Source organism: Azoarcus sp. L1K30 (assembly GCF_018122735.1).
Taxonomy (GTDB): Bacteria; Pseudomonadota; Gammaproteobacteria; order Burkholderiales; family Rhodocyclaceae; genus Parazoarcus.
Genome location: NZ_JAGRRD010000001.1, coordinates 2648639 through 2704529 on the forward strand (window position 1 = coordinate 2648639; position 55891 = coordinate 2704529).

General features: G+C 62.0%; 56 protein-coding genes, 1 tRNA gene, 3 pseudogenes and 2 riboswitches (1 of these 62 only partly in view). Of the genes and pseudogenes, 28 read left to right on the forward strand and 32 right to left on the reverse strand.

Annotation, left to right across the window (positions count from 1 at the left end):
• Positions 1 to 438 precede the first annotated feature (438 nt).
• The 4 genes from J5J83_RS12205 to J5J83_RS12220 all read left to right on the forward strand — a co-directional run bounded on the left by J5J83_RS12205 (position 439) and on the right by J5J83_RS12220 (position 2014).
• Positions 439 to 627: a CsbD family protein gene (locus J5J83_RS12205; RefSeq protein ID WP_212349477.1), complete on the forward strand. Its 189-nt coding sequence runs from the start codon at positions 439 to 441 to the stop codon at positions 625 to 627.
• A 70-nt stretch (positions 628 to 697) separates the two neighbouring features.
• Entirely contained in the window at positions 698 to 862 is a 165-nt protein-coding gene (locus J5J83_RS12210; RefSeq protein ID WP_212349479.1) for a DUF1328 domain-containing protein, read from the forward strand.
• Between the two features lie 95 nt (positions 863 to 957).
• Positions 958 to 1593, forward strand: a complete 636-nt coding sequence (locus J5J83_RS12215) for a response regulator transcription factor (RefSeq protein WP_212349481.1) — start codon at positions 958 to 960, stop codon at positions 1591 to 1593.
• Positions 1594 to 1639: 46 nt separating this feature from the next.
• Positions 1640 to 2014, forward strand: a complete 375-nt coding sequence (locus tag J5J83_RS12220) for a response regulator (protein WP_349251888.1) — start codon at positions 1640 to 1642, stop codon at positions 2012 to 2014.
• 11 nt (positions 2015 to 2025) lie between these two features.
• Here J5J83_RS12220 and J5J83_RS12225 read toward each other — a convergent pair whose 3' ends face one another.
• From J5J83_RS12225 to J5J83_RS12285, 13 genes are all read right to left on the reverse strand, one after another.
• The gene (locus J5J83_RS12225) at positions 2026 to 3387 is read right to left on the reverse strand and encodes a CHASE3 domain-containing protein (RefSeq protein WP_212349482.1); all 1362 of its coding nucleotides are present in this window, start codon (positions 3385 to 3387) and stop codon (positions 2026 to 2028) included.
• 539 nt (positions 3388 to 3926) lie between these two features.
• On the reverse strand, positions 3927 to 4238 hold the full coding sequence (locus tag J5J83_RS12230; RefSeq protein ID WP_212349484.1) for a DUF883 family protein: 312 nt from the start codon (positions 4236 to 4238) through the stop codon (positions 3927 to 3929).
• A 45-nt stretch (positions 4239 to 4283) separates the two neighbouring features.
• Complete coding sequence (locus tag J5J83_RS12235) at positions 4284 to 4424, reverse strand: entericidin A/B family lipoprotein (protein ID WP_212349486.1); 141 nt, start codon at positions 4422 to 4424, stop codon at positions 4284 to 4286.
• 271 nt (positions 4425 to 4695) lie between these two features.
• A complete protein-coding gene (locus tag J5J83_RS12240) occupies positions 4696 to 5376 on the reverse strand; it encodes a DUF4286 family protein (RefSeq protein ID WP_212349488.1) in 681 nt (226 codons plus the stop codon).
• A gap of 107 nt (positions 5377 to 5483) precedes the next feature.
• Positions 5484 to 6158 (reverse strand): dihydrodipicolinate reductase C-terminal domain-containing protein, encoded by a 675-nt coding sequence (locus J5J83_RS12245; RefSeq protein ID WP_212349490.1) that lies wholly within the window; start codon positions 6156 to 6158, stop codon positions 5484 to 5486.
• A gap of 104 nt (positions 6159 to 6262) precedes the next feature.
• Positions 6263 to 6568 carry a chorismate mutase gene (locus J5J83_RS12250; RefSeq protein WP_212349492.1) on the reverse strand — a complete coding sequence of 102 codons (306 nt, stop codon included), beginning with the start codon at positions 6566 to 6568 and terminating at the stop codon, positions 6263 to 6265.
• A 58-nt stretch (positions 6569 to 6626) separates the two neighbouring features.
• Complete coding sequence (locus J5J83_RS12255) at positions 6627 to 6992, reverse strand: DUF1801 domain-containing protein (RefSeq protein WP_212349494.1); 366 nt, start codon at positions 6990 to 6992, stop codon at positions 6627 to 6629.
• Positions 6993 to 7111: 119 nt separating this feature from the next.
• Positions 7112 to 7690: a GNAT family N-acetyltransferase gene (locus tag J5J83_RS12260; protein WP_212349496.1), complete on the reverse strand. Its 579-nt coding sequence runs from the start codon at positions 7688 to 7690 to the stop codon at positions 7112 to 7114.
• Positions 7644 to 8186 (reverse strand): GNAT family N-acetyltransferase, encoded by a 543-nt coding sequence (locus J5J83_RS12265; RefSeq protein WP_212349498.1) that lies wholly within the window; start codon positions 8184 to 8186, stop codon positions 7644 to 7646. The genes J5J83_RS12260 and J5J83_RS12265 overlap by 47 nt, the downstream gene beginning before the upstream one ends.
• A gap of 114 nt (positions 8187 to 8300) precedes the next feature.
• Positions 8301 to 8684 carry a nuclear transport factor 2 family protein gene (locus J5J83_RS12270; RefSeq protein ID WP_212349500.1) on the reverse strand — a complete coding sequence of 128 codons (384 nt, stop codon included), beginning with the start codon at positions 8682 to 8684 and terminating at the stop codon, positions 8301 to 8303.
• 110 nt (positions 8685 to 8794) lie between these two features.
• Entirely contained in the window at positions 8795 to 9283 is a 489-nt protein-coding gene (locus tag J5J83_RS12275; protein ID WP_212349502.1) for a glutaredoxin family protein, read from the reverse strand.
• Between the two features lie 305 nt (positions 9284 to 9588).
• Positions 9589 to 10140 carry a TfoX/Sxy family protein gene (locus tag J5J83_RS12280; protein ID WP_212349504.1) on the reverse strand — a complete coding sequence of 184 codons (552 nt, stop codon included), beginning with the start codon at positions 10138 to 10140 and terminating at the stop codon, positions 9589 to 9591.
• Positions 10141 to 10255: 115 nt separating this feature from the next.
• Positions 10256 to 10651 carry a VOC family protein gene (locus J5J83_RS12285; RefSeq protein WP_212349506.1) on the reverse strand — a complete coding sequence of 132 codons (396 nt, stop codon included), beginning with the start codon at positions 10649 to 10651 and terminating at the stop codon, positions 10256 to 10258.
• Positions 10652 to 10763: 112 nt separating this feature from the next.
• On the opposite strand from J5J83_RS12285, the gene J5J83_RS12290 reads away from it, so the two are divergent.
• Positions 10764 to 11633, forward strand: coding sequence for an IS110 family transposase (locus J5J83_RS12290; protein WP_212349508.1), 870 nt, complete (start codon positions 10764 to 10766; stop codon positions 11631 to 11633).
• A gap of 45 nt (positions 11634 to 11678) precedes the next feature.
• Here J5J83_RS12290 and J5J83_RS12295 read toward each other — a convergent pair whose 3' ends face one another.
• The 3 genes from J5J83_RS12295 to J5J83_RS12305 all read right to left on the reverse strand — a co-directional run bounded on the left by J5J83_RS12295 (position 11679) and on the right by J5J83_RS12305 (position 13193).
• Complete coding sequence (locus J5J83_RS12295; protein ID WP_212349510.1) at positions 11679 to 12443, reverse strand: IS3 family transposase; 765 nt, start codon at positions 12441 to 12443, stop codon at positions 11679 to 11681.
• Positions 12440 to 12754: a DUF1153 domain-containing protein gene (locus tag J5J83_RS12300; RefSeq protein WP_212349512.1), complete on the reverse strand. Its 315-nt coding sequence runs from the start codon at positions 12752 to 12754 to the stop codon at positions 12440 to 12442. The genes J5J83_RS12295 and J5J83_RS12300 overlap by 4 nt, the downstream gene beginning before the upstream one ends.
• Before the next feature lie 76 nt (positions 12755 to 12830).
• Positions 12831 to 13193, reverse strand: a complete 363-nt coding sequence (locus J5J83_RS12305) for a hypothetical protein (RefSeq protein WP_212349514.1) — start codon at positions 13191 to 13193, stop codon at positions 12831 to 12833.
• A 125-nt stretch (positions 13194 to 13318) separates the two neighbouring features.
• Between J5J83_RS12305 and J5J83_RS12310 the strand changes: the two genes are divergently transcribed.
• Both J5J83_RS12310 and J5J83_RS12315 read left to right on the forward strand, forming a co-directional pair.
• A complete protein-coding gene (locus tag J5J83_RS12310; protein ID WP_212353067.1) occupies positions 13319 to 14335 on the forward strand; it encodes an IS110 family transposase in 1017 nt (338 codons plus the stop codon).
• 507 nt (positions 14336 to 14842) lie between these two features.
• On the forward strand, positions 14843 to 15928 hold the full coding sequence (locus J5J83_RS12315) for an IS110 family transposase (RefSeq protein ID WP_249115703.1): 1086 nt from the start codon (positions 14843 to 14845) through the stop codon (positions 15926 to 15928).
• A 268-nt stretch (positions 15929 to 16196) separates the two neighbouring features.
• Here J5J83_RS12315 and J5J83_RS12320 read toward each other — a convergent pair whose 3' ends face one another.
• The 5 genes and pseudogenes from J5J83_RS12320 to J5J83_RS12340 form a co-directional block, all read right to left on the reverse strand.
• A complete protein-coding gene (locus J5J83_RS12320) occupies positions 16197 to 16781 on the reverse strand; it encodes a hypothetical protein (protein WP_212349517.1) in 585 nt (194 codons plus the stop codon).
• A gap of 124 nt (positions 16782 to 16905) precedes the next feature.
• On the reverse strand, positions 16906 to 17745 hold the full coding sequence (locus tag J5J83_RS12325; RefSeq protein WP_212349519.1) for a hypothetical protein: 840 nt from the start codon (positions 17743 to 17745) through the stop codon (positions 16906 to 16908).
• A gap of 3 nt (positions 17746 to 17748) precedes the next feature.
• Positions 17749 to 17846: transfer RNA gene (locus tag J5J83_RS12330), tRNA-OTHER, on the reverse strand.
• A 529-nt stretch (positions 17847 to 18375) separates the two neighbouring features.
• Positions 18376 to 18822 carry a hypothetical protein gene (locus tag J5J83_RS12335; RefSeq protein ID WP_212349521.1) on the reverse strand — a complete coding sequence of 149 codons (447 nt, stop codon included), beginning with the start codon at positions 18820 to 18822 and terminating at the stop codon, positions 18376 to 18378.
• 403 nt (positions 18823 to 19225) lie between these two features.
• Positions 19226 to 19914, reverse strand: a pseudogene (locus J5J83_RS12340) (transposase); the annotation flags it as partial.
• A gap of 65 nt (positions 19915 to 19979) precedes the next feature.
• Between J5J83_RS12340 and J5J83_RS12345 the strand changes: the two are divergent.
• Positions 19980 to 20156: a tyrosine-type recombinase/integrase gene (locus J5J83_RS12345; RefSeq protein WP_212349523.1), complete on the forward strand. Its 177-nt coding sequence runs from the start codon at positions 19980 to 19982 to the stop codon at positions 20154 to 20156.
• A 298-nt stretch (positions 20157 to 20454) separates the two neighbouring features.
• Positions 20455 to 20640 (forward strand): annotated as a pseudogene (locus tag J5J83_RS12350) (tyrosine-type recombinase/integrase); the annotation flags it as partial.
• A gap of 38 nt (positions 20641 to 20678) precedes the next feature.
• Here J5J83_RS12350 and metH read toward each other — a convergent pair.
• The 4 genes from metH to bamE form a co-directional block, all read right to left on the reverse strand.
• The gene (gene metH / locus J5J83_RS12355) at positions 20679 to 24365 is read right to left on the reverse strand and encodes a methionine synthase (protein WP_212349527.1); all 3687 of its coding nucleotides are present in this window, start codon (positions 24363 to 24365) and stop codon (positions 20679 to 20681) included.
• Between the two features lie 77 nt (positions 24366 to 24442).
• A riboswitch (S-adenosyl-L-homocysteine riboswitch) is annotated at positions 24443 to 24515 on the reverse strand.
• A 57-nt stretch (positions 24516 to 24572) separates the two neighbouring features.
• Positions 24573 to 26087, reverse strand: a complete 1515-nt coding sequence (locus J5J83_RS12360) for an AAA family ATPase (RefSeq protein WP_212349529.1) — start codon at positions 26085 to 26087, stop codon at positions 24573 to 24575.
• 150 nt (positions 26088 to 26237) lie between these two features.
• Positions 26238 to 26843: a hypothetical protein gene (locus J5J83_RS12365; RefSeq protein WP_249115974.1), complete on the reverse strand. Its 606-nt coding sequence runs from the start codon at positions 26841 to 26843 to the stop codon at positions 26238 to 26240.
• Between the two features lie 14 nt (positions 26844 to 26857).
• The gene (gene bamE / locus J5J83_RS12370; RefSeq protein ID WP_212349531.1) at positions 26858 to 27352 is read right to left on the reverse strand and encodes an outer membrane protein assembly factor BamE; all 495 of its coding nucleotides are present in this window, start codon (positions 27350 to 27352) and stop codon (positions 26858 to 26860) included.
• Positions 27353 to 27460: 108 nt separating this feature from the next.
• Between bamE and J5J83_RS12375 the strand changes: the two genes are divergently transcribed.
• The 7 genes from J5J83_RS12375 (at position 27461) to J5J83_RS12405 (ending at position 34389) form a co-directional block, all read left to right on the forward strand.
• On the forward strand, positions 27461 to 28576 hold the full coding sequence (locus J5J83_RS12375; protein WP_212349533.1) for a branched-chain amino acid ABC transporter substrate-binding protein: 1116 nt from the start codon (positions 27461 to 27463) through the stop codon (positions 28574 to 28576).
• Positions 28577 to 29086: 510 nt separating this feature from the next.
• Positions 29087 to 30202 carry a branched-chain amino acid ABC transporter substrate-binding protein gene (locus J5J83_RS12380; RefSeq protein ID WP_212349535.1) on the forward strand — a complete coding sequence of 372 codons (1116 nt, stop codon included), beginning with the start codon at positions 29087 to 29089 and terminating at the stop codon, positions 30200 to 30202.
• Positions 30203 to 30336: 134 nt separating this feature from the next.
• Positions 30337 to 31269: a branched-chain amino acid ABC transporter permease gene (locus J5J83_RS12385; RefSeq protein ID WP_212349536.1), complete on the forward strand. Its 933-nt coding sequence runs from the start codon at positions 30337 to 30339 to the stop codon at positions 31267 to 31269.
• Between the two features lie 15 nt (positions 31270 to 31284).
• Positions 31285 to 32382, forward strand: coding sequence for an ABC transporter ATP-binding protein (locus J5J83_RS12390; protein WP_212349538.1), 1098 nt, complete (start codon positions 31285 to 31287; stop codon positions 32380 to 32382).
• Positions 32379 to 33152, forward strand: a complete 774-nt coding sequence (locus J5J83_RS12395; protein WP_212349540.1) for an ABC transporter ATP-binding protein — start codon at positions 32379 to 32381, stop codon at positions 33150 to 33152. The genes J5J83_RS12390 and J5J83_RS12395 overlap by 4 nt, the downstream gene beginning before the upstream one ends.
• Complete coding sequence (locus tag J5J83_RS12400; protein ID WP_212349542.1) at positions 33142 to 33876, forward strand: ABC transporter ATP-binding protein; 735 nt, start codon at positions 33142 to 33144, stop codon at positions 33874 to 33876. The genes J5J83_RS12395 and J5J83_RS12400 overlap by 11 nt, the downstream gene beginning before the upstream one ends.
• 120 nt (positions 33877 to 33996) lie before the next feature.
• The gene (locus tag J5J83_RS12405; protein ID WP_212349544.1) at positions 33997 to 34389 is read left to right on the forward strand and encodes a rhodanese-like domain-containing protein; all 393 of its coding nucleotides are present in this window, start codon (positions 33997 to 33999) and stop codon (positions 34387 to 34389) included.
• A gap of 36 nt (positions 34390 to 34425) precedes the next feature.
• On the opposite strand, the pseudogene J5J83_RS12410 reads toward J5J83_RS12405, so the two are convergent.
• Positions 34426 to 35655, reverse strand: a pseudogene (locus tag J5J83_RS12410) (multidrug effflux MFS transporter); the annotation flags it as partial.
• A gap of 294 nt (positions 35656 to 35949) precedes the next feature.
• Positions 35950 to 36049, forward strand: a riboswitch (guanidine-I (ykkC/yxkD leader).
• A gap of 58 nt (positions 36050 to 36107) precedes the next feature.
• Between J5J83_RS12410 and J5J83_RS12415 the strand changes: the two are divergent.
• The 7 genes from J5J83_RS12415 to atzF all read left to right on the forward strand — a co-directional run bounded on the left by J5J83_RS12415 (position 36108) and on the right by atzF (position 45771).
• Positions 36108 to 37184 carry a putative urea ABC transporter substrate-binding protein gene (locus J5J83_RS12415; protein ID WP_212349548.1) on the forward strand — a complete coding sequence of 359 codons (1077 nt, stop codon included), beginning with the start codon at positions 36108 to 36110 and terminating at the stop codon, positions 37182 to 37184.
• An 87-nt stretch (positions 37185 to 37271) separates the two neighbouring features.
• Positions 37272 to 38087 carry an ABC transporter permease gene (locus J5J83_RS12420; protein WP_212349550.1) on the forward strand — a complete coding sequence of 272 codons (816 nt, stop codon included), beginning with the start codon at positions 37272 to 37274 and terminating at the stop codon, positions 38085 to 38087.
• Positions 38084 to 38872, forward strand: coding sequence for an ABC transporter ATP-binding protein (locus J5J83_RS12425; RefSeq protein ID WP_212349552.1), 789 nt, complete (start codon positions 38084 to 38086; stop codon positions 38870 to 38872). Before J5J83_RS12420 ends, J5J83_RS12425 begins: the two co-directional genes overlap by 4 nt.
• A 10-nt stretch (positions 38873 to 38882) precedes the next feature.
• On the forward strand, positions 38883 to 39614 hold the full coding sequence (locus tag J5J83_RS12430; protein ID WP_249115704.1) for an urea amidolyase associated protein UAAP1: 732 nt from the start codon (positions 38883 to 38885) through the stop codon (positions 39612 to 39614).
• 11 nt (positions 39615 to 39625) lie between these two features.
• Positions 39626 to 40264 (forward strand): urea amidolyase associated protein UAAP2, encoded by a 639-nt coding sequence (locus J5J83_RS12435; RefSeq protein ID WP_212349556.1) that lies wholly within the window; start codon positions 39626 to 39628, stop codon positions 40262 to 40264.
• An 87-nt stretch (positions 40265 to 40351) separates the two neighbouring features.
• The gene (gene uca / locus J5J83_RS12440; RefSeq protein WP_212349558.1) at positions 40352 to 43954 is read left to right on the forward strand and encodes an urea carboxylase; all 3603 of its coding nucleotides are present in this window, start codon (positions 40352 to 40354) and stop codon (positions 43952 to 43954) included.
• Positions 43951 to 45771 (forward strand): allophanate hydrolase, encoded by a 1821-nt coding sequence (gene atzF, locus J5J83_RS12445; RefSeq protein ID WP_212349560.1) that lies wholly within the window; start codon positions 43951 to 43953, stop codon positions 45769 to 45771. Before uca ends, atzF begins: the two co-directional genes overlap by 4 nt.
• Positions 45772 to 45797: 26 nt before the next feature.
• Here atzF and J5J83_RS12450 read toward each other — a convergent pair whose 3' ends face one another.
• Both J5J83_RS12450 and J5J83_RS12455 read right to left on the reverse strand, forming a co-directional pair.
• Positions 45798 to 47297 carry a YifB family Mg chelatase-like AAA ATPase gene (locus tag J5J83_RS12450; protein ID WP_212349562.1) on the reverse strand — a complete coding sequence of 500 codons (1500 nt, stop codon included), beginning with the start codon at positions 47295 to 47297 and terminating at the stop codon, positions 45798 to 45800.
• A gap of 104 nt (positions 47298 to 47401) precedes the next feature.
• Positions 47402 to 47659 (reverse strand): accessory factor UbiK family protein, encoded by a 258-nt coding sequence (locus tag J5J83_RS12455; protein ID WP_212349564.1) that lies wholly within the window; start codon positions 47657 to 47659, stop codon positions 47402 to 47404.
• Between the two features lie 292 nt (positions 47660 to 47951).
• Here J5J83_RS12455 and J5J83_RS12460 point away from each other — a divergent pair, with 292 nt between their 5' ends.
• From J5J83_RS12460 to amt, 3 genes are all read left to right on the forward strand, one after another.
• Positions 47952 to 48716: a TorF family putative porin gene (locus J5J83_RS12460; protein WP_212349566.1), complete on the forward strand. Its 765-nt coding sequence runs from the start codon at positions 47952 to 47954 to the stop codon at positions 48714 to 48716.
• Positions 48717 to 48790: 74 nt separating this feature from the next.
• On the forward strand, positions 48791 to 49129 hold the full coding sequence (gene glnK, locus J5J83_RS12465; protein WP_212349568.1) for a P-II family nitrogen regulator: 339 nt from the start codon (positions 48791 to 48793) through the stop codon (positions 49127 to 49129).
• A 13-nt stretch (positions 49130 to 49142) separates the two neighbouring features.
• Entirely contained in the window at positions 49143 to 50519 is a 1377-nt protein-coding gene (amt, locus tag J5J83_RS12470; protein ID WP_212349570.1) for an ammonium transporter, read from the forward strand.
• Positions 50520 to 50666: 147 nt separating this feature from the next.
• On the opposite strand, the gene purU is transcribed toward amt, so the two are convergent.
• Positions 50667 to 51542 (reverse strand): formyltetrahydrofolate deformylase, encoded by an 876-nt coding sequence (gene purU, locus J5J83_RS12475; protein WP_212349572.1) that lies wholly within the window; start codon positions 51540 to 51542, stop codon positions 50667 to 50669.
• 20 nt (positions 51543 to 51562) lie between these two features.
• Positions 51563 to 52174, reverse strand: coding sequence for a bifunctional phosphoserine phosphatase/homoserine phosphotransferase ThrH (gene thrH, locus J5J83_RS12480; protein WP_212349574.1), 612 nt, complete (start codon positions 52172 to 52174; stop codon positions 51563 to 51565).
• A 166-nt stretch (positions 52175 to 52340) separates the two neighbouring features.
• Between thrH and J5J83_RS12485 the strand changes: the two genes are divergently transcribed.
• A complete protein-coding gene (locus J5J83_RS12485) occupies positions 52341 to 53543 on the forward strand; it encodes an HD-GYP domain-containing protein (RefSeq protein WP_212349576.1) in 1203 nt (400 codons plus the stop codon).
• A gap of 123 nt (positions 53544 to 53666) precedes the next feature.
• The gene (locus J5J83_RS12490; RefSeq protein ID WP_212349578.1) at positions 53667 to 54293 is read left to right on the forward strand and encodes a hypothetical protein; all 627 of its coding nucleotides are present in this window, start codon (positions 53667 to 53669) and stop codon (positions 54291 to 54293) included.
• Positions 54294 to 54334: 41 nt separating this feature from the next.
• On the opposite strand, the gene J5J83_RS12495 is transcribed toward J5J83_RS12490, so the two are convergent.
• Together J5J83_RS12495 and J5J83_RS12500 are read right to left on the reverse strand one after the other, a co-directional pair.
• Positions 54335 to 55219, reverse strand: coding sequence for a DMT family transporter (locus J5J83_RS12495; protein WP_212349579.1), 885 nt, complete (start codon positions 55217 to 55219; stop codon positions 54335 to 54337).
• A 137-nt stretch (positions 55220 to 55356) separates the two neighbouring features.
• Positions 55357 to 55891, reverse strand: partial view of an FAD:protein FMN transferase gene (locus J5J83_RS12500; protein ID WP_212353073.1) — the 3' portion only. The gene runs 491 nt beyond the window's last position; 535 of the gene's 1026 nt are visible here — the last part of the coding sequence; its start codon lies beyond the right edge, outside the window — the gene reads right to left on this strand; its stop codon occupies positions 55357 to 55359.

A 55891-nucleotide genomic window follows, 5' to 3' on the forward strand; every position in this document is an offset into this window, starting at 1 on the left:
CGACCGCTTGAATGCTTCGCTGTGCGTGCGCCGGGTCCGGCGCGGGATGACGACGTCCATAGTGTCCACCACCAAGATTAGTGGACACGATCTTCAGCGCACTACACCGCAATGAACAGGTGAGTTTGCCGGGTGCTTACCGAGCGCCTGCTTCGAACGTCATCGTTCTGGGCACTGCAACCACAGGCGTGCCTCTCGTTCATGGCACAAAGGCACCCCACCGCGGCAAGTCGATGCTTGCGCCGCGCCACAGACGCTCACCGGCACACGGTCTCCGCGGCGCGCCAGGGCTTCGTCACTGCGGTCGTAGGCGAAATCTGACACCGGTATCGGACCGCGCCTATCGTCTCGTCCATGCCCAGCCAGTACATTCGGGTCATCGGATGGCCGCAATTGGCGAGCCCTTCCGATCTGTTCAACTACTGTGGGGAGCGGATCATGAATAGTGACATTCTGAAAGGGAACTGGAAGCAGCTCAAAGGACGAGTTCAGGCCCAGTGGGGCAAACTCACCGATGACGATTTGGACGTGATCGAGGGTAGGCGCGAGGAACTCGCGGGCAAGATTCAGGAGCGTTATGGCCTGTCCAGAGAAGAAGCCGAAAAGCAACTCGACGACTGGACCTGAGCGCATGGCTCAATCGGACTGAACGCACGCCGAACGGTTCGACCATCCGACCTACGTCGAGGAGGGCATCATGCTTCACTACGCAGTCGTATTTTTCGTGATCGCAATCATCGCCGCGATCTTCGGATTCACGGGCATCGCAGCAGGCGCTGCGGACATCGCCCAGATCCTGTTCCTGGTATTCCTGGTGATGGCAGTAGTCAGTTTCCTGATCAATCTGACCCGAGGCCGATGATCATCTTTTGGGTGCGAGCGACACTGCGCCAGTGGTAACCGCTCGCCACCGATGCGTCTTACAATCCAAACAGCGCGAAACGGAGAGAGCATTGAATGTTGCGCATTGCCATCGTCGATGATCACCAGATCGTGCGGGCCGGATTCCGCGAGCTCATATCAGATGAACTGGGTTTCGCGATCGCTTTCGAGGCATCCTCCGGCGAAGAAGCTCTGGAGGCTTTGAGCGGGCAAGCCTGCGACGTGCTTCTGCTAGACCTCTCGTTGCCGGGCAAGAGCGGTATCGATGTCCTGCGCACCGTGCGCCAGCGCTACCCACAGACTCGGGTACTGGTATTAAGCGGTTTTCCGGAAGAGCGTTATGCGCTGTCGATGATTCGCAACGGTGCCAGTGGCTACCTTTGCAAGGACTGTGAGCCGGCGGAACTGCTCGCGGCAGTGCATACCGTGCACAGAGGGGGGCGTTACCTCTCTCCACGCACTGCTCAGTTGCTTGCCGACGAAATGCTCGGGAGCGCCGCCGGGTCGCCTCATGAATCCCTGTCCGAGCGCGAGATGCAGGTTTTCGTGAGGCTGGCCAAAGGGGCCTCGGTATCAGCGATTGCCGAGGCGCTGAGCCTTAGCGTCAAGACCGTCAGCACCTATCGTAGCCGTCTGCTCGAAAAGCTCGAGGTCTCGAGCAATGCAGAGTTGGCTGCATACGCGGTGCGCAATGGTCTGATCATGGAATGAGCTTGTTGACGTGAGCGGTGAAAGTGGAAAATTACTTCGTGTCCTCGTGATCGAGGATTCAGCGCTGCTTCGCGGCATGCTTGGGGAGATGCTCGAAGAGATGACGCACGTCGTTGTCGTCGATGCAGTCGCCGGCGAGAACGCCGCCATAGAGAGAATTGCCAGCGGTGAGGTGGATCTGGCCATCGTGGATCTCGAACTCGACGAAGGCAGCGGCTTCGGCGTGCTGCAGCACCTCGGCGCGGCGCCGGATCGTTTCGGCGGCACACGGGCAGTGGTGCTCTCCACCTACGCCCACCGAGCGATACGCAAGCGGTGCGAGCAACTTGGGGCCGAGGCATTCTTCGACAAGGCCTCGGGAATGGACGATTTGCTCGATTTCGTCGAACGTGCCGCCGGCGAAGACAGGCCAAGGAGCTGAACGCGCACCGCTCAGGGTAGCGGGATTTCGGCGCGGATGCGCGTACCTTGGCCTGGTGTGGACTCGACTGTGAAACGACCCGCATAGGTTTGCACCCGGTGACGCATGCCTGCGATGCCGTGGCGATCGAGGGCAGTTCCCGCGACGTCAAAACCGATACCGTCATCGCTTATCGTAATGGTGACAAGTCCGTCATTGCTACTTAACGAAAGTCCCACCCATTTTGCCTTCGCGTACTTTCGAATATTCGTAAACGCCTCTTGGGCGATCCGGAACAGGGCAAGTGAACGTTCCTCGTCGATACCCGCGATCGAGTCGGGCAACGTGACCTCGACATCGAGTTCATTGCCCAGCGCGAAATCCTCACACATTGCGCGCATCGCTTCGATCAGGCCCATTTCATTGAGCAGCGGCGGCCGCAGGTCGTCAATAATGCGCCGCTTAAGCGCGATGCCTTCGCTGAGCGAACGCTGCAAACGATCCAGTCGCTCCTGCCACTGAGCACGCAATTCGGCAGGCAGGCGACGCCCCATCCAGCCAGCGTCGAGTTTTGCTGCAGTAAGCAGGGCACCCAATTCGTCGTGCAATTCACGCGCAAGTCGCTGTTTTTCGGCTTCACGAGCGTTATTGACGTAACGTGCGAGATCGGAAAGTTCAGCGGTGCGCAGCGCGACCTGGTCCTCCAGGCGCCTTTTTTCCGATGCCTGTAACGTAGCAATGCGCTCGCGCAGCTCCAGCTCACGACGCGTACCACTAAACACTGCCAACATGAGCAGCATCGTGCAGGTCGCGAACACGTTGCCGAGCGTACGACTTAGACCAAAGCGCGACTTGGACTGCTCCAGGCTGGCACGTGCCTCGCCGGCCAACTCGTCCCTCAGCTTGCCGATGTGCTGGCGGGTCTCGTCCATCAGAACTCTTCCGACCAAGTCGTTACTCTGCGCACCAACCAGCGTGCGCCGAGCGACGGCCTCGCTCATTGCTTCCCGCTTTGCATCTACCAATGCAAGCAGGGTCGTCACGCGCTGCTGGTCTGACGGACGATTGGCAAAGGTCTGGCGAACCCGTTCTATTGCCTTGGGAAGCGCCGTGGTAGCCGACTCGTAGGGCTCGAGGTACACCGGCTCACCGGTCAACAGGTAGCCACGCACGCCAGTTTCGGCATCCAGCAGGCGCAACAGCAGATGCTCCACGGAATCGATCTGTTCGCTCTGGCTGCGGATCCCATCGACCGCTTCAAGGCCCATCGAAGATTGGGTGGTATTCGTAACCAGCAGGGTGATCACAAACGCCATTCCAAGTGCGAACAGGACATGGTGGCGTTTGCCCAGCGTGCCGTCGTGGCCTGCCCGCGGGGGGGCTGAAGTGCTCATGGCCTTCTCCGACTCAGACTCGGCTTGACTCGCGCAGCTTTCATTTGCAGCCCATCCCGATCAACTACTTGCTGAAGAGAATATCTCAGCAGTCCACGGTGCTGCGCAACCCGGAGCATCGCCAGCAGCCACCACACGATGGCACGGAGGACGGGCCTGTGCCGCGATTGTCCAGCGTCAATGCGTCGGAAAAGCTACTTGTCGGCAGACATACGAGTCCCCGCCACTGCGCGCGAGAGTAAAAGCAGACGGGGCACTTAGCTCCTTGATCGCGATCGTATTGGCTCCGGTGGTGGCCAAAGTCGCAGACGTTGGTTCCGATACTGCGGCCAGTTTACTGGTATCAGCTGCCGGCAGTGCGCAGTGCGCAGTCTGCCGCGTCGCACATCTCGTGAGCGCAACATGCCGGCGCGAATCAAGAACGGACGACGGAAATCGACCACCACGCACCGCGCCGCCGCCTAGCGGCGGCTGCCATACCGAACCCCCCGCGAACCCCGCGTCGCGGCAGCTCTCTTGTGTTGGGAATCTGTCATGATTCAGCGCCGGTTCGAGAACGCACCAATCAGGATGCCCAGCGCGACCGCTCCACCCACGACGGTCCACGGCTTGTCGCGGGCGAGCCGCACAAAACCGTGATTCAGTTGCTGTGCTTTGCCCTGAGCGTCAGCTCCCAACTCAAGCGCCTTGTGGCGCACCCGCGTACTGCCTGCGACCAACGAGCGCTCGATCTCCTTGCCTTTGCCTGCGGCTCGGTCGATGCGCTCTTGGAGCCCGTCAGCGACCCGCTGCGATAGACTGTCGTCTTCGCTTGAGGTCTTTTCCTGAACCTTCGCATCGGCGTTTCTCATTGCATTCTCCTCGATTGTCTGGTCACCAAAAGTGGGACCTCACACTCACATTTTCTCCTTCACGTCCTCTGCCGCCTTTTGAACCTTCTCACCGCCGGCCTCGATGTCCTTGCCGGCGCCTGCGACGGTGTTGCAGCCCGAAATGACGAACATGGCTGCGAGCAACAGTGCGATGATGGTCTTCATGATCTTGACTCCTGTTGTATATGCCTGCCCGGTTGGCGGTAAATGTGAGAGCACAAATCAAATCGGGCTGAGTTCATGCTATTCGCGTCACCGTGACACGCCTGTCAGCGCGCTCGGATTGTGGTGTCGGACGGCGCCTACAGGCCAAACTCTTCGAGTTCGGGCAGCCGTCCTCGTAGTGATTCGGTCACGTTGATATCCCGACGCCAAACGATTGGCATGAGCGGCGCTTGGCATTCACCTGCAGGAAAGCGTCCTTTCGATGGAAGGCTCAGGCGCGAATTTCAGCGCTATCGAGCGAGTAGCTCCACTGATATGTTGCGGCGCTAACTTGACGTGCTCCCCTGGCCGCCAGGCCACTCTCGGCGCAAAGTGAAGTCACGCATGAACCAACCGAGATACTGTCGTACCCGGTGACGATAAGCGCGGAATCAACGCCAAGATCTGCACCTCTGATGCGCTGCTCGTTGGTCATGGGCGCCTGCTGCGCCCCCTGAAGAAGATGCGCGCTGCCAAGGCCGGTCGCTTTCGGTATCGCCAGTAGAACTTCATCAAGCAACCACCCGGTGAGCAGCGCGGCCTGGTCGGCTTGGGGGGTGAAGCGAATCAGTGCCGCTGCACTGCCTTGGCCAAACCCCGAACTCCCGACCACGGAGCACAGCCCCCTGTTCATTCCCATGTAATGGGGCATCATCCTTGTGGTCCAGGGCGTCGGGTTGTTCAGTCGCTCGAGATAGGCTGCCGATGTAAGCGTCGCCAAGCTCTCGACCTCGTAGAGAACCATATAACGCGGTCCTCCGGCGCTTGCCAGCCAGCGAGTACCGCGGCGGAAGCCAGGAATCGAAAGTCGCTCTGGAAGATGCTCGTGGGTGTGCCAACGATCATGTTCTTCGATGGCGCTGGCTTCAACGTCAAATGAAAGAAGCATTGCTGCTGAACCGAGCAAGGGCATGATGTTCTCCCTATTTGAAGGACGAAGCGGCGCAATCGCTGCTAAATCGGGCGTGGATTGAGGCGCGTGTTGCGCAGGTCCGGTTGACTACCAGGTTGGGCATCTGGCTACACCCACCCATTCGCGACAAACTCGTCGATTGCATATACCCGGTTTTCGAGTTGGCGAGAGAAGACCGCAGCAACGATTTTCGCAACGCCGTCTGCATAGGGCGATGCGCCATACACTCTTGTTTCGAGCGATATGCAGCAGGTCCCGTCTTCAATGCGAATCGTGTGCACGGCGTGTCGGCTCAAGTGTTCAGCAGGAATACGTAGTGCCGACAGCTGCTCGTCGGGATCGCGCACCGACGTCACGTCCTTGGCGGAAAGGCCCAACGCTTGCGCAACGGAAACTGCCGTTCCTGGAACAGAGCGTTTTTCGGCTTGATGCGATTCGGTGACGTCGATGTGGTACCCGTTAAATAGCTTCCCGCTTCTCGCCAGCATATTCATGAACTTCAGCATGAGAATGTTGGTGTTGGGGCACAAGACAACCGGGAACGCAGGCGAGCGAGATTCGAGTTTCGATCCGGTCGCCAACTCGACCAAGGGCGAGTTGGTTTTCCGGCAATAGGCGGCCACTTCATCGAGCTCTCTGCCAGAGCCCGCGTGAACAACCACCGAGCGACCTTCCGTTTTCGAAGCATACGACCATTGGCGGACCTTGAGCGGAGCGCCGAGCGCCAGCTGATCCAGTAGTTCTGTCGCCAACTTTCCCGAGCCAACTATTAGGACTTGCATGACGCGCTCATTGAGATGCAACGGTTTGAAGATGCCTACGCAGGAGTGAGCCGACTGTGCGGCCTTTCGCGCAGGTTCGCCCGACTGCGAGGTTGGGGGACGTGTTACCCATGCCCCTGAAGCGTTGCATGCTCAGCCAACTCAGCGTCGATGAAGCCAGCAATCATCGCGCGGTAGACCTGCTCAGTGACGGTTGGGTTTGCGCCAAACTCTACAGAAAGGGCTGTGACTTTGGAAATGACCTGTTCAACTCGCTGGGGCGCCTTGACGTCGGTGGTGGTTCTCTTGAACTTGGCCGCCTGCTTAACATAGGCGCCACGCTCTGCCAGTAACGCAACAATCTCGCGGTCGATGCGATCAATATGGGTTCGAACTTCCTCGATGTTCTGGCAATCTTCGATGATCTTCAACCTATGCTCCTTGGCAAGCTGACGAATACAGGTACATTGATTATCGTGTAGCCGAATTTCATGATTCGTCCCGTCTGGAGGCCTGCAAAGCAAGCGACAGATATTGAGCCAACTTCTTGTCCTTGATCTGAGAGGCAGTCATCAATTTGAGGTGCCGACGCCCCTTCCCCGTCCCCTCAAGAAACCCGAATGGGTCATTGATCTTTGCGCCGTTCCCGAATTCGACTGTTACGTGCGCTTTGTAGGCGAAAACCCCACCAAACTGCACGCCTGACGTAAACAGGATGCCGCCATACTTGACTTCTTCCGACGTTCTCTCAATTTTCTCTTTTACCAAGGCGCGAACGGCTTCGACGATTTGATAATTCTGCTCGCTCACAAGACGGATGTCTTCAAGCAGCTGTTGAACAGATTTCTTTGTCATGTTGTGGATCGTATCCTCAGTCGGCTACACGCTTTACTACATACCATAGAGCTGACCGGCACTGCGCGACTTTACCAGGCGACGTCCAGTGAGCGAAGCGAACGGGGAGGAGCGTCCGGTTAGCCATTGCGTGCCACCATGGTTTGATAGTGCATTCCATTAAACGACTTTGGTGGCTCAATAGCCGTGAAACCAAGGCTTTCATACACAGGAACCGCAAACAGAGATGAGCGAACCGTCAGCATATCTCCCAATGCACCGCTACCTAAAGCGGCATGCCATAGCTGCTTGCCAATACCCAGTTTTTGATACGCCGGATGAACGAAAAAATATTTCACGTGGCTCCTATCGCTAACGGCAAGAACACCAACAAGTGTTTGTTCTAGAGCAGCCACCAGCCAGACCATTTGTTCAGACTTCAGTAGCTTTGCTATCTGAATCGGTTGTACGCTTTCTCTATACCAGTCGGGGCATGCTTGTTCGGGTGTAAAGCAGCACGTGACCGAGGTTGAGTAAATCAACTCGGCAACATCGGAAACATCATCTTCCTGTGCTTGGCGTATTTCGGGAATATTTTTCATGGCCAACGTTTGACTTGAGAAGCATGACCCTGCTTGCCGGGGCATATCCTCACGATGGGAGGGATAGGCGTCACTGCGCAGACCATTCCATGAAAACAGCGCTTTGCTGATAGCCATCGAGATCCTGCTTTTCCTGATACGCCGACATGCTGTTGTCAGAGTACGGATCTATGTCCACAAAGCCTACAGAGCGGTAAAGCGTGTGTGCCGCGCTTAAAGCCTTCAGGCTTTCCAGGCGAACCGTTCCATAGCCCAATATCCTGGCATCATGGAGGAGTGTTTCAACCAGTGCGCGACCGGCCCCGACACCCCGGAGGTGATCTTGAACATACATTCGTTGAATCTCCCCAAGGCCGGGAGCCAGGCGCTTGAGGCAACCGACGCCTGAGAAGCCGGTTCCTGATTCGATCAGGTAGAAGCGGCCATTCGGCGGGTAGAACTTGGATCGATCATTGATGTCCGATGCGACCATTGCCTCGACATCGAACGACAGCCCGTACTCGGACCTTGCGATGCCAGCCACCCAAAGAAGGTACTCGGTAATCAGTTGGCGAGCGGCATCGCGGTGCGCTTGCGTTTCAACAGGGATCAAAGCGAATTTGCGATCGAGCATGAAGGCTCCTGCTTCTTGACGCCTGGCGTAAAGGAACCGGGTGCGCCACTTGCGGCGCATCCCAGCGACCAGAGAGAGCCAACTCGACCGCAATGTTATGCCGCATGGCGGGCCTCAACTGATGTCTGTGATTTTTGAGATCGCTCCATCTTGGAACTCGAACTCGGAGCGGCCAGAGAAATTTAGAACTTGCCCTTTCTTCAGGCCATTTGGCAGATCCGCAGCAACGACGGCACGAAAAGCGATTGTGGCAACCGCTACAGAGCCTTGAAGCTCGAAGGACTCAATTTTCTGCTGCCGTTCGGAGAACAGCGATAACGACTGCTGCGCGAGAGTTCTAAGTTCCGTAACCCCATTTGTGCGTGCGTTCACGACACCAGCAGAAATGTTCTTGAATTCAATCTGCGGATGAACATTCATGAGCATGTCGTCAATGTTCTTGCGGTTGTATGCGTCGATGTAGTGGTCGACGATTGCGCGAATATCAATAGAACTCAATTGGTATCTCCGAGAAATGCTGAATGACTTAGAACTAACCCGCGCTGCGCGGCTTTACCAAGCAGCGTCCACCGAACTGAAAGAATCGAGGTTGAGCACCTTGTCAGGAATCACTTTCGGCTGGAAAAGAGTTTATCGTAAGCGGCAGTGGAGAACCCTTGGACTCGCTGCCCTCTAGCCAATAGCAAAGGAACGCCTTTTCCACCACCGGCTTGGGCAAACGATGCCTTCCCCTCGTTTGTATCGATATCAATTTCTTCGTATGAAATGCCCTTACCAGCCAAATAGGCCTTAGCTTTCGCACAATATCCACACCACGTCGCCGAGTAGAGAACAGTACTTTCGCGCGACGCAACAACTGGCGCCGATGCTCTCAGCCTCTTCAGTTGTTCAACATATGAGGCGGCTTGCTTGGGCAAGGCACTGCTGGGAAGATTCTCAAACGTAATCGTCTTCTCGATCCTCCCTTCAACCGGGGGGCGGTCACTGTAAACGACTTTTCCATCTGGTCCAATCGATTTGTACATCGTATCGGCAAATGTAGTGGTTGCCGAAAAGCCAATAATGAGCATGAGCATTGAATGATAGAGAGATGCCATGTGTGAGGCCTAACATTTTATGAAAGAGGGGCTGCGGAGCGCTTTATCGAGCAGCAAGAAGCAATCATCTCCAGAACCATTGCGCATGGACGCCATTTCTTCTCCTGCCCCCATTTTGCTGTCATAGCTGCAATAGCGATATTGCCATTCTGGACAAAGGATCGCATCGAGCATGGCAAGCGATTGCATGACCCGACGTAGCTGGGGAATTGATGGAAGCAAATCAGGCGACATGAGTAGCAACCTGACGCTTGACATGAGAGGCTCGACCCGGCTTGCCGGGGCGTGCCCTCTCGATGGAAGGGTCAGCCGTCATTGTCGTGCGACTCCAGGGCCAGCAAGAGACTGGTTCTGTGCTCGCGAGCGACGGTTTGCCACGACTCGCCACAAAGTGCGGCCTCAATTGCCCAAAGGAGATTGAGGCTGACCCGTGCCCCCGACCGCTTGGCCATGGAGAAGGCAGCAACAGACCCTAGCGCAGCGAGGTGTTCAGCAGACTTGACTCCGGCTGCAGCGAGGACTGCGGCCGACTTCGGGCCGAGGTTTGGCATGGCCTCAAGCTCAAGAATGGCTTGTGGTGATGGCGCCAACTTTCCGGATGGTTCAGCCGTGCGGCTCATTTTGCTGGCGCCGATGGCTGCAGTGATGGCCGCTTGAATTGCCGCCTTTGCCTGCGGGCTATTCTTCCAGCAGGTGGAACCGACGATTGCTGCTGCACCTTCGACGATTTGGCGGGCATCAGCAGCAGCCAATTCCTTCAAGCTTGAAAAGCCCATCTGTTCTAACCGCGCGATGACCGTTGGTCCTACGCCCTTCACGGCAAGGAGAAGTTCTCGATCAGTGGCTGCAAATGGCATCGAAAGTACTCGTGTGACGGCTAACGCCCAAGTTCTCGGACAGCCATGCGAAGCATGGACTTCCATGTGCGACGACGAGTTGGGCGCATGAGCGTTGGCGCGCAGGTTGTGGAGCTCATGGTGAATATGGCTGCTCAACGATGCGTTGCGAGATCCACCAGATGTTGCCGTGCTGGTCTCTCACGCCTCCCTGGCGGTCACCGTAAGGCATATCATCGACGGGCATTTCAAGAGTTGCTCCGTGGTCCAGGGCTTGTTGGATGGATTGGTCTGCATTCGCCACATAGAGATAGAACGCGGATGCCATGGCCTGATAGCGATCAGTGGCTTGGCTCACCATGACAGTTGAGTCACCGATCCGAACCTGTACGTTTTGAATGTCACCGTTGGGACGCATGGTCCTGCAAGTTTCCTTGCCGCCAAGGCCGTTGACGAGAAAGGATACGAATTCTTCGGCGCGATCGACGAAGAAGTAGGGGGCGATGGTGTTGAAGCCTGGCGGGATGTACATGACCCTTCCTATCGTGACTCGTAACGAATGAAATGGACGCCCCCTGTACCAGCGGCATCGGCATACCAGATTGGGATTGCGAAAGTCTCAATCACGGTGAGGTGGAGTCAAAATGAACGTTACCACTGTCGGCATCGACCTGGCGAAGAATGTATTCAGTGTGCATGGGGTCGGGAAGGATGGCAAGGTGCTGCTCAACCGAAGTGTCGGGCGTGGCGACCTGCTGCCGATGTTCGTGCAGATGCCGCCGTGCCTAATCGGTATGGAAGCGTGTTCGGGCACGCACCACTTCGCGCGCGAACTACGCCGGCTCGGGCACGACGCCCGGATCATGGCACCGCGCTTTGTCGCCCCCTATCGCAAGAGCGGCAAGAACGACGGCAATGACGTCGAGGCGATCTGCGAAGCGGTGGCGCTGCCGAACATGCGCTTCGTCGCGGTGAAATCGGTCGAACAGCAGACCGTGTTGGCGCTGCATCGGGTGCGCAAGGAAGTCTCCGACCAGCGCACGGCGCTCATCAACCAACTGCGAGGGATGCTGTGCGAATTCGGTGTGGTGTTGCCGCGCGGCCGCTACAGCTGCCGCCACAAACTGCCGCCAGCACTCAAAGAGTCCGGTAACGGCATTCCCGAGTTGGCGCGGCGGCTGTTCCATGAGGTGAACCAACGCATTGGAGCACTCGATGTCCAGATCCTCGCCCACGACCGCGAAATCGAAGCGCTCGCGCGCCACAGCGAAGCCGCGCAGCGCCTAATGGAGATCCCCGGTGTCGGATCGGTGACCGCGACCGCGATCGTCGCCAGTGTCGCCGACATGAAGATCTTCAAGAGCAGGAGTGAATTCGCCGCCTGGCTCGGCTTGGTGCCGCGCCAATATTCGACCGGCGGCAAGGTGCGCCTGGGGCGCATCACCAAACAGGGCGACGTGTATCTGCGAACCCTTGTATTGACCCAGCAAATCCTGCACAGGTCATGCTGCTAAAGCAAATGCCTCGGTGGGCGTCTTCATTTTCAGCGACTGATGGGGTCATTGCTGGTTGTAGAACTGAATCCAGTCGCCGATCACTCGGCTGGCATGCTGCAAGGTTTCGAATCGGTGTCGGTGGACGCACTGCTCCTTAAGGGTGCGAATCATCCGTTCCACCAGACCGTTCTGCTGTGGCGTGTAAGGTGTGATGAACTCCTGCTTCAGTCCGTAGCTTTTGACCAGTGTCGTGTAACTGCGGCTAGTGAAGACCAGGCCGTTATCCGAACGCAGCAGAAAAGGCTCTTTCACGCGTCCGAGCGTGCCGAAACGGGCAATCAGGGCTTGCTCCAGTGCGTTTTCGGCCGTTCGTGACTTCCCACTGCGAGAGACGTGCCAACCGAGCAACTCACGACTGAAACAGTCGATCACCAGTGCCATCGTGGCCCAGCCGTCACGACCTGCCCAGACACGGCAGAGATCGGTTGCCCAGCGCTCGTTCGGCCGTGACGCCCTTGAACGCCTTGCCTCAACCCGGGGCCGAAACCCGACAGGGCGCTTCCTGACCTGCCAGCCCTGGAGTTGAAACACCCGTTGTACCGTGTTCTTGTTGAATCCGAGCAGATGTGCCACGGTCCGGTAGCCAAAGGACGGGTTGTCTTCGATCATCGCCTTGATCGGTTCGGCAAAACAGGACTGAACCTGAGGCGGCGACTTCACCGTGCGGTAGTAGAACGTGCGACGTGGCACCTCAAACCATCGGCACAGCTGACTGATCGAGACGACGATTCCTTCTTCCTTGAGTCCCTGACGGATCGTCTCGATCACTTCTCGTCCTCGCCCAGCAGGGACTGCAATTTTTTTCTGGCGCGCAGCTCCAGCATCGCCTCACCATAGGCTTCCTGCAACTGCTTGATCTGCTTCTCGTACTGCTCCCGGATGTCCAGCGGATTCGCTCGCAGGGCATTCTCCATGCCCCGCCTGGCCTCTTCGATCCACGTCTCAATCTCCGATGGAGGCAGGTCATACGAACGACTAGCCTCTGCCACCGTCGTCTTGCCCTGCAGGATTTCCATCACCAACGCACTCTTGCGCTTGGCCATCCAGCGCTTGATCTCGTCTTCCATTGCCGTACCCATGTGTCACTCCTTTCTAGGTTAACACCTGAGCAGCTTTTCACTGGGTTAATACAGAAGCCGCACCTCGACCGAAATGTTAGACGGCGATTTCATTGCGTAAAGCCTCTAATTCCTTGACGTGGACTGAGCGAGCCAATCCTTCTCCGCCTGCAGTGGCAGCACTAGCACACCACCTAGCCCGATCAATTGCAAAATCGAGTGCGACAAGGCGCAACTCATTTGAATTGAAGTGAGGCAAGGCGTGCTGCAAAAGCAAAGCGGTGAAATCTACATCGCGAGGCCAGCCGAGCTCATTTGCCTCAGGTTCTAAGGCGGCCAATTGCGAGCGCAATTCTTGGACACTTCTAGCCTGCGTAACTGAGGTAACAAGCAACTCAATTTGAGATGTATCGCTGCCTTCTTTTCGGAGTGCGGTGCGGTGATATGCGAGAGCGTCCATGGCTAAGCCGTCTAACGAATGAAAGGGACTTCCCGGTCCCGGCCTGACCGCATTGCGGCAACTGGCACGAAAGTGCCACGATGGGAAGTGCGAAGTCTCATCAATCTGTCCGAAAGGGGAAGTCCATGAACATTCTGACCGTTGGGATCGATCTCGCCAAGAGTGTATTTGCTGTGCATGGAGTGAATGAAGGCGGCCGTGCCGAACTCGTGCGCCCGGCCGTGCCGCGCGAAAAATTGCACGAACTCATCGCGACGCTGCCGCCGTGCGTGATCGGCATGGAAGCATGTTCGGGCGCCCATCATTGGGCCCGGTTGTTTCAGGCTGCAGGGCACACGGTGCGCTTGGTTGCGCCGAAGTTTGTCACGCCTTACCGGATGAGCGGACGGCGCAGCAAGAACGACGCGGCCGATGCGGCGGCGATCTGTGAGGCCGTGCAACGGCCACACATGCGCTTTGTGCCGATCAAGACGCTCGATCAACAATCCCAACTGATGGTGCACCGCGCCCGCCAAGGGTTCGTCGAGCAGCGCACGGCCACAATCAACCGCATCCGTGGCCTGCTGGCCGAGTTGGGTATCGTGCTGCCGCTCAAGGCGGCCACCGTCCGCCGCCGTGCCGCCCTGTGCCTGGAAGAGTTGCCCGGCTGGGCCAACACGGTCATAGGGGATTTGCTCGGCGAAGTCGATCGCCTCGATGACCGTATCGCACAATATGACCGACACATCCGCCAGATTGCCCGGCAAGACATCCGCGCCCAGCGCCTGACCCGGCTGAGCGGTGTGGGCGAGACCACCGCAACGTGTCTGGTCGCCATGATCGGCAACGGTCACGACTTCGACTGCGGCCGCCAGTTCGCCGCCTGGCTCGGTTTGGTGCCCGGTCAGTACAGCTCTGGCGGCAAGGCACGGCTCGGACGCATCACCAAGGCGGGCGATGCGTACCTGCGCAGCCTGCTTGTCATGGGCGCACGAGCCGTGCTGGCAGCAGCCCGTAACAAGACTGACAGTCTGAGTCGATGGGCACTGGCGGTGCAGCAACGGCGAGGCTATTGGAAGGCCGTCGTAGCCATCGCCGCGAAGAACGCGCGTATGGCCTGGGCGGTATTGCGACGAGGCGAAGCCTTTGCACTGCCAGCTTGAAACATTGCCGCTTACCAACCGACCAGAACGAATCGATTTGACCGCCGCGTGACGACAAGCGTTGATGACAACAGGTTCGGACCTGCGCGGGGAGTGACCGATTAACTCAAGGGCGGCCGCATGTGTGCCGGCTAACGAATGGGTCCCCCGCGTGCGTCCTTCATCAGGGTCCGCAGCCAATCGACGGCTGTAACGATGACCGTTTGTAGTTTGGCCAGTCCGCATCTTGTTGTTCCTGATCGCTTAGCTGCCTGCCCGGGTGCCGTGGTGTCGAAGAGCGAGAATCAATGCCCGCTACGCGGGCCGGGGAATACTATTGCTTGACAGGTGGAGAAGCCCTTGTAGTCGAAGGTAAGGGGCGCTGCGCGGAGCTTTATCGCGCAGCGTCCAGCGACCGAAGGGAGCGACCTTGACTGATGGGATGGACTCCCCCTCCTTTTCGGCGCTCAATTGGCGCCACCGGTGCTCATGGGGATGGGGATCGGTCTTCAGAAGGAGGAGTCCGTCATGCATGCTACTACCGTTGCCGTCGACCTGGCCAAGAGCGTCTTTCAACTCGCCGTCGCCGATTCGTCCTGGCGTGTGATCGAAAGTCACCGGCTCACCCGAACCCAGTTCGAGCGCTGGTTTGCCAATCGGAACATCTCGCTCGTCATCATGGAGGCCTGCGGTTCGGCGCATCACTGGGCACGCTGGCTCAATTCGCTTGGTATCGAGGTACGATTGCTGCCCGCGGCCTATATCCGCGCCTATGTCCGGCGCAACAAGACCGATGCCGCCGACGCCCGCGCTTTGCTCGAAGCGGCCCGTGCGGCCGACATCGAGCCGGTGCGCGTGAAGACCGTCGAACAGCAAGCGCTGCAGGGCCTGCATCGGATTCGGTCGCTGTGGATGAGTACCCGTACTTCGCGCATCAATGCACTTCGTGGCTTCTGCCGGGAGTTCGGCTTGAGCATCCCGCAAGGCGCACGCACCGGCGTCGAGGCGATGAGTCGCGTATTGGCCGATCCACGCTCGCCGGTGCCCGCGCTGATCCGCGAATCGATGCGGCTGCTCATCGAGGAGATCCGTCTGCTCGAACAACGCATCGCACAGCTGGAGCGGGAATTCACCGAACTGGCGAGGCATAGTGCCGCGTGCACGCAATTGATGTCGGTGCCGGGCATCGGCCTGTTGACCGCGACGGCAATGGTGGCGGCTACCGGCGGTGACGTGACGCACTTCAAGGATGCCCGCCATTTCGCAAGCTGGTTCGGGCTTACCCCCAAGGAATACTCGTCGGGAAGTACCCGAAAGCTCGGCAGGATCTCGAAACGGGGAGACCGCTATCTGAGGATGTTGCTTACCCATGGCGCCCGGGCCGTGCTGCGAGCCGCAGCGCTGGCTCGAAACGCGAGCCGGCCGCTCGATGGATTGCGCGCCTGGGCGACCGACGTGCAGCAACGCACCAACCACAACAAGGCCGCCTGCGCGCTGGCAAACAAGCTTGCCCGCATCTGCCATGCCGTACTGCGCGACCGCACCGCCTACGGCAATCCGCCGCTGCGTCCGAACAAGAAGCTCGAACGCACCGCTTTCGCCATCGCCTCCTGATCGATTCACACCCTATCTCCTCACCGTTGCGCCGAGACTGATCGCTCATCATGGCAAACCGGGCCACACCCACGCGATACAACGCCGATAACTCTTCCGGCTCTCCAGCAGCCGCTTGTAACGATTGGCGCTTCGCGAGCAGATTCCATGTCGGCACGGGACATTCAGAACCCACACGAGATGCCGGATATACGACTGCAGGTGATTCTCCCCGAAGAGCCAAAAATACGATCAGCCTTGATTTACGGTGGAGTCCATATACGATGGGTTAGGCAGCAGTTGCATTGGACAAAATTTGTAGTCGGACATTGGAAAGCTCCACGTCGGAGAAATTTGCCATAGTAATTTCGCCTTCAACACGGATGTGTGTGCCCTTTGGCAATATTCCCAACACACGATATTCATCCAACTTAACTTTGCAAAGTACGGATCGCCCTTTGTAGTCTTTGTCGATAGCGAGTCGAAGAAAAACCTCTCCGTTATCTCGTTTATCTGCGGACCTAAGATAGGAGTCCCACTCAACCTTTAATCCCACGTAGCTATTCGCGACTTGTTCGCGCTGCATAGGTGGAGCGCTATCTATCGCTTTTTCGATGTCGTCAAAGCTTAATTGGCTCAAGCTTTCTATTGCAACAGGAGCCAATTGAAGAGGAGGCGCAGACTCGTGTTGAGCACTACCACGATCATCGTGAAGATGTACGACAACCTGGGGTGCAACTGCAATAGTAGACTTTGGGTTTATCTTGGCCTTGAGCCATGAGTAAAAATCTTCGCCGGCTTTCTTAAATAAGCCGGCTCCAAAGGCACCAATGATGCCAATCACAATGCCGATAAAGAGACTAGATATATCCATGGTTCCTATCTTGGCACTGACAAATCGTCAGGCCTAACGTTTGACGTGAGGGGCCACCGCAGCGGCGAAGCCGCGAAGGGAACCCACAAGCGCAGCTTGTGGGCGGTCCCTCTCGACGGAATGGTTAGACAGCACTTGTGTTCCGCTTCATCTGAGAGCACTCGTCAAGTATTGTTTCGGTCGGCTCCGCATAACCATACTCATTCATTAGCCAGTTGCGAAGGAAGCGGAACCTCTGTTCCGTAGTGAGGCCGAAATACTTGGCGGCAAATCCCGTGGCTTGATCCTTCTCGTCAAGCGCGTCTTGAATCGCTTCTTTGCAGAATTTCATGGGGTCAATTACGGCGAGGATCTTCTCGTCCAACTCCTGTACGAAGTGATGGGCTGCATTGATCAATGACGCCGTTTCCTTAAAGGTTAGTGAATCGCCTTTCTCGGCTTTTTCGGCAAGCCCGCTCACTTCAAGCCCTCTGTACGTCTCGGCGATGTCACTGGCTTTGTTGACAAGAGTTTTGCGGCTATCTGGCCGCAGCTTATTGTCGGCAAGCTCGTGAAATACATTGTTGCGCCAAGTTATCAATACATCAATGAGTGCGTGTGTTATCTCATTGATCTTGTAGTGATCGGAGTAGATAGTTACTTTCTTAAGTACTGATCGACCCGCGCCATCCAGCTTGGACGAAAGTGATATATCCTGCAGATAGTTCGGCTTCCGGTTAAGGAGGCCGAGATACATATCGATCGAATCGACTGCCCAGCCCAGAAACGATTGCAATACGAAGATCCGACTTCGCATCACCGACGCATTCTTATCCTTCGGAGTCCAAGCCGTGCGCAACACCCCCGGCGCCTGAATGACGCTGCTCTTCTCAAGCGTGTGCAGTGCGACGAGCGATGTGATCAGGTGGTGATTCGCCTGACCGAAGTGCTTCTTGAACTGAATGCGAGCGAGTGTCTTCTTCATAATTGGTGCACCAGGCAAGATTCGAACTTGCGTCTTTCCCTCTTAGAAGGGCCACGAGGCCCTCATGAAGGGGAACGTCTTACCCATGAGACGACAGGTGCATTGTGCTGGCTAACGTGGATGTGAGGGGCAGCCGGAGCGCGTAGCGCGGAGGGAACCAACAAGCGCAGCTTGTTGGCTGTCCCTCTCGACTGTAAGGTTAGACGGCTGTTTCATTTTGGCGATCCGTACTTGCAGCATGCATGCGCAAGCTTTGAGTACTGAGAGCGATTGTGTAGCTAGCAGGCAAGAAACTATGGCTCATAAATCTCCACGGTAGGTGTGTGCTTTAGAGCTTCATCGATGAACCTGCGGAGTGCAACAGACGCAACCTCTTAGTCGACGAGGTGATCAACAAAGTAGAACCCATTGTCTTCAATCTTGTAGTTATAGATTTCTGACATTGTTGCCCTATGAATTGGGCTTGGTAGTTTCGCAAACAAGGCCGACGGATTGAACCCCTGCGGAACATCAAACTTAATTTTGTACTCGATACCCATGGTTCATACCTGTGCGGACTGATTTTCAGGCGGAGCCGCAGGCGGAGGGGACCCAAAGCGCAGCTTTGGGCAGTCCCTCTCGACGGAATTGTTAGCCATGGCGGACAAAGGGGCTAGAAATTGCGCCTTGAATAGCAATTATGAATACAGCAACCAAAGCTATTTCACAAATGGCCATGACCAGAAACAAATTTAAGACTGAAACCTTATTGTGCTTCCACGCAGCACAGATCAATAGCCATGTTTTTTTCAAGGCCTTCGCGCTTGATGCTTTGATCTCTTTCTTCTTCTCATCCAAGGCTGGGGTTGATGTGATTGATGCATCGACAAAAATTCCCAAATTTGCGATGGCAGCCCCAAAAAACACAAACAGACACATCGCAAAAGGAAGCATGTTCCATATGCCAGAAAAGCTTAAATCAAATTTCGTTAGGTCAAGCTTGGTTCCCCAAATGAGAGCCAGCGTGAGAAACACAATCTGTGGTGTTAGGTTTCTCAAAAACTCAAGGAATGCCTTCCTGCCTTCACCAGTGAACATGGATTCTCCTAATGGCTAACGAATAGGGTTTATCCCACGCGGCACGCAAGCGTATTCGGAATCGATGTGCATGTCGCGAGGGATAAACCTTGTTGGACTGAACCGCCGGCAGGACGGTGACACTGGGGATTCTACGCCCGGCTCATGCGCAGTGGGTAGCGTGAATCACGATGATTGCAGTCCGAGGGTGTCGATGGGCGGCGGGGCCTTTCGTGGGTGGCAGACACCCATCGAATTGCATGCCGAACAGCGCTGTTCTTGATGTATCTCATCGCTAGGTCCAGAGGTTGCGCGCACGGGATCTCGGGCGATCGAGCACGGTCGCCGTTAGCAGTGGTTGCGTCGAACTTGATCGGCTTCATCATGGCCCGTCGCGACAGCGGGGCGTCGGCGCCAACGTGGCAATGGTGCGCCAGTGCCCGTGCTCACAGTGCGCACAGCGGCACGGGTCGTGACCACCGACGCGGGCGAAGAAGGCTTCGGCCGCTTCAATTGCTGTCGGTTGCGGCTCGGGCATCTCCAGGGCCGCACGCGCGGCCGCGAGGTGCGACCGCTGCGGTTATCCCGGGCCCGGATTCGCGTCTGTTCGTGATCGCAGCCGAGGATGCGCTCGTTCGAGATTGCCACCCGATGCGTGTAGCGCGCCAGGTAGTCGAGCACCTGGGCCGGCCCGCCCGGCGGTGGTTTGGCATAGACCACCCAGTCATGCGCAAGCAACGCGCGGCGGCGGGCCTGCCATGCAGGGGGCTCGGCTTGTGGATCAGCCGGAATCCGGGCGCTGCGCCGCGCCTGGTCGAGCGCATCAAGAAACTTGGCGCGAAACACCCGCGAAGCGACCTGCACCGGAAACAGGAAGCCTTTGCCACGACCCGGCGCGTGCCACTGCCCCTCATCATCGAGTCCGCCGCAGGCAACGAGCGCGTGCACATGCAGATGCGTGTGCAGTTCCTGCGTCCAGGTGTGCAGCACCAGGCTGAAGGCTAGCGTGGCCCCGAGCCAGCGGGGATTGCTCGCCAGTTCGAGCAGAGTCGCTGATACACAGCGGAACAAGGCATCGAAGAGCCAGCGTGGGTGGCGGGCGGCGAGTGGGGATTATTGGATTACCACTGACACTGAAGGAGATTGTCCGTCCGAAGCAGCGCGAACGCGTTCCGGTCATGCTGCCGCGTGTCAAGGTGACGCGCTTGCTGTCGGTGATGGAGGACACCGAAAGCGACCTGGCGCGCTTGCTCTACGGTACCGGGATGCCTCTGATGGAGGCGCTTCGCCTGCGGGTAAAGGATGTCGACTTTGACCGTAACGAAATCACGATTCGCGAGGGCAAAGGTGGTTAGCGTATCGCTGTGCTCTTGATGGCACACTATCGCAAGCAGTGATTACAGTCTAATGGGCGCTCCTCCCCCTTGTATATTTACGGAATGGGCAGGAAGAGACTCCTGGAGGTCGGGAGGGGGGGATGGGTTTCAAGGGCCGCCAACGAAACCCATCCCCACCCCAGCCCTCCCCTTGAAGGGGAGGGAGCAAAAAACTGCCCACCCGAACCTGATTAGCAGGTCTCTTCCCTTTCCCTGAATATACAAGGGGAGGGAGCGACCATGCTGAAGTCCACCTTTCGCCATCTAATTGATTGCCGCGTTAGTAACCAAACCGGTCAGCGCACACACGCTTCCGCATTCGTTTGCCACCCATCTGCTCGAAAGCGGCTACGACATCCGCACAGTGCAGGAGCTGCTCGGCCACGCCGACGTTTCGACCACGATGATCTACACCCATGTGCTGAACAAGGGCGGGCGTGGGGCAAGCTACGCCCCGCCTTAGTACTGACGGCGCATCAAGCCTGGATACGCCATCTCTCTTCAAAGCAGCGGTGCCAGCCAGCGCTCCGCTTCCGTCAGGCTCATGCCGGTGCGCTTTGCCCAGTCCGCCACCTGGTCGGAGCCGATCTTGCTGATCGCGAAGTAGTGGCTTTCGGGGTGGGCGAAGTAGAAGCCGGATACGGCTGCGGCGGGGGTCATGGCCATGGATTCGGTGAGGCCCATGCCGGTGTTCGCGGGCACATCCAATAGCTGGAAGATGGCGGCCTTGACGGTGTGGTCCGGGCACGCGGGGTAGCCGGGTGCGGGGCGGATGCCGCGGTATTGCTCCTTGACCAGCGCGGCGTTGTCCAGCGACTCGTCGGGCGCGTAGCCCCAGTATTCTTTGCGCACGCGCTCGTGCAGCCATTCGGCGGTGGCTTCGGCGAGGCGGTCGGCCAGGCTCTTGAGCATGATGGCGTGGTAGTCGTCGTGGGCGGCTTCGAACTCGGCGAGCTTGTGCTCGATGCCCAGCCCGGCCGTGACGGCGAAGGCGCCGCACCAGTCGCGCACGCCGCTGGCCTTGGGGGCGACGAAGTCGGCCAGGCACCAGTGCGGCTTGCCCGCGGGGCGCTCGTGCTGCTGGCGCAGGCCGAACCAGGTCATCATCGGTGCGTCGCGGGATTCGTCCGCATAGAACTCGATGTCGTCGCCCACGGTGTTGGCGGGGAAAAGGCCGAACACGGCGCGCGCCTGCACCCACTGCCCGGCGATGATGTCTTCCAGCATGGCCTGGCCATCGGCAAACACCTCGCGCGCGGTTTCGCCGACGATCTCGTCGTCGAGGATCTTCGGGAAGCTGCCGGCGAGGTCCCAGGTCTGGAAGAAGGGGGCCCAGTCGATGTAGTCGCGCAGTTCGGCCAGATCGACCTCGAGCGCCACCACGCCCAGGGTGTTGGGCTCGGCCGGCACGTAGGCGGCGTCGGCCAGCGGGTTGAAGGCGTTGGCGCGCGCGGCCTCGAGGCTCACCAGTTGCACGCCCTTCTTGTTGGCGTGCTGGGCACGCAGCTTGTCGTAGTCGGCGGCGAGCTGGGATTTGAACTCGGCCGCGCCGCCCTCTGACAGCAGCGCGGTGACCACGCCGACCGCGCGCGAGGCGTCGGGCACATAGACCACCGGTTGACCGTAATGCGGCGCGATCTTGATCGCGGTGTGCGCGCGGCTGGTGGTGGCGCCGCCGATGAGCAGCGGCACCTCGAAGCCCTGGCGCTGCATCTCGGCGGCGACGTGGCTCATCTCTTCCAGCGACGGCGTGATCAGGCCCGACAGGCCGATGGCCTGGGCGCCATGTTCGCGCGCAGCGTTGAGGATCTTGTCGGTCGGCACCATCACCCCGAGGTCGATCACTTCATAGCCGTTGCAGCCGAGCACCACGCCAACGATGTTCTTGCCGATGTCGTGCACATCGCCCTTCACCGTGGCGATGACGATGCGGCCCTTGCTGGTGGAGCCGGTGCGCAGCTTTTCCGCTTCGATGTAGGGGATGAGGTGGGCGACGGCCTGCTTCATGACGCGGGCGGACTTCACCACCTGCGGCAGGAACATCTTGCCCGCGCCGAAGAGGTCGCCAACCACGTCCATACCGGCCATCAGCGGGCCTTCGATCACGGCCAGCGGCGGCTTGCCCGCGGCTTCGAGCTTGGCGCGCACTTCTTCGGTGTCGGCCACGACGAATTCGGTGATGCCCTTGACCAGCGCGTGCGACAGGCGCTTTTCCACATCCCACTCGCGCCAGGCGAGGTCCGGCCCCTTGTCCTTGACCTGGCCCTTGACCGACTGCGCGATCTCGACCAGCGCCTCGCCCGCCCCCGGTTTGCGGTTGAGTACCACGTCCTCGACCGTTTCGCGCAGCGCGGGGTCGAGGTCGTCGTACACGCCGAGCATGCCGGCGTTGACGATACCCATGGTCAGGCCGGCCTTGACCGCGTGATACAGGAAGACGGTGTGGATGGCCTCGCGCACCGGGTCGTTGCCACGGAAGGAGAAGGACACGTTGGAAACGCCGCCCGAGGTCTTGGCGTGCGGCAGGTGCTGCTTGATCCAGGCCACGCTGTTGATGAAGTCGACGGCGTAGTTGTCGTGCTCTTCGATGCCGGTGGCGATGGCGAAGATATTGGGATCGAAGACGATGTCTTCGGGCGGGAAGCCGATACCCGTGAGCAGCTTGTAGGCGCGTTCGCAGATCTCGATCTTGCGCGCGTAGGTGTCGGCCTGGCCCTTCTCGTCGAAGGCCATCACGATCACCGCTGCGCCGTAGCGGCGGGCCAGTTTGGCCTGATGCAGGAAGCGCTCCTCGCCCTCCTTCATCGAGATGGAGTTGACCACGCCCTTGCCCTGGATGCACTTCAGGCCGGCTTCAATCACGTCCCACTTGGACGAGTCGAGCATGATGGGCACGCGCGAAATGTCGGGCTCGGTGGCGATGAGCTTGAGAAAGCGCTCCATGGCGGCCATCGAATCGAGCATGGCTTCGTCCATGTTGATGTCGATGATCTGCGCGCCGTTCTCCACCTGCTGCCGCGCCACCGCGAGCGCGTCGTCGAAGCGGCCTTCGAGGATCATGCGGGCGAAGGCCTTGGAGCCGGTGACATTGGTGCGCTCACCGACGTTCACGAACAGGCTGCCGGCGCCGACATTGAAGGGTTCGAGGCCCGACAGGCGCATCTTCTTTTCGATCTCGGGCACGACGCGCGGCGCCAGCCCGGCCACCGCCTGGGCGATGGCGGCGATGTGCGCGGGCGTGGTGCCGCAGCAGCCGCCGAGGATGTTCACCAGCCCCGACCGTGCCCACTCGACCACCGCGGTGGCGAGCTGCTCGGGGGTTTCGTCATAGCCGGTGGGCGCCAGCGGGTTGGGCAGGCCGGCGTTGGGGTGGGCGGAGACAAAGGTGTCGCACACGCCGGACAGCTCGTCCACGTAGGCGCGCAACTCCTTGGCGCCGAGCGCGCAGTTCAGGCCGAAGGAGATCGGCTGCGCGTGGGCGAGCGAGTTCCAGAACGCCTCGGCAGTCTGGCCAGACAGCGTGCGGCCGGAGGCGTCGGTGATGGTGCCGGAGATCATCACCGGCAGACGGCGGCCAAGGTCGTCGAACAGCTTCTCGATGGCAAACACCGCGGCCTTGGCGTTGAGGGTATCGAAGATGGTTTCGATCAGCAGCAGGTCGGCACCGCCTTCCATCTGCCCCCGCGCGGCGTCGTAGTAGTCGTCGACCAGCGCATCGAAGCTGATGTTGCGGTAGCCGGGGTCGTTGACGTCGGGCGAGATCGACAGCGTGCGCGAGGTCGGCCCCAGCACGCCGGCACAGTAGCGCGGCTTGGCCGGATTCTTCGCGGTGAATTCATCGCACAGTTCGCGCACCAGGCGGGCGCTGGCGACGTTGATCTCGTAGGCCAGGTCGGCAAGGCCGTATTCCGCCTGCGACACCTTGGTGGCGTTGAAGGAGCAGGTCTCGATGATGTCGGCGCCGGCATCGAGATAGGCGCGGTGGATCTCCCTGACCACGTCCGGGCGGGTGAGCACCAGCAGGTCGTTATTGCCCTTGAGGTCGCGCGGATGATCGAGGAAGCGCGTGCCGCGGTAGTCCGCCTCGCCCAGCTTGTATTGCTGGATCATGGTGCCCATGGCGCCATCCAGGATCAGGATGCGTTGGGCAAGGTGCTGGCGAATTTCGTCGGAACGGTCGGCTTGCATGGTTCTACCTCGATCTGCTGTTAATGCACAGCGGGTAGCACGGCCAAAACAAAACGGCGCGGCAAACCCGGCTGATTGGTTTGCGAGCGCCGTTGTTCAGTTGCCAAGCCTGGCCCGGCTACATTCCGGGTCGCAACGCTCCTTGGCAAGGGGCGGATTTTACGGGGTTTTCGTCGCAGCTGTCGAGGCCCTGCGCCATCGAGTCGCTCAGTCTGCCGGCACGCAACGCTCGGCAGCCCAGTCGCGCAAGGCGGCAACCTTCTCGGCCATGACATGGGCCAGTGGCCGGGTGCTGGCTGCCTCGCGCAACAAGCGCGCGGTGTCGAGCGCGGCGCCATCGGCCAGACATTCGTACAGCCCGGCCACCACCAGTTGCTCGAGCTCGGCACCGGAGTAATCAGAAGTGGCGGCCGCGAGTGCATCGAGATCGAAAGCGGCCGGATCGAGCTGCCGGCGGCGCAGGTGAATCGCGAGAATCTCGCTGCGCACGGCTGCCGTCGGCAGATCGACGAAAAAGATCTCGTCGAAGCGCCCCTTGCGCAGCAGCTCCGGGGGGAGCGCCGACACATCGTTGGCCGTGGCAACGATGAAGATGCGAGCCTGCTGCTCGCTCATCCAGGTCAGGAGACTGCCCAGCAGACGGCGCGACACCCCGCCGTCGCTCTCGCTGCTGCCCAACGCCAGCGCCTTTTCAATCTCGTCTATCCACAGCACGGCCGGCGCCAGCGCCTCGGCGGTGCGCAAGGCTTCGCGCAGCTTGCGCTCGGTCTCACCGGTAAACTTGTCATACAGCCCGCCGACATCGAGCCGCAGCAAGGGCACGCGCCACGAACCTGCCACCACCTTGGCGGCAAGGCTTTTTCCGGCCCCCTGCGCACCGAGCAACATGACGCCCTTGGGCAAGGGCAGGCCGGGCATGTTGCGCTCGCCGGTAAATACCGGACGTCGCGTCGTGAGCCAGCGCTTGAGTCGGGCCAGCCCACCGACATCGTCCGGCCCCATCGTACTCAGCTCGATCTGCAGCGCACTGGCACCCAGCATGTCCTGCTTGTAGCGCACCACTCGGGCAAGATCTTCCGCTGTGATCAGTCCGTCGTCGCAAATCGCGCTGCGCAGCAGGCGGCGTACGTCCTCTTCGGGCAGGCCAACAAGCTGGCTCAACAGCGCATTGACCGTGCCCAGGTCGCCCTTGGCGCGCTCACCGGTCGACTTCAGGTGCAAGTCGAGTTCGCTCTTGAGCAATTCACGCACCCGTGCCAGGTCCGGAATGCGCAGATCCACTCGCACCGAATGGCGCGCGAGCACCGCGGGCAACGACAGCTGAGGCGCCACGAGCACGAGCGTGCGGCCGGCTTGCTGGTGGTCGAGAACGATCTCGCGCAACAGTCGCGTGACGACCGGGTCTTCGAGAAAGGGTTGTGGGTCGAGCAGCACGTACAGCCCCTTTTCGGCCCGCTTGTCGATGTACTTCAGCGCGGATTCGAGCGTGTTCGTGCCGTCGACCGCGCGCTGAGTCTCGTCGTTCCGCCCCACCATGCCCGGCGCGTCGCCCACCGTGGGAAACAGGGCAAATCCGTCGGCCCGCCCGCTTCCGTAGCGAAAATTCTGCTGCACCAGACCATCGGCAACGCTCCAGAAGTGCAGCGCATGGTTGTCTTCGCGGGCGAGCCGCTGCATCAGGCGCAGCGCTTTGGGCTCCTCCACCGTCTCGATGCACAGCATCGGCATTCTCGAGCGGACAAGGGCGGAAATTTCGCGGAAATCTGGCATGACTGCGGCAGGGGCGGAAAAATCCCGATTCTACCGGCATACCTGCGGATAGCCCCATCCCGATCCACCGCCCCACCGGCAAGGTCTGCCGAAAACCGCCTCTCAGCGCCTTGGTCGCGGTAGCACGATCACCCTTTGCCGCGGCCAGTACGGATCGTAGAAGGGATCGAAGGGATAGCCGAAGGGATCCGCCCAGGGCGGATAGGCGCGCGGATCGCGCGCATAGAGCTGCGTCCGGCTGGTCCGCACCACCTTGCCGTCGATGAAATGCACATTGAATAGCGTGCCGGCCTGGCCGCCGTAGGACCGCACGTTCCAGTCCCACACGACTTCGCCGGACTGGGTGAAGGTCTGCTCGGCGCGGTGCTCGCCCAGCAGGCGCGCGACTTCGTCGCGGCTCATGCCCTTGCGCACGCGGGCCAGGTTCTCGTCGTCCAGCGCATCCCACTGCCGCAGCACGATGCCGCCGGCGTCGATCTGCACCATCAGGCAGGTGTCGCCGTCGGGCTGCGTGGCGTACTCGAGCGTGGTGGTGGTGTCGTCGTTGTGCCAGCGCCGGGTCGGCTCGCCGCGGGCGGCGATGACTTCCGCCTCGGTCGTATACGCATAGGGGCGCGACGGCTCGAAGGTCGCGCAGCCCGTCAGCGGCAACATGACGGCAAGGGTAAGGGCACACAGCGCATGGCGAAGCAGGCGCCGTGGATGCATGCACGCAGTCGGTTTCATTTTGGCCTCGTCTGTTTCGTATAGCGGCCGGTTTCCGCCACACGGCCCTCGGTATCGAAGGACACGGTGAAATAGTTCGCGTCGGTGATCAGCGTGCCACGCTCGCTCAGCCACTCCCACACCGTGCGCTGCTTGAGCTCGAAATACTGTTTCGACGCCGGACTGCCGAGCAGACGACGAACCTCGTCGCCACTCATGCCGCGCTGGACCCGGGCAAAAGTCTGTTCGTTGATGCGCTGGTCGATCTCACGCAGGATCTGGTCGGGCCCGATGGTGATCATGTAGCACTCCGCGCCTTCGGGCTGGCGCGAGTACTCCCAGGTGACCGAACCGTCGTCGTTGTGCCACGCCTGCTGCGGCGGACCAAAGCGCGCCTGCACCTCTGCCGCGGTCGACACCCCGGGCTTGAGATCGCGCACATTCAGGTAATCGCACGCGGCAAGCCCCAGGCTCGCCAGCAACGCGCACAGCATCGACAACAGACGCTTCATTTTGGCCCCCAACCGTGCCCCACTATTGGGCATGGGCTAGAATCAGGGTTCCCGGCCGATTTTGCAACGGTCGGACCGTGACGGTTTGCAACACTTCGGAGAATACACATGAAGCATACCCTTCTCGTCCTCGCGCTCGCTGGCCTCGGCCTGAGTGCAGCGCATGCGCAGACCGTGGTCAAGATCGGTCACGCCGGCCCCTTGACCGGCCCGATCGCCCACATCGGCAAGGATGGCGAGTTCGGCGCCCGCCTTGCAGTGGAAGATGCCAACGCCAAGGGCATCATGATCGGCGGCAAGAAAGTCACCTTCGAACTGGTCAGCGAAGACGACCAGGCCGACCCGCGCACCGCCACCACCGTGGCTCAGCGCCTGACCGACAGCGACGTCAAGGGGGTGGTCGGCCACGTCACCTCGGGCGCGTCGATTCCGGCCTCGCGCGTGTATGAGCAGGCCGGCGTGCCGGTGATCACCCCCTCCTCGACCAGCCCGAAACTGACCCAGCAGGGTTACAAGGTAACCTTCCGCGTCATCGCCAACGACCTGCAGCAGGGCGCAGCGATGGCGCGCTATGCAGCGGAAAACCTGAAGGCGAAGAAGATCGCCATCATCGACGACCGCACCGCCTACGGTCAGGGCCTCGCCGATGCCTTCGGCGAGAGTGCCAAGAAATACGGCATCGAGGTGGTCGGACGCGAGTTCACCAACGACAAGGCCACCGATTTCATGGCCATTCTCACCAAGATCAAGGGCAAGTCGCCTGACGCCGTGTTCTACGGCGGCATGGACGCCCAGGGTGCGCCGATGCTGCGCCAGATGCGCCAGCTTGGCATCCAGTCGATGTATCTCGGCGGGGACGGCGTGTGCACCAGCGAAATGGTCAAGCTCGCGGGCGACGCCATGAGCAGCAACGTCTACTGCAGCCAGGCGGGCATTCCGGTGGCGCAGATGCCCGGCGGCGCCGAATTCCTGAAGCGCTTCAAGGCGCGCTTCAATGCCGACGTGCAGCTCTATGCCCCCTACAGCTACGACGCCGCCATGGCGCTGATCGAGGCAATGAAGACGGCCGGCTCTAGCGATCCGGCCAAATACCTGCCGGCATTGCAGAAAACCGCGTTCAAGGGCGTCACCGGCGACATCGCCTTCGACAAGAACGGCGACATCAAGGACGGCGGCGTGAGCATGTACCGCTTCGAGGGCGGCAAGTGGGAGGCCCTCAAGTAACTCGCCTGTCGTGCGCGCATCGCGGGCACGAAAGCAGTGCATCGGACCGTGCATGCAGACTACAACGGGGCGCTTCGGCGCTCCGTTGTGCGTTCACCTCCGGCACAGGACGCGCACGTGCACTGTCTCGACGCCCCCACATGAGGGTTATCCACAATATGGCATGGATTGTGCAATGCGACATCCGCAGATCCGGTATCCGGCTCGTCGAAAATACGTAATACCGTAATTCGAAAGCGATAGACCTGCGCCAACGCCCAAACGCATCGGTAGAAATGCTGCACTGCATGATGCCGGCAACAATAAAAGGTTTTTGCCGGAAAGTGCGTCGGCATCATTTCTGTGCAGAATACGCGGGTCTTGGTGGAAATTGCGGCGCATTCAGGTCGTTTACTGGGTGGCCGACATCGACACGAGCATACATTCGCGCGGAGCCGGCGGAAGGGACCGGATCGCCGAACGGTTAGCACAATGCCCCGTTTAACCATTGATTTAGCTGGAGGATCAATAATGAAGAAGACCATCGTTGCACTCGCGGTAATGGGCCTCGGCATCACGGGCGCCCACGCCCAGGAAATGGTTGTGAAAATCGGCAGCGTCGCGCCGCTGACCGGCACCATCTCCCACCTCGGCAAGGACAATGAGAACGGTGCCCGCCTGGCGGTGGAGGAAGCCAACGCCAAGGGCATCATGATCGGCGGCAAGAAGGTCAAGTTCGAACTGATCGGCGAAGACGACCAGGCCGACCCCCGCACCGGCACCACGGTTGCACAGCGCCTGGTCGATGCCGGCGTCAAGGGCGTCGTCGGCCACCTGAACTCGGGCACCACGATTCCGGCCTCGCGCATCTACGACCAGGGCGGCATTCCGATGATTTCGCCCTCGGCCACCAACCCCAAGCTCACCCAGCAAGGCTACAAGGGCGTCTTCCGCACCATCGCCAACGACGTGCAACAGGGCTCGGCACTGGGCAAGTTCATGGTCGGCCCGTTGGGCGCGAAGAAGGTCGCGATCATCGACGACCGCACCGCCTATGGTCAGGGTCTGGCTGACGAAACGGAGAAGGCGGCCAAGGCCGGTGGCGCACAGATCGTGGCCCGCGAGTTCACCACCGACAAGGCGACCGACTTCAACGCCATCCTGACCAAGATCCGCGCCACCAATCCGGATGTGATCTTCTTCGGCGGCATGGACGCGCAGGGCGGCCCGATGCTGCGCCAGCTCAAGCAACTCGGCGTGAACGCCAAGTTCGTCACCGGCGACGGTGGCTGCAGCCCGGAGATGATCAAGCTCGCAGGCGAGGCGATCAGCGGCTCGGCCTACTGCTCGATGGCCGGTCTGCCGCTGGAGAAGATGCCGGGCGGGGCGGATTTCCGCGATCGCTTCAAGAAGCGCTTCAATGCCGACGTGCAGATCTACTCGCCCTACGCCTATGACGCGGCCAGCGCCATCATCGCCGCGATGCAGAAGGCCGACTCGGTCGAACCGGCCAAGTACCTGCCAGCACTCAAGGCCTCCTCTGAGCCGGGCGTCACCGGCACTGTCGCCTTCGATGCGAAGGGCGACATCAAGGACGGCGCCATCACCCTGTATCAATTCAAGGACGGCACCTGGGTCGCCATGTAATGTCCGCACTCCGGGGGCGCAAGCTCCCGGCTTCGAGGCGTAAGGCCTGCAGTGGCAGGCAGCGGCGGCGTCGCTCGACCAGTCCTGCAGCCCTTACCCCTTTTCGCGTTTCACCCTTTCCAAAAAAGACCAAGATGGAAACACTCATCCAGCAAATTCTGAACGGCCTGGTCATCGGCAGCGTGTACGCCCTGATCGCACTGGGCTACACGATGGTCTACGGCATTCTCGGCCTGATCAACTTCGCCCACGGCGACGTGCTCATGGTCGGTGCGCTGACCGCCCTGCAGACCATGATGTTCCTGATGGGCGTCGCCCCCGGAATGTCGCCGATTGCGATGCTGACGATTGCGCTGATGGTGGCCATTCCGGTGTGCATGATGATCGGCTTTACCATGGAACGCCTGGCGTACCGACGATTGCGCAACGCCCCCCGCCTCGCACCGCTGATCACTGCCATCGGCATGTCCTTCCTGTTGCAGACCCTGGCCATGATCATCTGGGGCCGCAACTACCACACCTTCCCGCAGCTGATCTCCACCACCCCGATGCAGCCGATCGAAGGCGTGTTCGTGACCCCGGTGCAGATCTTCATCATCATCGCCTCGGCGCTGATCATGATCGGCCTGAGCCTGCTGGTGAATAAGACCCGCATCGGTCGTGCGATGCGGGCCACCGCCGAGAACCATCGCGTGGCCAGCCTGATGGGTGTCGATACCAATGCGGTGATCGCCTTCACCTTCGTCATCGGCGCCGCGCTGGCGGCCGTGGCGGGCGTGATGTTCGCGAGCAACTACGGCATTGCCCACTACGGCATGGGTTTCATGCCCGGCCTCAAGGCCTTCACCGCCGCCGTGCTCGGCGGCATCGGCAACCTTGGTGGCGCCATGCTCGGCGGCATCGTGCTGGGCCTGGTCGAATCGCTCGGCGCCGGCTACATCGAGCACATGACTTTCGGCTTCCTCAACTCGTCCTATCAGGACATCTTCGCCTTCATCATCCTGGGCCTGGTGCTGATCTTCAAACCCACCGGACTGCTCGGCGAACGCGTGTCGGATCGGGCGTAAGGGAGGCATGAACACATGAACGAACTCGTCTCCGCAGTGCCCTGGCTGGGCAAACGCAACCCGATGGCCGCGCGCTGGCTGATCATCATCCTCGCCATCGCCGCCCCCATGGTGGCCATGCTGTTCGGCCGCAGCTGGGTGCGCATCCTCGACTTCGCGCTGCTGTACATGATGCTGGCGCTGGGCCTGAACCTTGTCGTGGGCTTTGCCGGCCTGCTCGACCTCGGCTATATCGCCTTCTATGCAGTCGGTGCGTACACCTTTGCCTTTCTTGCCTCGCCGCACTTCGACGTGCACCTTCCGTTCTGGGTGGTGCTGCCGCTGGGTGCGGCCTTTGCGGGGATGGCCGGCATCATGCTCGGCTTTCCGGTGTTGCGATTACGGGGAGACTATCTCGCCATCGTCACGCTGGGTTTTGGCGAGATCATCCGTATCTTCATGAACAACCTGAACTACCCGATCAACATCACCAACGGGCCGCAGGGCATCAACGGACTCGATTCGATCAACCTGTTCGGGTGGGATCTCGCGCGCAACCTTCAGGTTACCGAAGATTTCTCGATCAACTCGCTTTTCCTGTACTACTACTTCTTCCTCGCCTGCGTCGTCGGCTCGATTATCTTCATCCAGCGCCTGCAGATCTCCCGCATCGGCCGCGCATGGGCGGCGATGCGGGATGACGAACTGGCCGCCAAGGCGATCGGCATTAACACTCGCAACCTCAAGCTGCTCGCCTTCTCGATGGGCGCGACCTTCGGCGGCGTGGCAGGCTGCCTGTTCGGCGCCTTCCAGGGTTTCGTCTCGCCCGAGTCGTTCTCGCTGATGGAGTCCATCGCGGTACTGACGATGGTGGTGTTCGGCGGCATGGGCAACATCGCCGGCGCCATCGTCGGCGCCTTCGCCCTCGCCCTGCTCCCGGAAGTCCTTCGCGATGTCGCGGTACCGCTGCAGCAAACGCTGTTTGGCCATGTCCTGCTCGATCCTGAAGTGCTTCGCATGCTGCTGCTCTCTCTTGCCATGATCCTGATGATGCTGCTGCGCCCGGCCGGCCTGATTCCGGCGCGCGCGCGCTACGCCCACCCCGAGAACCTGCACCGGAGCGCGGCCAAATGATTACCCTCCTTGAAGCCCGCAACGTGGGCAAGCGTTTTGGCGGTCTGCAGGCCCTGACCGATGTATCGCTGACCATCCGCAAGGGTGAGGTCTATGGGCTGATCGGCCCCAACGGCGCGGGCAAGACCACCTTCTTCAACGTGCTGACCGGTGCCTACATCCCGGATGGGGGTGAGTTCGTGTTCAATGGCAGCGAGCTGCCGTCTGGCAAGCCGCACAAGATCGTCGGCCGCGGCATTGCCCGGACTTTCCAGAACATCCGTCTGTTCCGTGACCTCACCGCGCTGGAGAACGTCATGGCCGGCCATCACATCCGCACCAAGGCGGGTCTGTGGGGCATCCTGACGCAGAACCGCTTTACCCGCGAGGAGGAGCGTCTGACCACCGAACGTGCCTACGAGATGCTCAAGTACGTCGGCATCGAGCGCTTCGCGCAGACGGTGTCGAAGAACCTCTCCTACGGCGACCAGCGCCGCCTCGAGATTGCCCGCGCGCTCGCGACCGAACCGCAACTGCTGGCGCTGGACGAACCGGCAGCCGGAATGAACGCAACCGAAACCGCACAGCTCAAGGTACTGATCGAGCAGATCCGCCACGACGGCGTCACGGTGATGCTGATCGAACACGACGTCAAGCTGGTGATGGGTCTGTGCGACCGTGTCGCCGTGCTCGACTTCGGGCGCAAGATCGCCGAAGACGTGCCCGCGGAAGTACAAAGGAACGAAGCCGTGATCAATGCCTACCTGGGAGGCGGCAAGCATGCAGCATGAGTCCTCCTCACCCCTGCTGCAGCTGAAGAACCTGCAGATTGCCTATGGCGGCATCCACGCCGTGAAAGGCATCGACCTGGAACTCGCCAAAGGCGAACTGGTGTGCCTGATCGGTGCCAACGGCGCCGGCAAGACCACCACTCTCAATGCCATCGCCGGTGTCCTGCCCTTGCAGGGCGGCGACATCATGTACAACGGCGGCACGATCAACGCCCTGCCCGCGCACAAGCGTCTGCGCCAGGGCATCGCGCTGGTGCCCGAAGGCCGCGGCATCTTCACCCGCCTGACGGTGGAAGAGAACCTGCGCATGGGCGCCTACACCCGCAGTGACAGCGACGGTATCGAGGCCGACCTGGAAAAGGTTTACACCATGCTGCCGCGGGTCAAGGAGCGCCTGGAACAGGTTGCCGGCACGCTGTCTGGCGGCGAACAGCAGATGGTGGCGATCGGCCGTGCGCTGCTGTCGCGGCCTAAGCTGTTGCTGCTCGACGAACCCTCCATGGGCCTGGCGCCACTGGTGGTGGAAAAGATCTTCGAGGTCGTGCAATCGGTTGCCAAGGAAGGCGTGACCATCTTGCTGGTCGAGCAGAACGCCAACCTCGCGCTGGAGTTCTCACAGCGTGGCTACGTCATGGAGTCGGGCAAGATCACCCTCACCGGCAGCGGTGACGACTTGCTCGCCGATCCCAAGGTGCGGGCAGCGTATCTGGGCGAGGCAGCCTGAACGAGGAGCCGGGGACCGGCAGCGGCGCTGCACGCAAGACGGGGGCACTTACGGCCCCCAAGCTTGCGAGCGCTTCATTCGAATCGCCGAATATAATTCTCCGCTAAAGGAGAGCCGCGAATGAAACACCTCAGCCCCACGGAAGCGTTTTCGATGTTGCAGGCCGACCCCCAGGCCTTGCTGATCGACGTACGCAGTGAAATCGAATACCTCTTCGTCGGTCATCCGGTCGGCGCGATCCATGTATCCTGGAACGACGGACCCGACTGGGAGATCAACCCGCATTTCGTCGGCGAAGTGCGCAAGCTCGCCGGACACGGCGGCGAACGTCCGGTGATCCTGATCTGCCGCAGCGGCAATCGCTCGGAGGCCGCTGGTGAAGCACTCGTGTCCGCAGGGTTCTCCGCGGTCTTCAACGTCAGCCACGGTTTCGAAGGTGAGCTCGATGAAAACCACCATCGCAACACCTTGAATGGCTGGCGCTACGACGGGCTCCCCTGGCAGCAGTGCTGACACATCCTCAGGCGCGGACGTCGGCCTGAGCGGGACTCAGGCCGCGTGATAGCGGCGGCGCCAAGTGATGAAGCCGGTCAGCGCCAGGGCCGAGAACATGCACATGCCGGCGGCAAGCGTGAGAGGCGCCCGCCACAGGATGGGCGCAAGTACCCCCGCGGTAACCGCATTCATCCCCACCTGCAGGAAGCTCTGGCAGCTCGAGGCCATGCCGCGGCGCTGCGGAAAGAGATCGAGTGCGAGAATGCTCATGCTCGGCATCGCCAGCGCCATGCCGACACCGTAAATGGCAATCGGCAGCACCAGCCACAGGCGATGTGGCGGCGCACTCGCTGCGATCAGCATGCCGCCCAGCGCCGCGGCGAGCATGACCGCAAATCCGGCCCCGATCGTCCGTACCGGTGACCAATGCCCGGCCGCCCGCCCCGACAGTCCCGAGCCGATCATCATGCCTGCCACCGAGGGCACGAAGAGCCAGGCGAAATCCTGTGCCCCCAGGCCCAGATGCGTCATGACGAAAACCGGCGCGGACAGCACATAGATGAAGAAGCCGTTGAACATCAAGGCCACCGACAATGCCAGCAGCAGGAAGGCAGGATGGGTGAGGACGTTGCGATAGGCACGCGCAAGCGCCGCAGGATGCAGCGGCTGACGCGCATCCTCGGCGAGCGTCTCGGGCAGGAAGCGCCAGGTCATCGCACACAGAGCGAAGCCGAAACAGGCAAGAAAAACGAAGATCGCACGCCATCCGGCGACCGCCAGCAACATGCCGCCGATGAGCGGCGCCACCGCCGGTGCAATGCCGAAGATCATCATCACCCGCGACATCAGGCGCTGCGCCTGGGGCCCTTCATGAATGTCGCGGATCACCGCGCGGCCCACGACCATACCGGCGCCACCACACAGGCCCTGCACCGCGCGACCAGCCCACAACCACTCGATCGACGGCGCAATCGCGCACAGCAGTGCAGCGATCCCGAAAAGAAAGGTCGCCCCCATCAGCACGCGCCGCCGCCCGAAGCGGTCTGCCAACGCACCGTGCCACAAGACCATGAAGGCAAAGGTGGCCATGTAGGCGGTCAGGGTCTGCTGCACTTCGACCTGCGTCGCCCCCAGCGCTGCCGCCATCTGCGGGAAGGCAGGCAGGTAAGTGTCGATCGCAAACGGGCCAATGGCGGCAAGAGCGGCCAATACCACCGCAATCCAGGGAGAAGTCGAGGGCATCGTTGATTCGTTATTGTATTGATCTGGCGTCGCGCGGTGCCTGCGGGGCCGGACCTGGACGGTCCGAGATTGTCGAAGTCCGCTCGCCCGTCCGACGCATCGGGGTCAGCAGCAAGATAACACGGCATGCCGGATTGTCGAGACAAGGGACGGGACGCAAGTCAGGCACCACCATGGCGCACCGCGCACCAAGTCAGGGCAGATCTGACACGAATCGTGCGGCGCAGCGTCATTCGCGCCCAGTATTTGCAGGCAAACCGCCGCATGGCACACTTCTCGCTAAACCAAACCCGTGCCGGAGCGGTTCGATTGATCGAACTTCACGCACCACAATCTGAAATGGACGACTAGGGTTCCGGTCTGCGCAAGCGGACGTCTGGTCCGAGAGTTGTCGACCTCCTTCGAGGTTACACGGCGGGACAAAAGCCCGGGAGAACGAAGCATCTCGTGATGCGCCGCTCCCGCCCCAACCGATAACCGAACCGGAGGTTTTCATGCGCAAGTCCCGCCTTTTCTCTGCTGCCGCGGCAGCCGTCCTCTCCCTCACGATGGCGTTTTCTGCGCCTGCCCAGGCTGCCCCCAAGCAGGACTTCAAGGTGTGCTGGACCATCTACGCCGGCTGGATGCCGTGGGAGTACGCAGCGTCGTCCGGGATCATGGACAAGTGGGCCAAGAAATACGGCATCAAGGTCGATGTCGTGCAGGTCAATGACTACATCGAGTCGATCAACCAATACACCGCGGGCGGATTCGACGGCTGCGCGATGACCAACATGGACGCGCTGACGATTCCGGCCGCCGGTGGCGTCGATACCACGGCGCTGATCATCGGCGACTTCTCCAACGGCAACGACGGCATCGTAATCAAGGGCAAAGGCAAGACCGTCGCCAACCTAAAGGGCAAGCCGGTGAATCTGGTCGAGCTGTCGGTCTCCCACTACCTGCTGGCGCGTGCGCTCGAAACCGCCGGCATGAGCGAGCGCGACACCAAAGTGGTCAATACGTCGGACGCAGACCTCGTCGCCGCCTTTGCCACCTCCGGCGTGGATGCGGTCGTCACCTGGAACCCGTTGCTGGCCGAAGTGGCGGCCACGCCGAACGTGACCAAGGTTTTCGACTCGAGCAAGATCCCGGGCGAGATCATCGATCTGATGGTGGTCAACAGCAAGACGCTGGCCGAGAACCCGGCGCTGGGCAAGGCCCTGACCGGCGCCTGGTACGAAGTGATGGCGGTGATGAGCGCCAACACGCCCGAAGGCAAGGCGGCACGCCAGCATATGGCCGCCGCCTCGGGCACCGACCTTGCCGGCTACGAAGCCCAACTGGCGGCAACCAAGATGTTCTATACGGCACCAGAGGCCGTGGCCTTCGCCACCGGTGCCGCCCTGCCGGCGACCATGACCAAGGTCGCGCAGTTCAGCTTCGCCCATGGTCTGCTGGGTGAAGGTGCACGCAGCGCCGACGCCATCGGCATGAGCTTTGCCAAGACCAACACCGGTGACGTCAAGAACCTGAAGCTGCGCTTCGACCCCAGCTTCATGAAGATGGCCGCGGACGGCAGGCTCAACTAAGCCGCCGCGCCGCCGATTGCCCGCACTCCCCGCGCAGCCGCTGCACGGGGGCGAGCACCCGCATCCGCCACCACCCGGAAACTGACCATGCGCCTCATCAATCGAAGACCCGGCCGCAGCTGGCGAATCAGCCTGGTGATCCTGCCCTTCGCCTTGCTGCTGATCGCCTATCTCGCCGGCTCGGCCGCGCGCCTTGCCGACAATCCGCAGGACAAGCTGCTGCCGAGCGCGGTGCAGATGGCCGAGGCGGTGGATCGCATGGCCTTGTCCGAGGACCCGCGCAGCGGACGTTACCTGTTCTGGGACGACACGGCCTCCAGCCTCAAGCGGCTCGGCATGGGTCTACTGATCTCGGCCGCGCTCGGGCTGTGCCTTGGCGTGCTGTCGGGCACGCTGCCGATGTTCGGCGCCTCGCTATCGCCATTATTGACGGTGGTGTCGATGATTCCACCGCTGGCCATCCTGCCGGTGCTGTTCATCGTCTTCGGCCTCGACGAACTGTCCAAGGTCATGCTCATTGTCATCGGCATCACCCCGGTGATCGCGCGCGATATCGAGCAGCGGGCGCGCGAGATTCCGGTCGAGTTGCTGATCAAGGCCCAGACCCTGGGCGCCAACACGTGGACGCTGATCCTGCGCGTGGTGCTGCCGCAATTGCTGCCGCGCCTGCTGATCGCGCTGCAACTGTCGCTTGGCTCGGCCTGGTTGTTCTTGATCGCAGCCGAAGCCATCGCCTCGACCGACGGCCTCGGTTACCGCATCTTCCTCGTTCGGCGCTACCTGGCGATGGATGTGATTCTGCCCTACGTGGCCTGGATCACCCTGCTCGCCTGGCTGATGGATTTCGGTCTGAAGCGCCTCACCCGCGCCGCCTTCCCCTGGTACGAAGGGGGCCGGGCATGAGCTACATTCAGGTGAGGAATCTGTGGCAGACCTACGGCGACCAGGTGGTGCTGGAGAACCTGCGGGTCGATATCGCAGAAGGCGAATTCTGTGCGCTGGTCGGCGCATCGGGCTGCGGAAAATCGACCTTCCTGCGCATGCTGCTCGGCCAGGAGGCGCCCAGTCGCGGCCGGATCCTGCTCGACGGCAAGCCACTGGCCACCGAGCCCGACGCCAGTCGCGGCATCGTCTTCCAGCGCTACTCGGTGCTGCCGCACCTGAGCGTGCTCGACAACGTCGCCCTCGGCCTGGAATTGCCGCGTGCGCCTGTTCTCGGCCGCCTGTTTGGCCGCGCCAAGGCCGACGCCCGCGAGCAGGCCGCCGCACTGCTCAAGCGCGTGGGCCTGGGCCATGCTCTCGACAAGTACCCGAGCCAGCTTTCCGGCGGCATGCAGCAGCGTCTCGCGATTGCGCAGGCGCTGATCATGAAGCCGCGCATGCTGCTGCTCGACGAGCCCTTCGGCGCGCTCGACCCCGGCATCCGCAAGGACATGCACGCCCTGCTGCTCGAGCTGTGGCAGGAAACCCGGCTCACCGTGCTGATGGTGACCCACGACCTGTCCGAAGGCTTCACCCTGGGCACCCGCCTGCTGGTGTTCGACAAGGTCCGCCACGACCCGCACGAGCCCGGTGCCTATGGCGCCCGCATCACCTACGACATTCCCCTGAACCTGGACCGCCACGCCACCCGCGAGGCCGTCGCCGCGCTACCGGAGCATGTCACCGGCGCGCTCAAGAATGCATGACGAGGATTCCATGATCACTCACGCCACCCCTCTGCCCTATCCTGCGCTGGCCGAAGAGCTGTTGCCCGGCGGCGGCCACCGCTCCTTTGTGCTGCGTCGCGGCCGTCTGCTGCGACTCACCGATATCGAAGGCGGCGCAAATGTCAGCCTGCTGCTGTTCAACGCCCACGAGAAGACCGAGCGCCTCAATCTGCCCGACTCGCTCAAATGCCAGCACACCGCCAAGCTCACCCGCGGCCACTGCCTGTACTCCGACATGGGCCGGGTGCTCGCGGCGATCACCGCAGACACCACCGGCTGGAGCGACAGCCTGGGCGGCGTGCTCGATGCCGCCGAGGTGAAGAAGAAATACGGCGAAGGCCCCTACCAGACCCTGCGCAACGCCTGCTACCGCAACGGTACCGACAACCTGCTGATCGAGCTCGGCAAATGGGGGATGGGCGTGGAAGACCTGCTGATGGTACTCAACCTGTTCTCCAGGGTCACCGTCGACGCCACGGGCGGCATGCACTTCGCGCCCGGCAACAGCAAGGCTGGCGATTACATCGAGCTCTACGCGCCGATGGACACCCTGGTGGTGATGACCGCCCTGCAGCACCCGATGGACCCGTCGCCCGTGTATTCGCCCAAGCCGGTGCAGCTAACCTGGATGCAGGCCGAGGCCGGCGTGGCCGAGCACTGCCGCACGTCCCGCCCGGAGAACGAGCGCGGCTTCATCAACACCGAAAACCTCTATCTGTGAGGCGACCCGACATGAGCTCCCTGACCTCCAGCAAACTGAATCCCGACGCCGCCGTGTCGCGCCATGTGATCCCCGCGGGCGAACCCTGGGTGGGCGAAGTCAAGGCCGGCCAGACCGTCCGCCTGCTCGACCTAGAAGGCAACCAGGCGGTCGACACCCTGTTCTACGGTGTCGCCAACCCCAAGGAGCGCTACGACCCGCAGCGCACCCTGCGTCGCCAAGGCAATGTGTATCTGACCACCGGCAGCGTGCTGTACTCCAACCTCGGCCGCCCGATGCTCACCATCGTCGCCGACACCTGCGGCCGCCACGACACCCTGGGCGGCGCCTGCGCGCAGGAGAGCAACACCGTGCGCTATGCGCTCGACAAGCTGCACATGCACGCCTGTCGCGACAACTTCCTGTGCGGCTGCCTGCACGACGGCCGTCTGGCCAAGGGCGACATCGGTGCCAACATCAACTTCTTCATGAACGTGCCGGTCACCCCCGAGGGTGGCCTGACCTTCGAGGACGGCATCTCGGGCGCCGGCAAATACGTGGAACTCCGCGCCGAGATGGACGTGATCGTGCTGATTTCCAACTGCCCGCAACTGAACAACCCCTGCAATGGCTACAACCCGACCCCGGCAGAAGTGCTGATCTGGGACTGAGCCACCGAATCACCCGGAGGACGACCTCCGCGGTTCCGATCTCCGGCGGGACGACCCGCCACAGCTCGACAAGAATCGGGTGAGACCATGTTCGACAAAGTCCTGATCGCCAACCGCGGCGCCATCGCCTGCCGCATCCTGCGCACGCTGCGCCAACTGGGCACCAACGGCGTGGCGGTGTACTCGGAAGCGGACGCCGCCAGCCGTCACCTCATCGAAGCCGACGAAGCCCACAGCCTGGGCGAAGGCGCCGCCGCCGGCACCTATCTGGCGGTGGACAAGATCATCGCCATCGCCCGCGACACTGGCGCCGGCGCCATTCACCCCGGCTACGGCTTCCTGTCCGAGAACGCCGCCTTCGCCGAACGCTGCGAAGCCGCCGGCATCGCCTTCATCGGCCCCACGCCGGAGCAGCTGCGCGTATTCGGCCTCAAGCACACCGCACGCGCGCTGGCCAAGGCGCACGGCGTGCCGATGCTCGAAGGCACCGAACTGCTCGACTCGGTGGATGACGCCCTCGCCGCCGCCGACACCGTGGGCTACCCGGTGATGTTGAAGAGCACCGCCGGCGGTGGCGGCATCGGCATGCGCGTGTGCCGCAGCGCCGACGAACTGGCGCAACAGTTCGAGGCGGTGCGCCGTCTGGGCGAGAACAACTTCTCCGACTCGGGCGTATTCATCGAGAAATACATCGAGCGCGCACGCCACCTGGAAGTGCAGATCTTCGGCGACGGCATGGGCGAAGTCATCGCGCTCGGCGTGCGCGACTGCTCGGTGCAGCGGCGCAACCAGAAGGTGCTCGAAGAAACGCCTGCACCCAATCTGCCCGAGGGCATGGCCGACGCGCTGTGCGAGGCGGCGGTCCGCCTCGGCCGCGCGGTGAATTACCGCTCCGCCGGCACGGTCGAGTTCGTCTATGACAGTGAGGCAGGCGCCTTCTATTTCCTCGAAGTGAATACCCGGCTGCAGGTCGAGCATGGCGTCACCGAACAGGTGTGGGGCGTAGACCTGGTCGCCTGGATGGTGCAACTGGCCGCGGGCGACATGCCACCGCTCGCCGGGCTCGCCGCCACACTCAAGCAGCAGGGCCACGCCATCCAGGCCCGCCTCTACGCGGAAGACCCGGGCCGAGACTTTCAGCCCTGCCCTGGCCTGCTGACCTCGGTCAGCTTTCCGCCCGCAGACGGGCGCGCGCTGCGCATCGACACCTGGGTCGATGCCGGCTGCGAGATTCCGCCCTACTTCGACCCGATGATCGCCAAACTGATAGCCCACGCGCCAGACCGCAACGCCGCGATTTCAGGCCTCGATGCGGCGCTGGCGCAGAGCCGGCTTTACGGCGTGGAAACCAACCGCGATTACCTGCGTCAGATTCTCGCCGACAAGCCTTTTGCCAGTGGCGAAGCGTGGACGCGCTGCCTCGAGGGCCTGCGCTACCGCAGCGACAGCATGGAGTTCATCACCGCCGGCACCCAGACCACGGTGCAGGACTGGCCCGCCCGGCTCGGTTACTGGGCGGTCGGCGTGCCGCCTTCGGGACCGATGGACGATCGTGCGCTGCGCCTCGGCAACCGCCTGCTGGGCAACGACCAGGGTGCAGCCGCGCTCGAGATCACCATGAGCGGCCCCATCATCCGCTTCAACTGCGATGCGGTCGTAGCCGTCACCGGCGCCGACATCCCGCTCAGCCTCGACGACGTACCGCAGCCGATGAACACCGCGATCTTCGTTGCGGCCGGCAGCCGGCTGGTGTTCGGCACCATCGCCGGTGCCGGTGCGCGCAGCTACCTGTGCGTGCGCGGAGGCGTCGATGTGCCCGATTATCTCGGCAGCAAGAGCACCTTCACCCTCGGCCAGTTCGGCGGCCATGGCGGGCGCGCGCTGCGCGGTGGCGACGTGCTGCATCTGTTCCCGCTCGCCGACGCTGCAGCCGGTGCCAGCCTGCCCGCTGCGCTCACCCCGACGCTGCCGGCGACGCGCGAGCTGCGTGTCATCTACGGTCCGCACGGCGCACCGGAGTACTTCCACGCGGCCTACATCGAACGCTTCTTCGCCACCGACTGGGAAGTGCACTTCAACTCCAGCCGCACCGGTGTGCGCCTGATCGGCCCCAAGCCGGACTGGGCACGCGACAGCGGCGGCGAAGCCGGCCTGCATCCGTCCAACATTCACGACAACCCGTATGCGATCGGTGCGGTGGACTTCACCGGCGACATGCCGGTCATCCTCGGCCCGGATGGCCCCAGCCTGGGAGGCTTCGTGTGCCCGGTGACCGTCATCGAAGCCGACCTGTGGCAACTCGGTCAATTGAAAGCCGGCGACAAGGTGCGCTTCATCCCGGTCAGCCTGGAAACGGCGCGCGCACTGGCGCAGGCTCGCACCACCGAAGCCGCGGGCCTGACGCAGGCCTGCCCGGCCAGCTCGAACGCGATCGTGCTGGCCTCGCCCATCGTGCTCGACATCGGTCGCGACGACACCCGGCTGGTCGCACGTGTCTCGGGCGACACCCATGTACTGCTCGAAGTCGGCCCGCCCGAACTCGATCTGGTGCTGCGCTTCCGTGCCCATGCGCTGATGCAGGCCATCGAGGCGCTGGCACTCGACGGCCTCATCGATCTGACCCCGGGCATCCGCTCCTTGCAGCTGCACTACCGCCCGGAGACCCTGCCGCTGGCCAGCCTGCTCGAACGCGTGGCCGCGCTGTGGGCCGCAGTGTGCGAGCGCGACGACCTCGAAGTCCCCTCGCGCATCGTGCACTTGCCGCTGTCCTGGGACGATCCGGCCTGCCGGCTGGCGATCGAGAAGTACATGACCACAGTACGCAAGGATGCGCCGTGGTGCCCGAGCAACCTGGAGTTCATCCGCCGAATCAACGATCTGCCCAACCTCGAGGCCGTGCAGCGTACCGTGTTCGAGGCCAGCTACCTGGTGATGGGGCTGGGCGACGTTTACCTGGGAGCGCCGGTAGCGACACCGCTCGACCCGCGCCATCGTCTGGTCACCACCAAGTACAACCCGGCCCGCACCTGGACCGCGGAAAACTCGGTGGGCATCGGCGGCGCCTACATGTGCGTCTACGGCATGGAGGGCCCCGGCGGCTACCAGTTCGTCGGCCGCACGCTGCAGATGTGGAATCGCTACCGCGCGGTCGATGCCTTCGACGGCAAGCCCTGGCTGCTGCGCTTCTTCGATCAGGTACGCTTCTTCCCGGTCGACGCCGACGAGTTGCTGCGCATCCGCCGCGATTTCCCGCTCGGGCGCTACCCGGTACGGATCGAGCACACCACGCTGAAGCTGGCCGACTACCAGGATTTCCTCGCCCGCGAAGCCGAGGGCATCGCCGACTTCCGCCGCCAGCAGCGCGCCGCCTTCGATGCCGAGCGCGAACGCTGGATCGCGACCGGACAGGCCCACTTCGAAGCAGAAGAGGTCGTCGCCGACCTGGGTGAGGACGCGCCGCTGGGCGAGGGCGAGCATGCGATCGAAAGCCATATCGCCGGCAACCTGTGGCAGGTGAAGGTCGCGGCCGGCGCGCGCGTGGCGGCCGGCGACACCCTGGTCATTCTCGAATCGATGAAGATGGAAATCCCGCTCACCGCTCCGCGCGACGGCATCGTCAAGGAGATCCGGGTCCAGCCCGGCTCCCCGGTACGCGCCGGCCAGCGCGTCCTGATCCTGGAGGAAGCATGAACACCTTGTTGCCCAAACATCCGCATGACCTGCGCATCGATTCGCTGCAGGCCGCCTATCGCAGCGGCAGCCTCACGCCGCGTGCCCTGGTGGCGTCACTGCGCGCGCGCTCGGCAGCGCTGAATCCGGAGTACAGGCTCTTCATCCACCTGCTCGACGAGGCCGAACTCGAACCCTATCTGGAAGCACTGGACGGACAGTCGCCGATGGACCTGCCGCTATACGGCATTCCTTTCGCGATCAAGGACAACATCGACCTCGCGGGCATCCCGACCACCGCCGCCTGCCCGGCCTTCGCCTACACGCCATCGCGCTCGGCGACACTGGTCGAACGCCTGATCGCGCTCGGTGCGATCCCGCTCGGCAAGACCAACCTCGACCAGTTCGCCACCGGCCTCAACGGCACCCGCTCGCCCTATGGTGCCTGCCGCAACTCGGTGCTGGCCGAGTATCCGTCGGGCGGTTCGAGCGCCGGCTCCTCGCTGGCGGTTGCGCTCGGGGTCGCGAGCTTCGCGCTCGGCACCGACACGGCCGGTTCGGGCCGGGTGCCTGCGGCGCTGAACAATCTGGTCGGCACCAAACCTACCCGCGGCCTGCTGTCGACCGCCGGCGTGGTGCCGGCCTGCCGCACACTGGATTGCGTAACCTACTTCACCGCCACCGCGCGCGAAGCATCGATGCTGATGGGACTGACGACATCGCCCGACGCAGCTGACCCCTATGGCCGCCTCAACCCGTCATGGAACCAGGGGACGGCTTTCGGAGTGCCGCGTCCGTTCCGTTTCGGCGTCCCCCGCAAACAGGATCTCGAATTCTTCGGCTGCGCAGAGGGCGGCGGGCTGTTCGCCGATGCTGTCGCACAGCTGACGGCCATTGGCGGCGAAGCGGTCGAGGTCGACTTTTCTCCCTTTTTGCAGGCTGCACGGCTCCTTTACGAAGGGCCGTGGGTGGCAGAGCGCTACGCCGTAGCGGGTACGCTGATCGAGCGTGACCCGCAGGCGGTGCTCGAGGTCATCCGCGACGTGCTTGCCAAGGCCCCCGCCGCCAGCGCAGTCGATGCGTTCACCGCGCAATACAAGCTGCAAGCATTGAAGGCCGTTTGCGACGCTCAGATGGCGGAACTCGACTGCGTGCTCACGCCCACCATCGGACGCCCGGTCACCCTGGCCGAGCTCGAGGCCGAGCCGGTGCTGCGCAACAGCGAGCTGGGCTATTACACCAACTTCATGAACCTGCTCGACTATGCTGCAGTCGCCGTGCCATCGGGTTTCATGGAAAACGGCCTGCCGTGGGGCGTAACGCTGTTCGGCCGCGCGTTTACCGACCAGTATCTGCTGGGCGTAGCCGATGCCATGCAGCGCCAGCATGCCCTGCCGCTGACCGGCGGCCACGCCAGCACGTTGGCGGCACCGATCTCATGCGCGCAGAACGACCGTTTGCGCGTCGTCGTCTGCGGCGCCCATCTGCAGGGGTTGCCACTCAACCATCAGCTCACGTCACGCGGCGCCTGCCTGCTGGAACGCACGGTGAGCAGCCCCGACTACAAGCTCTATGCCTTGGCCGGCGGCCCGCCCTTGCGTCCCGGCATGGTGCGGGTGGCCGAGGGCGGGTGCGCGATCGAGGTCGAGATCTGGGAGCTGCCCGCCGCCGAACTCGGCACCTTCCTCGCAGGCATCCCCGCACCCCTGGGCCTGGGCAAGGTGGAGCTCGGCGACGGTCGCCTGGAGACCGGCTTCATCTGCGAACCCCGCGGCATCGAAGGGGCGCAGGACATCAGCCACTTCGGCGGCTGGCGACGCTATCTGGAGAGCCGCTAGTATCGGGCCGGCGCGCACCCGCGCCTTCAGTGCGCGGCGAGGCCGCGCCGATACTGGATGGCCTCCGCCATGTGCGCCGCGCCGGGTCTCTCGGCTGCGGCGAGGTCGGCCAGCGTGCGCGCCACCCGCAAGACGCGGTGATAGGCCCGCGCCGACAGGTTGAGCTGGCTCATCGCCCGGGCCAGCAGCGCCGCCCCTGCGGCGTCCGGCGCGCAGAACGCATCCACCCGACCGGCTGGCAGTGCCGCGTTGGTCATGCCCTGGCGGACGATCTGCCGTTCACGTGCCAGCAGCACCCGCGCCCGCACCTCGGCACTCGACTCCCCGGCCGCAGTTGCGGCGAGATCGGCATAGGGCAGCGCCGGCACTTCCACCACCAGGTCGATGCGATCGAGCAGCGGGCCTGACAGGCGTGCGCGGTAGCGCGCAATCTGCGTCGGTGTGCACGAGCATGCCCTGCCGGGATGTCCGGAATAGCCGCACGGACAGGGGTTCATGGCGGCAACGAGTTGAAAATGCGCCGGAAACTCGGCCCGCCGACGTGCCCGCGACACCGTGACATGACCTGTCTCCAGCGGCTCGCGCAGGGATTCGAGTACCCGACGGTCGAATTCCGGCAGTTCGTCGAGAAACAGCACGCCGTGATGCGCCAGCGACACCTCGCCGGGCTGGGGAATGGCGCCGCCGCCGACGAGCGCTGCCGCCGACGCCGAATGATGCGGCGCCCGAAACGTACGCCGCCCCCAACTCCCCGCATCGAAACGGCCGGCAAGGGAATGCACCGCGGCGCTCTCGAGCGCCTCGGCTTCGCTCAATGGCGGCAACAGCCCCGGAAGACGCTGTGCCAGCATCGACTTGCCGGTCCCGGGGGATCCGTGCATCAGCAGCGAATGCCCGCCCGCGGCGGCAACCTCGAGCACCCGCCGCGCCTGATACTGGCCGCGCACGTCCGCCAGATCGGGAACCTGCTCGTGGCTCACGCCCGGCACAGGCGGCGGATGCGCAGGCAGCACCTCCAGACCGTTGAGATGCGCACATACCGCCAGCAGCGAGGTGGCCGGATGCACGCCCACGTCGCGCGCCAGGGCTGCCTCGTCGGCGTTCTCGAGCGGAAGTACGAGACTGCGCGCATCGCGCCCGGCCGCCAGCGCCGCCGCCAGCGCGCCACGAATGCGCCGCAGGCTGCCGTCGAGCGACAACTCGCCGCAGAACTCCTGCTGCGCCAGCCCCGTGCCCTTGACCTGGCCGGACGCCGCCAGGATACCGAGCGCAATCGGCAGGTCGAACCGTCCGCCCTCCTTGGGCAGATCGGCCGGTGCAAGATTGACGGTGATCCTGCGCTGCGGAAATTCGAACTGCGAAGTGACAATGGCCGCACGCACCCGGTCGCGAGCCTCGCGGACTTCGGTGTCGGCGAGGCCGACCAGCGTAAACGCAGGCAGGCCGTTTGAAAGGTGCACCTCGACCGTGACTTCGGGCGCATTCAGCCCGTCTATGGCACGGGTGCGCACAAGCGCGATCGACATCCGGACCTCCAACACTGAGCGGCCGTCAGTCTAGCGGAGATCCGGTCGATGCCAAAGGAATATTCCGGAAGCCGGCATCAGGGCCGGCACGAATCGCAGCCTTGTCAGGGAGCGACATCATCCCGGGTCGCGATCTCGCTTTCGAGAACGGCGACCCGGGCTTCCAGTTCAGCCAGGCGCTGGCGGGCATGCGCCAACATCTCGCGCTGAACTTCAAACTCCTCGCGCGTCACCAGGTCAAGCTTGTCGAAGGCGCCGGACAGGACCGCCTTGATATTTTTCTCCACATCGCGCACCGGGCTGTTTGCGACCAGTTCGGACAGTTTCGAACCAATTTCATCGAATATGCGTGGCGCAGTCATGATCTCTTACGCTCCAAAAAGTGAGTCCTGATGAAGTCTAGCATGCGCTTCAAGCATGCTTCCGGCCACACCGCTCCAACACGGTGCCTGCAATGTGCATTTTTCGCACCATGTTGGTGCGTACATGCAATCAGCGCATCATCCCGGTGAGCCCCGCCTGCGACAAGTCCACCATCCGGGCCGCGCGACGCCCCTGAAGCCCAGCATTCAAGCAGACTTCAAGGAGCTGGCACGCTCGATGCTAATGGAACTCCACCAAAACACAATTCATCACTTGCTTCAGGAGCAAACCATGCGCAAGAGCCTCATCGTCACCGCCCTTATCGCCGCACTGCCGCTGATGAGTACTGCTCACGCTGAAGAGGAAAGCCCCTTCAGCGGCAACTTCTCGCTGACGACGAACTATGTGTTCCGCGGCATCAGCCAGACGCAAAGCAACCCGGCTGTGCAGGGCGGGGTCGACTACGCTCACTCGAGCGGTTTCTACGTCGGCACCTGGGCGTCGAACGTCGGCTGGGTGGACGATATCGCCAAGACCCGCAACAACATGGAGTGGGACTTCTACTTCGGTTACGCGGGCGAAGCCGGCCCGATCTCGTATGACGTCGGTGCCATTCGCTACTTCTATCCGGGCAACTCGATCAGCGGCGTAGCCACCCCGGATACGACGGAAGTATATGTCTCCGCAGGCTGGGAGTTCCTCACCCTCAAGTACTCGCACTCGGTCTCCAAGTACCTGTTCGGCTGGACCGGTCTCGACACCGACAGCACCCGTAACAGCAACTACCTCGAGCTCAACGCCGAGTACGAGATCATGGCCGGCTGGACCGCCAGCGCCCACATCGGCCATCAGTACATCAAGCACAACAGCAAGGCCTCGTACTCCGACTGGGGCCTGGGCGTGAGCAAGGATATCGGTATCGGCACCGTCGCGCTGAACTACGCCGACTCCGACGCGAACGGCGACTGCAGCAAGGGCGAGCCTTACTGTTTCGGCTCCAGCGGCAAGGATGCCGCCGGTAGCCACTTCTACGTGTCCTTCAGCAAGGACTTCTGAGCACGACTCGCGTGTCCGGGCCTCTCAGCTCGAGGCCCGGAGCAACACATCTCGGCAACAAAGGGGGATTCATCATGAAATTCATCAGCGCCATCATCAAGCCCTTCAAGCTCGACGAAGTGCGTGAAGCGCTGTCCGCCATCGGCGTACAGGGCATCACCGTGACCGAAGTCAAGGGCTTCGGTCGCCAGAAAGGCCATACCGAACTTTACCGTGGCGCGGAATACGTCGTCGACTTTCTGCCCAAGGTAAAGATCGAAGCGGCCATCCGCGACGACATTCTCGACCAGGCCATCGAGGCCATCGAAAAATCCGCCTCGACGGGAAAAATCGGCGACGGCAAGATTTTTGTCTTTGATCTTGAACAGGCCATCCGCATTCGCACCGGTGAAACCGGGGCCGACGCGCTGTAAGGGAGACTGTGAAATGAAAAAACTATTTGCGATTCTGCTGGCGGCAGTGACCGTCGGCTTTGCGGGCGGCGTTTTTGCCCAGGAAACGGCGGCGCCCGCCGTAGAGGCCGTCGTCGAAGCAGCAGCCGCTGCGGCACCGGCTGAAGCGGCCGTCGAGGCGACGGTAAACAAAGGTGACGTCGCCTGGATCATGACCGCCACGCTGCTGGTGCTGTTCATGGCCCTGCCCGGCCTGGCGCTGTTCTACGGCGGTCTGGTCCGCACCAAGAACATGCTGTCGGTGCTGATGCAGGTGATGGTGGTGTTCTCGCTGATTACGGTGCTGTGGGCCTTCTACGGCTACAGCCTCGCCTTCACCGAGGCCAGCCCCTTCATCGGCTCGCTGGGCAAGCTGTTCATGTCGGGTGTGACGCTCGACAGCCTTGCCGATACCTTCAGCGATGCCTCCAAACTGCCGGAGTATGCGTTCATCGCCTTCCAGGCAACCTTCGCCGGCATCACCTGCGCGCTGATCGTGGGCTCCTTTGCCGAGCGCATGAAGTTCTCCGCCGTGCTGCTGTTCTCGGTGATCTGGTTCACCTTCTGCTACCTGCCGATCTGCCACATGGTCTGGGGCCCCGGCGGCTTCCTGCTCGATAGCGGCGCACTCGACTTCGCCGGTGGCACCGTGGTGCACATCAACGCCGGTGTGGCCGGTCTGGTTGGCGCCTACATGGTTGGCAAGCGTATCGGCTTTGGCCGCGAATCGATGGCACCGCACTCGCTGACGCTGACCATGGTCGGTGCATCGATGCTGTGGGTGGGCTGGTTCGGCTTCAACGCCGGCTCCAACCTGGAAGCCACGTCGGGTGCTGCGCTGGCCTTCATCAACACCTTGTTCGCCACTGCCGCTGCTGTGCTGGCCTGGTGTATCGGTGAAGCCATGTTCAAGGGCAAGCCCTCGATGCTGGGTGCCGCATCCGGTGCGGTTGCCGGCCTGGTGGCGATCACCCCGGCGTGCGGCTCGGTGGGCCCGATGGGTGCCATCATCATCGGCCTGCTCGCCGGCTTCGTCTGCCTGTGGGGCGTCAATGGCCTCAAGCGCATGCTCGGCGCTGACGACTCGCTCGACGTGTTCGGCGTGCATGGTCTGGGCGGCATCCTCGGTGCCATCCTGACCGGCGTGTTCACCGCCCCCTCGCTGGGCGGCACGGGCGCCGAGGACTTCTCGATTGCCAGCCAGGTGTGGATCCAGACCTACTCGGTGATCATCACCATCGTGTGGTCGGCCGTCGTCGCCTTCATCGGCTTCAAGATTGCGGACATGTTCGTCGGTCTGCGTGTGCCTGAAGAGGAAGAACGCGAAGGCCTGGACATCACCTCCCACGGCGAAACCGCATACCACTACTAATAAGTACTCAAAGGGACGGGCCGCAACTCCTCCGGCTCTTCCCAGATTGGGCGCCCTGCGGGGCGCCCTTTTTTGTCCACGCTCCAGATCTGCCAAAAGAAATGGCGTCCCGCAGGACGCCATTTTCCGCAGCTGGAGACCTGCCGTTCAGCGGAACACGATGGTCTTGTTGCCGTGGACCAGCACCCGGTCTTCCAGGTGGTAGCGCAGACCCCGCGCCAGCACGGTCTTCTCGATATCCTTGCCGTAGCGGACCATGTCTTCGACCGCATCCGAATGGTCGATGCGAATGACGTCCTGTTCGATGATCGGTCCCTGATCGAGATCGGCCGTGACATAGTGGCAAGTTGCGCCGATGAGCTTCACGCCCTTGGTGTAGGCCTGATGGTAGGGCCGCGCGCCGACGAAACTGGGCAGGAAGCTGTGGTGGATATTGATGATGCGCCCCGGATACGCAGCGCACAGTTCGGGCGACAGGATCTGCATGTAGCGCGCCAGCACCATGGTGTCGCCGCGCACCTCCTCGAAGATACGTTCGACCTCGGCATAGGCAGCGGCCTTGTTTTCGGCGCCGACCGGTACATGATGGAAGGGGATGCCATGCCATTCCACGAAACCGCGCAGCGTGTCGTGGTTGGAAACGACGCACGGAATCTCGATGTCCAGCTCCTTCGATTTCCACCGCGCCAGCAGGTCGTACAGGCAATGTTCCTGCTTGCTCACCAGCATCACGACCCGCTTCTTGACCGCGGAATCGGTGATCTTCCACTCCATTTCCAGCTCTTCGGCGAGCGGACGGAAACGCTCGCGCAACTCGCTCAGATGAAACGGAATGGAGTCGGCACGGATCTCGATGCGCATGAAATAGCGCCCGACCTCCTCACCCTCGCGCGGCAACTCGGCGTGAAGCGAGGTTTCCAGGATCCAGCCCTTGAGTTCGGCAATGAAGCCCGATACCCGGGCGACGATTCCAACCCGGTCGGGACAGGAGGCGGAGAGGGTGAAGAAGCGTTCGCGGTGCATGTCGGCTCGGTCGGGGTTGGTCAGGCGGTGCGGGCAAAGGCTTTGTCGATCTCGGCGCGCAGACCGGCATAGTCGCGCACGACGGGATACTGGGGAAACTCGCGGATGACGTTTTCCGGCGGATGAAAGAGGATGCCGCCATGGGCTTCGCCGAGCATCGCGGTATCGTTGTACGAATCACCTGCAGCAACGACCTGGAAGTTGAGTTCCTTGAAACGCTTCACCGCTTCACGCTTCTGATCCGGCATGCGCAGGTGGTAGTTGACCAGCACGCCGTTGGCGTCGGCTTCGAGACTATGGCAGAACAGGGTCGGCAGGCCGAGCTGCTGCATCAGCGGCTTGGCGAACTCATAGAAGGTGTCGGACAGGATGATGACCTGATAGGTCTCGCGCAACTCGTCGAGGAACGCTCGCGCGCCGGGCATCGGGCCCATGCTGGCGATCACGGCCTGGATGTCCGGCAGACCGAGTTTGTGATTGGCGAGAATGTCGAGCCGATACTTCATCAGGGTGTCGTAGTTGGGTTCGTCACGGGTGGTACGACGCAACTCGGCAATGCCGGTACGCTCGGCGAACTCGATCCAGATTTCCGGAACCAGCACACCTTCGAGGTCGAGACAGACGATTCGCACCGGACGCTCCTGTAGTCAATTTTGGCGAAGGCGCGATTCTATCATCCACGCGCGTCAGGTCTGGTTTGAAGCACGCATGATCAATTGCACACTGGCGTGATCATTCCACTGGCAGGCCCGAAGCACTACGGACATACTGCGCGCGACTACACTTCACCGACACGCAATGATCAAGCTGATCCCCGTCGACAGGCTCCTGCCCGGCATGTACATCCACGACCTCAACTGCGGCTGGATGGAACACAATTTCGTGCGCAACAGCTTCGAAGTGAGCGACATGGCCACTGCAGAGAAAGTCCGCGCGCTCGGTACGCATGAAGTCTATATCGACACCGATCGCGGCCTCGACGTCGCGAACGCCCCGACGCTGGAGGAGGCTGCGCACGAGGTCGACGAACAGATCGAGGCCATCGTCACGACATCGACATCGCCGGTCGCGCCGGCTTCGCTGGCCGACGAGGTGGCGCGGGCACGCTTGCTCCATCGTGAGGCGAACGTGATCGTGCGCAACATGATGGGCGATATCCGCCTGGGCAAGCAGATCGAACTGGAGAGAATCGAGCCGCTGGTTACGCAGATCGTCGATTCGATCTTTCGCCAGCAGGATGCACTGTTGCCGCTTTCGCTGCTGAAGAGCCACGATGAATACACCTTCCAGCACTCGGTCTCGGTGTGTACGCTGATGACCTCGTTCGCGCGTGCACTCGCGTTACCACGCGAAATCATCCACGAGATCGCGATCGGCGCCCTGCTCCACGACGTCGGCAAAGCCAAGGTGCCGGACGCGATTCTGAACAAGCCTGCCAAGCTGACCGACGCCGAGTTCGACAAGATGAAATCCCATGTGGTGCAAAGCAAGGTCATCCTGCTTGGCACCCCTGGCATCAGCGACATCGCGCTCGACGTGGCTGCCCAGCACCATGAGCGCTTTGACGGCACCGGCTACCCGAACAAGCTCAAAGGGGAGCAGATCAGCCTGTACGGCCAGATGGGCGCCATCGTCGACGTCTACGATGCCCTGACCTCCAACCGCTGCTATCACAAGGGCAGGCCCCCGACCGAAGCGCTGCGCAAGCTGCTCGAATGGAGCAAATTCCATTTCAAGCCGGATCTGGTGCAGGCCTTCATCCGCACCATCGGCATCTACCCCTCAGGCTCGCTGGTGCGCCTGGAAAGCGGCCGCCTCGCCGTCGTCCAGGAGCAACACACCGACAAACTGATGCAACCCACGGTCAAGGTGATGTTTCATACCAAGGGCCACTATCTGACGCCCGAAATCGTCGACCTGCGCCGCTCGCAGGATCGCATTGTCAGCCACGAATCCTTCGAGGAGTGGAAGATCGACCCACAGCAGTGGTTGCCTGCCTGAAGGCGAGAAGACATGGGACGAAGCGAGTGTGACGCGGAGTTTTCACCACGCCAGTGCATTGGCGCACGCGAAACCGGCTAAAGGCGCTATCCTAGCCCTCCTCTCAAGCGCCTTCGTTTTCGCATGATCTCCAGCCCGACTCTTCGTATCGCCGCCAGCGCCTTGTTGATCTGTCTATACGCGCCGCTGGGTCATGGCGCAGATGACAATGCAGTCACCGACAGCGAGCGCAGCCGCCAACTCAAGAACGAAGCCGCACAACTGCGCAAGCAGGCAGAGGCGCAGTATCAGGCCGCGGAGCCGGCCTGTTACCAGCGTTTCCTCGTGAACAGCTGCATCGATAGCGCCAAGCAGGAACACCTGGACAGTATCCGCCGGGCCCGCGCACTGGAGGCCGAAGCGCGCAAGATTGATCTGGCCGAACGACAGCGCGCCGCCAGCAAGGCCATGGCAGACAATCCTGGCGCACCGCAAAGCGCTAGCGCGCCGTCGCCGGCAGGCAATGCGACCGTCGCGCCGCAGCCCGAAGCCGAACAGTTGCGTGCCGATCGTGCGCGCGCGGCAGCCGCCGCCGAGCATGAGGCCGATCTTGCACGGGCTGCGCGGGACGAAACTCGCAGCCGCGAGCGCGACAAGGCAGCCGCGGCCGCCGCACAGCGGGCCGAAGATGCGGCGCGTGAACGCGCACGCTACGACGCACGCATTCGTGAATACGAGGAGAAGAAGGCGCGTGACGCCGCCGGGCGCTGACGGACAAGCGCACGCGGGCGACAGCTGAAGGTCCGCTCAGGCTAGGGGCGATTGGCAATCCAGATGCCCGTGCAGACCAGGCCAAGGGCAACGAAAACGGCTGGCGTCAGCGCCTCGCCGAGCAAGACACCACCGGCCACGACACCAAGCACCGGGGTCAGGAAGGAAAACGACGACAGCCGTGTTACCGGATAATGGCGTATGAGCCAGAACCAGCCGATATAGCTGGCTGTCGCGACTACCACGATCTGGAATGCAAGGCTCGCCCACACCGCAGGGGTCGGCGCGAAAATGCCGGGCTCGCCAAGCATCGCGGCAAACGCCGGCAGCACGAGTGCGGATACCACCAGTTGATACATCAACATCTTTTCCGGTGCGACGCGAGACAACGCGGACACCTTGATAGTCAGCGTGGTGCCCGCCCAGAACACCGCAGCACAGAACATCATCAGATCCCCGATCCAGGTCGTACCGGCGGGCAACAGCAGACTCTCGCCAAACAGTGCCAGTACGCCGACGAAGGCCAGCGCCATCCCCAGCCACTGGGCACGCCGCATGTGTTCGTTCGGCAGCAGCCAGACCGCGCCGAGGGCGACCATGAACGGCGCGGTATACAGAAAGATCACCCCGCGCGAGGCCGTCGTGTATTGCAGCGCCCAGTACAGGAGCCCGAACTCGAGCGCAAACAGGGTGCCGGCCAGCAAGCCGGGAATCAGCGTCGTATCGCGCTCGAACAGCTTCACACCGCGCACGGCCGACCACAGTGACACCAGCACCACTGCCCCCATCGAACGCAATCCGGCCTGCCACAGTGGCGAGATCCCTGCATTGGCGAACTTGATCACGACCTGCTGGCTACCCCAGATGGCGCAGAAGATGACCATCAGGAAAATGGCAACGCGGTCGAGCTGAAGTTTGTCTGACATGCCTGGTCCGTCAATCGGTCAGCGGGTTCGGGCTGGCAGTATAGGGGCTGGCCGTGACTTTGACGTGGTTCTCGGCCAATAATGCACCAATCAGGGGCGTCTCGCGCCGGTGGCCGCGATGAATCACCGGAGAAGGCTCAGTCGACCACTTCCATCTCGATCGGTGCCGGAAACTGCAGGCGGGCGCGCAGGGCACGGGTGACCTGCACGTGGCCTTCGGCATCAACGCGCAACGCATGGTCGATGTTGAAATGGCGCGTCTGCTCCCGCCAGCCCGCGTTGGCCAGATAGGCTGGCTTGCTCGCCGCATCCGACAGGGTACCGGCATCCGGGCGCGGCGTGACGAGTACAGTCAGCGACTGCGTTCCGTGCGCCGGCTGGCCGGTGCGCGGGTCGAGCAGATGGGCGTAGCGCACGCCATCGAGCTCGAAATAGCGTTGATAGTCGCCCGAGGTACCGATCGCCTCGCCGTCGTACAGCGGCATGGTGGCAATCGGTGCGGGCGCACGTGGATGCTGGATGCCGATGCGCCACGGCTGATCGCCCTTACGCCCGAGCGCCATGACGTTGCCGCCGATGTTGATCAGTGCATTGCTGATCCCGCGTGCACGCAGCAGGCTGGCGGCGCGATCGAGTGCATAGCCCTTGGCATACCCGCCTAGATCGAGCTGC

Coding starts and splice junctions, on each gene's coding strand:
- J5J83_RS12205 (WP_212349477.1), top strand. CDS start 439: ATGAATAGTGACATTCTGAAAGGGAACTGGAAGCAGCTCAAAGGACGA.
- J5J83_RS12210 (WP_212349479.1), top strand. CDS start 698: ATGCTTCACTACGCAGTCGTATTTTTCGTGATCGCAATCATCGCCGCG.
- J5J83_RS12215 (WP_212349481.1), top strand. CDS start 958: ATGTTGCGCATTGCCATCGTCGATGATCACCAGATCGTGCGGGCCGGA.
- J5J83_RS12225 (WP_212349482.1), bottom strand. CDS start 3,387: ATGAGCACTTCAGCCCCCCCGCGGGCAGGCCACGACGGCACGCTGGGC.
- J5J83_RS12230 (WP_212349484.1), bottom strand. CDS start 4,238: ATGAGAAACGCCGATGCGAAGGTTCAGGAAAAGACCTCAAGCGAAGAC.
- J5J83_RS12235 (WP_212349486.1), bottom strand. CDS start 4,424: ATGAAGACCATCATCGCACTGTTGCTCGCAGCCATGTTCGTCATTTCG.
- J5J83_RS12240 (WP_212349488.1), bottom strand. CDS start 5,376: ATGCCCTTGCTCGGTTCAGCAGCAATGCTTCTTTCATTTGACGTTGAA.
- J5J83_RS12245 (WP_212349490.1), bottom strand. CDS start 6,158: ATGCAAGTCCTAATAGTTGGCTCGGGAAAGTTGGCGACAGAACTACTG.
- J5J83_RS12255 (WP_212349494.1), bottom strand. CDS start 6,992: ATGACAAAGAAATCTGTTCAACAGCTGCTTGAAGACATCCGTCTTGTG.
- J5J83_RS12260 (WP_212349496.1), bottom strand. CDS start 7,690: ATGGCTATCAGCAAAGCGCTGTTTTCATGGAATGGTCTGCGCAGTGAC.
- J5J83_RS12265 (WP_212349498.1), bottom strand. CDS start 8,186: ATGCTCGATCGCAAATTCGCTTTGATCCCTGTTGAAACGCAAGCGCAC.
- J5J83_RS12275 (WP_212349502.1), bottom strand. CDS start 9,283: ATGGCATCTCTCTATCATTCAATGCTCATGCTCATTATTGGCTTTTCG.
- J5J83_RS12280 (WP_212349504.1), bottom strand. CDS start 10,140: ATGCCATTTGCAGCCACTGATCGAGAACTTCTCCTTGCCGTGAAGGGC.
- J5J83_RS12285 (WP_212349506.1), bottom strand. CDS start 10,651: ATGTACATCCCGCCAGGCTTCAACACCATCGCCCCCTACTTCTTCGTC.
- J5J83_RS12290 (WP_212349508.1), top strand. CDS start 10,764: ATGAACGTTACCACTGTCGGCATCGACCTGGCGAAGAATGTATTCAGT.
- J5J83_RS12300 (WP_212349512.1), bottom strand. CDS start 12,754: ATGGGTACGGCAATGGAAGACGAGATCAAGCGCTGGATGGCCAAGCGC.
- J5J83_RS12305 (WP_212349514.1), bottom strand. CDS start 13,193: ATGGACGCTCTCGCATATCACCGCACCGCACTCCGAAAAGAAGGCAGC.
- J5J83_RS12310 (WP_212353067.1), top strand. CDS start 13,319: ATGAACATTCTGACCGTTGGGATCGATCTCGCCAAGAGTGTATTTGCT.
- J5J83_RS12315 (WP_249115703.1), top strand. CDS start 14,843: ATGCATGCTACTACCGTTGCCGTCGACCTGGCCAAGAGCGTCTTTCAA.
- J5J83_RS12320 (WP_212349517.1), bottom strand. CDS start 16,781: ATGGATATATCTAGTCTCTTTATCGGCATTGTGATTGGCATCATTGGT.
- J5J83_RS12325 (WP_212349519.1), bottom strand. CDS start 17,745: ATGAAGAAGACACTCGCTCGCATTCAGTTCAAGAAGCACTTCGGTCAG.
- J5J83_RS12335 (WP_212349521.1), bottom strand. CDS start 18,822: ATGTTCACTGGTGAAGGCAGGAAGGCATTCCTTGAGTTTTTGAGAAAC.
- J5J83_RS12345 (WP_212349523.1), top strand. CDS start 19,980: ATGCTGCCGCGTGTCAAGGTGACGCGCTTGCTGTCGGTGATGGAGGAC.
- metH (WP_212349527.1), bottom strand. CDS start 24,365: ATGCAAGCCGACCGTTCCGACGAAATTCGCCAGCACCTTGCCCAACGC.
- J5J83_RS12360 (WP_212349529.1), bottom strand. CDS start 26,087: ATGCTGTGCATCGAGACGGTGGAGGAGCCCAAAGCGCTGCGCCTGATG.
- J5J83_RS12365 (WP_249115974.1), bottom strand. CDS start 26,843: ATGCATCCACGGCGCCTGCTTCGCCATGCGCTGTGTGCCCTTACCCTT.
- bamE (WP_212349531.1), bottom strand. CDS start 27,352: ATGAAGCGTCTGTTGTCGATGCTGTGCGCGTTGCTGGCGAGCCTGGGG.
- J5J83_RS12375 (WP_212349533.1), top strand. CDS start 27,461: ATGAAGCATACCCTTCTCGTCCTCGCGCTCGCTGGCCTCGGCCTGAGT.
- J5J83_RS12380 (WP_212349535.1), top strand. CDS start 29,087: ATGAAGAAGACCATCGTTGCACTCGCGGTAATGGGCCTCGGCATCACG.
- J5J83_RS12385 (WP_212349536.1), top strand. CDS start 30,337: ATGGAAACACTCATCCAGCAAATTCTGAACGGCCTGGTCATCGGCAGC.
- J5J83_RS12390 (WP_212349538.1), top strand. CDS start 31,285: ATGAACGAACTCGTCTCCGCAGTGCCCTGGCTGGGCAAACGCAACCCG.
- J5J83_RS12395 (WP_212349540.1), top strand. CDS start 32,379: ATGATTACCCTCCTTGAAGCCCGCAACGTGGGCAAGCGTTTTGGCGGT.
- J5J83_RS12400 (WP_212349542.1), top strand. CDS start 33,142: ATGCAGCATGAGTCCTCCTCACCCCTGCTGCAGCTGAAGAACCTGCAG.
- J5J83_RS12405 (WP_212349544.1), top strand. CDS start 33,997: ATGAAACACCTCAGCCCCACGGAAGCGTTTTCGATGTTGCAGGCCGAC.
- J5J83_RS12415 (WP_212349548.1), top strand. CDS start 36,108: ATGCGCAAGTCCCGCCTTTTCTCTGCTGCCGCGGCAGCCGTCCTCTCC.
- J5J83_RS12420 (WP_212349550.1), top strand. CDS start 37,272: ATGCGCCTCATCAATCGAAGACCCGGCCGCAGCTGGCGAATCAGCCTG.
- J5J83_RS12425 (WP_212349552.1), top strand. CDS start 38,084: ATGAGCTACATTCAGGTGAGGAATCTGTGGCAGACCTACGGCGACCAG.
- J5J83_RS12430 (WP_249115704.1), top strand. CDS start 38,883: ATGATCACTCACGCCACCCCTCTGCCCTATCCTGCGCTGGCCGAAGAG.
- J5J83_RS12435 (WP_212349556.1), top strand. CDS start 39,626: ATGAGCTCCCTGACCTCCAGCAAACTGAATCCCGACGCCGCCGTGTCG.
- uca (WP_212349558.1), top strand. CDS start 40,352: ATGTTCGACAAAGTCCTGATCGCCAACCGCGGCGCCATCGCCTGCCGC.
- atzF (WP_212349560.1), top strand. CDS start 43,951: ATGAACACCTTGTTGCCCAAACATCCGCATGACCTGCGCATCGATTCG.
- J5J83_RS12450 (WP_212349562.1), bottom strand. CDS start 47,297: ATGTCGATCGCGCTTGTGCGCACCCGTGCCATAGACGGGCTGAATGCG.
- J5J83_RS12455 (WP_212349564.1), bottom strand. CDS start 47,659: ATGACTGCGCCACGCATATTCGATGAAATTGGTTCGAAACTGTCCGAA.
- J5J83_RS12460 (WP_212349566.1), top strand. CDS start 47,952: ATGCGCAAGAGCCTCATCGTCACCGCCCTTATCGCCGCACTGCCGCTG.
- glnK (WP_212349568.1), top strand. CDS start 48,791: ATGAAATTCATCAGCGCCATCATCAAGCCCTTCAAGCTCGACGAAGTG.
- amt (WP_212349570.1), top strand. CDS start 49,143: ATGAAAAAACTATTTGCGATTCTGCTGGCGGCAGTGACCGTCGGCTTT.
- purU (WP_212349572.1), bottom strand. CDS start 51,542: ATGCACCGCGAACGCTTCTTCACCCTCTCCGCCTCCTGTCCCGACCGG.
- J5J83_RS12485 (WP_212349576.1), top strand. CDS start 52,341: ATGATCAAGCTGATCCCCGTCGACAGGCTCCTGCCCGGCATGTACATC.
- J5J83_RS12490 (WP_212349578.1), top strand. CDS start 53,667: ATGATCTCCAGCCCGACTCTTCGTATCGCCGCCAGCGCCTTGTTGATC.
- J5J83_RS12495 (WP_212349579.1), bottom strand. CDS start 55,219: ATGTCAGACAAACTTCAGCTCGACCGCGTTGCCATTTTCCTGATGGTC.